The following is a 46,186-nucleotide window of genomic DNA, read 5'->3' as shown; positions in this document are numbered from 1 at the left end:
CTATCGCTGGCCGTCGTACCGATGATGCCCAGCGCCTTGTGCTTGGCCAGATCGTAGGCCTGCAGACCCGCGCCGCGTCGGCCGATGAACAGATGGCCGCGCGCGGCATCCAGTGACACATAGTCCCAGGCCGAGCCCTTGCCGGGAATCGCAGTAGCGTTATCCAGATGCCAGCCGTCAAACGCAGCAGCGGGCAGGGGCAGGGAAACAACGGCTGCGACAGCGGCCGCCACGGATAGTAATTTGCACACGGACATAGGAACTCCTAAGGATGAGAGCCCGCATCCTAGAACTGCGCCAGCGTTTGGCGCAGGGTGCAAATCCTTACGTAATTGCCGCAGTCGGCACTGAACCTAGGCCGGCTGCGCCTGCCGCACTGCCGAGGTGGGTAGACCGAACACGCGGTCAAAAACCCAGTTGAAAACAAAGGCGTAGACCAGGAAGAACACCAGCAAACCCAGGTCCATCACCAGGGCCTGCCACAGCGTGGCATCGAACCACCAGGCCATCAAAGGCACCAGAAACACCGTCAGCCCGCCCTCGAAGCCGATGGCATGCGCAATGCGCCGGCCCACGCTGCGGCCATGCACGGCCTGTCGCGCTTCCCAGCGCTCAAACAAGGTGTTGAACACCAGGTTCCAGGTGATCGCAATAGCCGAAGCCGCGACCGCCACCACACCCGCCTCCTGCAGGCCGTGGCCCGACATGCCGGACAGACCATAAGTGCTGGCCAGGATGGCAATGGCTTCAAACAAGCCCACGTAAACAATTTTTCTCTTGATACCTTGCATGGCAAATCTCGGGCGCTGGCGCCTTGGAACCGGGAATGCCGCCACTTTATGTCTTTAATTCTGATATATAAAGTCAGCTTATGTCAGTTTTATTGATAGATTGAGCCATGGCATTCACTACCGAGAGCGTGCAGGTATTTCTGGCCGTGCTGGACCGTGGCTCGTTCTCGGCCGCGGCGCGCACCCTGGGGCGGGTGCCTTCGGCGGTCAGCATGGCCGTCGCCCACCTGGAGGCCGAACTGGGGCTGGAGCTGTTCGACCGCAGCGGGCGCGAGCCCCGGCCCACCGCCACCGCGCGGTCGCTGGAGCCGCAGGCCCGCCTGCTCGCCGGCCAGCTGCAGCAGCTGAACGCCCAGGCTCTGGGGCTGACGCAAGGTCTGGAAAACCGCCTGACCCTGGCCATCGCCCCCGAGCTGCTGGCGGCCCAGTGGCGCAGCCCGCTGGCCACGCTGGCGCAGGAATACCCGCTGCTGGAGGTGGAAGTGCTGGCCGCACCGCAGGCTGATGCTTTGAGCATGCTGCACGCCGGCCGGGTCAACCTGGCCCTGGTGTTCGAGCGTCCCAGCCTGGACGGACGCGAGGGCTTTCAAGAGGTCAGCAGCGAAACCCTGGTGGCGGTGATGGCACCCGCGCTGCTGGCGCGCACTCTACAAAGCCCGGACGGCCTGCGCGAGGAACAGCTGACCAACACCCGCCAGATTGTGGTGGCCAGCCGCGACCTGGCCACCATAGACCGGCGCTTTGCCTTTGCGCGGCACTGCTGGCGTACCGACAACCACATCGCCGCGCTGGGCCTGATCGAGGCCGGCATCGGCTGGGGTTGGCTGCCGCAGTCCTTTGTGCGCAGCCAGATCGCCGCCGGCACACTGGTGCAGATTCCGTTTGACAACCTGACCAACCACATGGAGCTATGGGTGGACGTGGTCTGGTCCAAGGAGCGGCCACTGGGCCTGGCGGCGCGGCGCTTCATCGCCCTGGTCAGCGCCAGCCGTGAAGCCAGCAAGCTGCTGGCGGCTACCGCTCCAGATTTATAAGAAATCAGCCTCCAGCGCAGGTAATACCTGCGCAAGCAGCTACTAATTCAGTAGCAACCCAATCCAACCCACTTGGCTGCACACGCTGCAGCATGCGAGCCCTTGCCTTCCTCCCGTGGCAGAAATTCCAAGGCCCACGCACGCCTTGTTGACAGTCACTGAAAAGTAACAATAATTGAGCACGTCCGCGATTGCAGATACATGTCCATTATTGCAGACACAACCTACCCATCACTTAGGCATTTAGGAGTATCAACATGGCGTTTCGACTTCTGGCATTGGCGGCATTGGCCGCTACCTCCGTGTTTGCAACGGGAACGGCTTTCGCTGCCGGCACCCTGGAACAGGCTCTTGCGCGAGGCCGTCTGGTGGTGGGCACCGGCAGCACCAACGCGCCCTGGCACTTCAAGGGAGAGGACGGCAAGCTGCAGGGCTTTGACGTGGACATGGCCAAGATCATTGCCAAGGCCTTGTTTGACGACCCCGAGAAGGTGGAATTCGTCAACCAGTCGTCGGACGCCCGCATTCCCAACATCACCACCGGCAAGGTGGACATCACCTGCCAGTTCCTGACCGTCACCGGTGCGCGCGCGCAGCAGGTCGCCTTCACCATTCCCTACTACCGCGAAGGCGTGGGCCTGATGCTCAAGGCCAAGAGCCCGTATGCCAACTACGCCGCGCTGAAGAAGGCCGACGCTTCGGTCAAGGTGGGCGTGCTGCAAAACGTCTATGCCGAAGCCATGGTGCGCGCGGCCTTGCCCAACGCCAAGGTGGCCCAGTTCGACTCGCAAGACCTGATCTACCAGGCCCTGAATTCAGGCCGTGTGGATGCGGTGGCCACCGACCAATCGTCGATCGCCTGGTTCATCAAACAGAACACTGGCAAGTACATCGACTCGGGCTACGGCTGGAACCCGCAAACCTATGCCTGCGCCGTCAAGCGCGGCGACCAGGACTGGCTGAACTTCGTCAACACGGCCCTGCACGAAGCCATGACCGGCGTGGAATTTGACAGCTACGCCAAGTCCTTCAACACCTGGTTCGGCGTCAAGCTGGCACCACCCAAGATCGGCTTCCCGGTCGAATACCAATAACCCCGTCTGAACAGACACCCGGAAACCATTGCCCAGGCAGGGCAATGGCCCGATCCGCGAACCACCAACTGCTTAGCCGAGGCTGCACATGGGTTACACACTGAATTTCGCCGCCGTCTGGCGCAGCTTCATGCCCTTGCTGGACGGGCTGGGCCTGAGCCTGGTGCTGGCGGCCGAGAGCATTGCCATCGGCATGCTGATCGGGCTGCTGGTCAGCTTTGCCTTGATCTCCAAGCTGGGCGTGCTGCGCCGCACCGCCGGCCTGTACGTCACGGTCATCCGCAACACGCCGATTCTGGTGCTGGTGCTGTTTACCTATTTCGCGCTGCCCAACGTGGGCCTGCGGCTGGACGAGATCCCCTCCTTCGTGGCCACGCTGGCGATCTATTCAGGCGCCTACCTGGCGGAGGTGTTTCGCGCAGGGCTGCTGTCGGTGCCGGCCGGCCTGCGCGAAGCCGGCCAGACCATAGGCCTGAGCAAGATGCAGATCCGCACGACCATCATCCTGCCGCTGATGTTCAGAAACGTGCTGCCCGCGCTGGGCAATACCGTGATTTCGCTGTTCAAGGACACCTCTTTGGCAGCGGTGATTGCGGTGCCCGAGCTCACCTTCCAGGCCCGCAAGATCAATGTGGAATCCTTCCGCGTGATTGAGACCTGGGTGGTGGTCAGCCTGATCTACGTGTGCACCTGCGCCGTGCTGGCCGCCGTGTTCCGACGCATCGAGCGGCAACTCTCCATCCCACGGTAACCGCCATGGACTTCACATTCTCAGAATTCATCCAGCAGCTCTGGATCGCCCGCGGCTCGATTGCCTATGGGCTCGGGGTGACCATGGCGATTGCCGCCAGCGCCATCGTCCTCGGCACGATCTTGGGCATAGGCGTGGGCTTGGCGCTGACCTATGGGGGCCGCCCGCTGCGCTGGCTGGCGCGTGGCTACACCGACTTTCTGCGCGGCACACCGGTGCTGGTGCTGGTGCTGGCCGGCTACTACGTGCCGTCGGCCGTCGGCATCGGGCTCAGCCCGCTGCAGGCCGGCGTGCTGGCCTTGGCGGTGTTTTGCAGCTCGCATGTGGGCGAGATCGTGCGCGGTGCGCTGCAAGCCATCCCCAAGGGGCAGATGGATGCCGCCAAGGCCATCGGCCTGACATTCCGCCAAACCTTTGCCTCGGTGCTGATGCCCTTGGCCCTGCGGCAGGTGCTGCCCGCCTGGGTCAACACCGCGGCGGAAATCGTCAAGGCATCCACCCTGCTGTCGGTGATCGGCGTGGGCGACTTGCTGCTGGCCTCGCAGGAAATCATTGCCCGCACCTTCATGAACCTGCCGTTCTATTTTCTGGCCGGGTTTCTGTACTTCAGCATCAATTTCTCCATCGAGCGCTTCGGGCGTTTTGTGGAAAGAAAAACGACCATTCCATCGTGAGGACCTCTTGATGAGCAGCAATATTCTGGAAATCAGCAACCTGCATAAGCGCTTCGGCGATGTGGAAGTACTCAAGGGCGTGGACTGCGCCATGCAGCAGGGCGATGTGGTCTGCATCATCGGCTCCAGCGGGTCGGGTAAGACGACCATGCTGCGCTGCATCAACATGCTGGAAGAGTTCAACGACGGGTCGATCCGCATCGCCGGGCAAGAGATCGGCTACGAAATACGCGGCGGGACGCGGCGGCGCAAAAGCGAACAGGAGATTGCCCGCCAGCGCGCGCTCACCGGCATGGCCTTCCAGCAGTTCAATCTGTTCCCCCACATGACCGCCACCGAGAACGTCACGCTGGGCCTGATCAAGGTCAAAAAAATGGGCCGGGACGAAGCCGTGGCGGTGGCCGAGCGCTGGCTGGACCGTGTCGGCCTGCTGGCCCGCCGCAACCACTACCCCGGCCAGCTGTCCGGCGGCCAGCAGCAACGGGTAGCGATTGCCCGCGCCATCGCCATGGAGCCCAAGCTGATGCTGTTCGACGAGGTGACATCCGCGCTGGACCCGGAGCTGGTGAACGAAGTCCTGCTGGTCATCAAGGACCTGGCCCGCGAGGGCATGACCATGCTGCTGGTCACGCATGAAATGCGCTTTGCCTACGAGGTATCGACACGGGTGATCTTCATGAACCAGGGCCGCATTGCCGAAGAAGGCAATCCGCGCGAGATGTTCATCAAACCTCAAACCGAACGACTGGCCGAGTTCCTCAAGAGCTCTGCCTTCAACTAAATTGAAAGGACATCTGTGAGCATCATTCGATACGGCGCCGGCGAGCGCGGCGCGGGCGGCCAGGCATTGCCCTTTGCCCGCGCGGTAGAGGCGGACGGCTGGCTGCATGTTTCCGGCCAGGTGGCCATGGAGGGCGGCGAAATCATCGCCGGTGGCATCGTCGCCCAGACCCACAAAACGCTGGAGAACCTCATCGCCATCCTGACCGAAGCCGGCTACGGCGTGGAAGACGTGGTGCGGGTCGGTGTGTGGCTGGACGATCCGCGCGACTTCTGGACCTTCAACAAAATCTACGCCGGGTATTTTGGGGATAATCCGCCAGCCCGTGCCTGCGTACAGGCGCAGATGATGGTCGACTGCAAGGTCGAAGTCGATTGCATTGCCTACAAGCGCAAAAGTGGCAACAACACAAACCCCTGAAATCCAGCAACGGAAGCCCTTATCCATGACGGTTGTCGATGACAGTCTCTCCAATCGCCGCTCCAGAGGGCTGGACCGCGCTTTCGAGATCCTCGACTTTTTCAGATCGCACCGCAAACCGGCACGGCCGAATGAAATTGCAGCACTGCTGGGCGCGCCACGCTCGTCCGTCTACGAGCTGATCAATCTGCTGCTCAAGCACGGGGTACTGGAATATTCCGGCAGCGAAGGCCAGGTGTTTCTGGGCCGCAAACTGCACTTCCTGGGCAGCGCGTATGCAGAGCATTTCGACCTGATGCGCGAATGCGAAAAGTCTCTGGTCCGCATCACCCAGGAAACCCGTGAAACCGCCCAGCTCTGCATGCTGGACGGCAACAAATACACGGTGGCGCTGATGAAGGAAGGCATCCGCCCTTTCCGCATCTCGTCCAACGTGGGCGAAGCCATGCCGATTCCCTGGACCGCGTCCGGGCGCCTGCTGCTGGGGCATCTGTCAGACGGCGAAATTCTTAACCTGATCCCCAAGGAAGACTTCAAGCTCCCGAATGGAGATTGGCTCGATACCCAGGCCTTCCTCCAAGAAGCCCGCGAAGCCCGCACCGCCGGGTACTTCACCTGCGGCAGCATCGTCGACAGCTTCACCCAGTGCTTCGCAGCGCCGGTGTACCAGGGCGAGAAAGTGTGCATCGCCACGCTGTGCCTGGTCGCCCCGCGTGAGGATGGGCAGCGCAATCAGAAGGAATATCTGGACTGCCTGGTCAGCACCGCCAGCGATCTGACGCAGAGGCTACGTGCTACCTGACGGCAAAACAACCGTCAAATATGCCTCTAGCGCAGGTATTACCTGCGCTAGTAGCTATTAATTAGATAGCAACCAGGGTTTCCCAGCGCCCACTGCGCTGCGAGGCAAACAGCGCGTCGATGATGCGCATGTTCTGGACCGCATCTTCCACGCCGTAGAGCAGCGGCGCTTCACCGCGGATCGCTAGCGAGAACGCATCGCCTTCCAGGCTGTACTGGTCGCAGGACGCAAAGCTCTCCACCGTGGCGCTGGCGCCGCCCAGCTGCTTGCCGTTGTCGATGAAGATGCGCGTGGCCTCAAACGGCGGCGCGTTGAACGGGATCTCAATTTCCACCCGTTGCTGGGTGCCAACCACCTGCACGCGCTGGTAGGGCGTGGACTGGGTGGAGACGGTGAAGTCCAGGTGTCGGCCGCCGCCAAAGTCCAGCAGCGCGCTGAAAGTGCGGTCGACATTGAACTCGGGGTCGATATCGGCCAGCGCCATCACACGCACCGGCTCGGAGCCGAACAAGAAACGCCCGGCGACGATGGGGTAGCAGCCGATGTCGAACAGGGCGCCGCCGCCCTTGGCCGCATCGTTGCGGATGTTCTCCGGGTTGCGGTTGAAGTAGGAGAACCAGGCCTGCACCGTGCGCAACTCACCCAAGGCGCCGCTCTGCACCAGCTCGCGCGTGCGCAGCCACTGCGGGTGGAAGCGCACCATGAAGGCTTCCATGATGTGCACCTTGCCGGCCACTTCGCGCAGCTGCGCCGCTTCATTGGCGTTCAATGCGATCGGCTTTTCGCACAGCACATGCTTGCCGGCGCGCGCCGCGGCCAGGGTCATAGGCACATGCAGGTCGTTGGGCAGCGGGTTGTAGATGGCCTCGATGCTGGGGTCGGCCAGCAGCTCTTCGTAGGAGCCGTAAGCGGTAGGAATGCCCAGCTTGTCGGCGGCAGCGCGGGCCGATGGCAGCGAGCGCGAGGCAATCGCCTGCACATCGCACCACTGGCTGCGCATCAGCGCCGGGGTGACTTTTTCCATACCGATCTTGGCGGTGCTCAACACGCCCCAGCGCACTTTTTGCATATCAGGCAGCCTCTTTGTAGAAGAACGGGCGCAACACGCGGCCGGGCAGCGGGTTCACCGCGTTGTGGATGGCGGCGATGTGGTCGGGCGTGGTGCCGCAGCAGCCGCCGACGATGTTTACCAGGCCTTCGGCAGCGAATTCGCGCACCAGGGCCGAGGTGACTTCCGGCGTTTCGTCAAAGCCGGTGTCGCTCATGGGGTTGGGCAGGCCGGCGTTGGGGTAGCAGCTGATGAAGGTATCGGGCGCCACCTTGTGCAGCTCCTGGATGTAGGGGCGCATCAGCGCGGCGCCGAGTGCGCAGTTCAGGCCCACGGCCAGCGGCTGGGCGTGGCGCACGCTGTGCCAGAAGGCGGTGACGGTCTGGCCGCTGAGGATGCGGCCCGAGGCATCGGTCACCGTGCCGCTGATGATCAGCGGCAGGCGCTGGCCCGAGTCTTCAAAGTATTCGTCCACCGCGAACAGCGCGGCCTTGGCGTTCAGCGTGTCGAAAATCGTCTCGACCAGGATCACGTCCGCGCCGCCTTCGACCAGGGCCTTGGTCTGCTCGTAATAGGCTTTGCGCAACTGTTCGAAGTTGACGTTGCGTGCGCCGGGGTCGTTCACATCGGGGCTGATGCTGGCCGTCTTGGGCGTGGGGCCGAGGGCGCCGGCGACGAAGCGGGGCTTGTCCGGTGTGCTGTATTTGTCGCAGGCGGCGCGGGCGATTTTGGCGGACTCGAAGTTCATCTCGATCGCCAGGTCGGCCATGTCGTAGTCCTCCTGGGCCACGGTGGTGGCACCGAAGGTATTGGTCTCGATCAGGTCAGCGCCAGCGGCCAGGTAGCCTTCGTGGATGTCGCGGATCACGTCCGGCCGGGTCAGGCTCAGCAGCTCGTTGTTGCCCTTCACGTCCTTGTGAAAGTCTTTAAAACGTTCACCGCGGTACTGCTCCTCGGTCAGCTTGAAGCGCTGGATCATGGTGCCCATCGCGCCATCCAGGATGGCAATGCGTTGCGCCAGGATGGCGGGCAGTTGTTGGGCGCGGGTGTAGGTGGGCGTTTTCATGAGGGCTCGATTGTAGGAAACCCGGGCACCGCCCCACTACACCGCCACCAGTGGCCCCAGTCCGCGTAGGCGTACGGCGTCGCGCAGCGGTGGCTGGCCGTACATGCGCGCGTATTCGCGGCTGAACTGCGACGGGCTCTCGTAACCGACGGTGAAGCCGATGCTGGCCGCGTCCGCCTGGCCGGCCAGCAGCAGGCGCCGGGCTTCCTGCAGGCGGATCTGCTTCTGGTACTGCAGCGGGCTCATGGCCGTGACAGCCTTGAAATGCCGGTGGAAGGTGGAGGCGCTCATGTTGGCGCGCTGCGCCACATCGTCAATGCGCAGCGGCTCGGCAAAGTGGCTGCGTATCCAGCCTATGGCCTGGCCCACCTGGGCCATGCGGCTGTGGGCCAGCGCGATCTGGCGCAGCATGGGCGCCTGGGCGCCGGTCAGCAGGCGGTAGAGGATTTCGCGCTCGGCCAGCGGCGCCAGCATGGGGATGTCGGCCGGCCGGCCCAGCAGCCGCAGCAGGCGCACGGCGGCATCCAGCAGATCGGGCGTCACCGGGCTGACCGCCAGGCCGGGCAAGGGGGCGTCCTGGGCTGTGCCAGGCAGGCTCAGCAACATGTCGGCCAGCACCGCCGGGTCCAGCTCCAGGGACAACGCCAGATACGGCGCCTCCGGGCTGGCCTGGATGACCGAGCCGGTGATGGGCAAGTCCACCGACACCACCAAATACTGACCGGCAGCGTATTCCACGATGTTGTCACCCAGCAGCGCCTGCTTGGCACCTTGCGCCACGATGTACAGCATGGGCTGGTAGACCACGCCCATGGGCAGCGTCGGGGTATCGGAGCGCACCAGGCCGACGCGGGGGATGGTGGTGCTGGTCCGGCGCTCATGGCAGTGTTGTGCAATCAAGGTACACAGCTCTTTGAGCGAGTCCGGCGTAGGCAAGGGCAACATGCGAGGATTATGCAAGAGCTGCGCAGCATCGGGCTACCGCTGCACAGGTCTCCAGGCGGATAGTCAAGCTCTCAACAACACGGAGCCTCAACATGTCTTTCCAACCCCACACCTGGTTCATCACCGGCGCAGCGCGCGGCATCGGCGCCCACACCGTGCAGGCCGCGCTGGCCGCCGGCCACAACGTGGTCGCCACGGCCCGCAAGCGCGACAGCATCACCCTGGCCGACGACCGCCTGCTGGCGCTGGACCTGGACGTCACCGACGCCGCCCAGGCCCAGGCCGCGGTGCAGGCCGCCGTGGCCCGCTTTGGCCGCATCGACGTGCTGGTCAACAACGCCGGCTACGGCCAGCTAGGTCTGTTTGAGGAAAGCACGGCGGCCGATGCGGAGCAACAGTTCGCCACCAATGTGTTCGGCCTGTTCCACGTGACGCGCGCCGTGCTGCCGGTAATGCGCCAGCAGCGCGCCGGCCGGGTGTTCAACCTCTCGTCCATCGCCGGCATGCGCGGCATCCCGGGTGGCTCGCTGTACTGCGCCAGCAAGTTCGCTGTAGAGGGCTTCTCCGAAGGGCTGGCGCAAGAGCTGGCCCCGTTCGGCATTCGCGTCACCATCGTGGAGCCGGGCGCGTTCCGCACCGACTTTCTGGACGGCCAATCGATGCGCTTCGGCAGCCACGCCATTGCCGACTACGCCGCGCAGTCGGCACAGATCAGCGCAGGCTTTGGTGCCCGCAACCACCTGCAGCCCGGCGATCCGGCGCGACTGGCTGCGGTGCTGCTGCAGCTGGCGGCACATCCCGCGCCGCCGCTGCGCTTTGCGGCGGGTAGCGATGCGGTGGAAATCATTGGGGCGAAGATTGAGGCGCTGCGGGGGGAGTTGGAGGCTTGGCAGGCCTTGTCGGTGACGACGGACGGGGCGTTTTAGAAACGTCCTACATAGACCCACCTGGGCTGCCCGCATCTACATCGACAGTTTTTCAGGGCCCTGTCGGCACGGGCACAATAGCGGCTCTACCAGCCCCACGCTGGTTTACCCCTCAAATCAGCCCCTAGCGCAATCGCCACCTGCGCCAGCAGCTACACATTCCAGAGCAAAAGCATTGTCCTCGTCCCCTCTCGCCATCCTGCATGAAACCTTTGGCTACGAGCAGTTCCGGGGGCCGCAGCAGGCCATCGTCGAGCATGTAGTCGCGGGTGGCGACGCGCTGGTGCTGATGCCTACCGGCGGCGGCAAGTCGCTGTGCTACCAGATCCCGGCGATTGCGCGGCAGCTGGACGGGCATGGCATCACCATCGTCATCTCGCCGCTGATCGCGCTGATGCACGACCAGGTGGGCGCGCTGCACGAAGCCGGTGTCAAGGCGGCATTCTTGAATTCCACCTTGTCGTTCGATGAGGCGCTGGACGTGGAGCGGCGCCTGGTGCGCGGCGACATCACCATGCTGTACGCGGCGCCCGAGCGCATCACCACGCCGCGCTTTCTGGACCTGCTGGACGACCTGCTGGCGCGCCGGCAGCTGAGCCTGTTTGCCATCGACGAAGTGCATTGCGTGAGCCAGTGGGGCCACGACTTCCGCCCCGAATACCGCGCACTGACGGTGCTGCACCAGCGCTACGCCAGCGTGCCGCGGATCGCGCTGACGGCCACGGCCGACGCGCTGACCCGGGCCGACATCGTCGAGCGGCTGCAGCTGGAAGAGGCCCAGCATTTCGTCAGCAGCTTTGACCGGCCGAACATCCGCTACACCATCGTCGAAAAGAAGGACGCGACGACGCAGCTGCTGCGCTTCATCGAGCGCGAGCACGACGAGGATGCGGGCGTGGTCTATTGCCAGTCGCGCAAGCGGGTGGAAGAAGTGGCGCAGATGCTGTGCGAGCACGGCATCAACGCCCTGCCCTACCACGCCGGGCTGGACGCGAAACTGCGCCAGACCCACCAGGACCGCTTTCTGCGCGAAGAAGGCATCGTGATGGTGGCGACCATCGCCTTCGGCATGGGCATAGACAAACCCGACGTGCGCTTTGTCGCGCATCTGGACATGCCGAAGAACATCGAGGGCTACTACCAGGAAACCGGCCGCGCGGGCCGTGACGGCCTGGCCGCCGATGCCTGGATGGTCTATGGCCTGCAGGACGTGGTGAACCAGCGCCGCATGATCGACGAAAGCCCGGCCGGCGAAGAATTCAAGCAGGTGATGCGCGGCAAGCTGGACGCGCTGCTGGGACTGGCCGAAGCCACCGACTGTCGCCGGGTCCGGCTGTTGAAATACTTTGGGGAAACCTCCCACGCTTGCGGCAACTGCGACAACTGCCTGGAGCCACCGCAGGTGTGGGACGGCACCGAGGCCGCGCGCAAGCTGCTGTCCACCATTTACCGCATCCAGCAGATGAGCGGTATTAGCTTTGGCACGGGCCACATCATGGACATCTTGCGCGGCAAGACCACCGACAAGGTGAACCAGTTCAACCACAGCACGCTCAGCACCTTTGGCCTGGGTGCGGAGTACAGCGAACAGCAGCTTCGCGGCGTGCTGCGCCAGCTGATTGCGATTGGCGGGGTGGCGGTGGAAGGCGAATACAGCACGCTGTGCCTGACCGAAGGCTCGCGCGCCGTGCTGAAGGGCGAGGTGCCGCTGATGCTGCGCGCGTCCCTCTCCGGCCCGGCAGAGCGCAAGCCCAAGCGCGACCGCAGCGGAAAAAACGGCAGCAGTGCCGCCAAATCCGCCGTGGCGGCCGCACTGGACGACGCAGCCCAGGTCCGCTTCGCGGCGCTGAAAGCCTGGCGCGCCGAGGTGGCCCGCGAACACAACCTGCCGGCCTATGTGATCTTCCACGACGCCACCCTGGCCGCCATCGCCACCCTGGCGCCGGACAGCCTGGACGCGCTGGCCGGTGTGAGCGGGCTGGGCACGAAAAAGCTGGAAGCCTATGGCGCGGACGTGTTGCGCGTGTGCGCCGAGAATGCTACGTAAATAATAGCTGCCCGCGCAGATAAAACATGCGCTGGTGGCCTGTTTGGCTTGGAAGTCGAGCGGGCCACGCCCTCAGTGCATAAACCCCATGCCCCGGGACTCACGCACCTCGGGTTTGATGCGGTGCTCGGCCTCCAGCTGATCCATGAACTCCTCCGGAGCCAGCTGCGCATCCAGAATTTCACCCTGGCGTTTGACGGCGGCAAAGTCGCCGGGGCAGAGCTGGTCCATGCGGGCTAAACGGGCTTTCAGGCTGTCGTCCAGCCGGCTGGTATCGCCGCCCAGGGCTTCCACCACGAACATGGTTTCGCGCTGCGTGCGCAGCAGGGGCTTGAACTGGATCTTGAAGGTGAAGCGGCGTAGCGCGGCCTGGTCTATGCGGTCCAGCAAATTGGTGGTGCAGACGAAGATGCCGCGGTAACGCTCCATACCCTGCAGCATTTCGTTGACCTCGGTGACCTCGTAGGTGCGCTGGGCGCCGCGACGGTCTTGCAAAAAGCTGTCGGCCTCGTCCAGCAGCAGCACGGCTTTTTCGGCCTCGGCTTCTTTGAACATGGCGGCCATCTTCTGTTCGGTTTCGCCGACGAATTTGCTCATCAGGTCGCTGGCCTGCTTGACCAACAAAGGCTTGTCCAGCGCCTTGGCGATGTGCTCAGCCAGCGCGGTCTTGCCAGTGCCGGGGGCGCCGTAGAAGCACAGCGTGCCGTGGCCGCGGGCTTTCAGCGCCTGCACGATGCGCGGCACCTCGAAACGGCTTTCGACGTTGAGCATGTCCAGGCTGTACTGGGTGACAGAGGGGCGCTCGCCGGCATCGGCCAAGCGGTTTCCCAGGGCCTGGTCGGCGTTCTTCAGTTGGCGCTCAATCAGGCTCTCAAAGGCCGTGTCGGTCTGCGGTGTGACGAGGCCGGCGAAGCGCACGGCGGTGCGGATTTGCGCCGGGGTCAGGCCTTTACGTTCGGTGAGCTTGGCCACAAACGCGTCCGACACCTGCACGCCTTCCAGCGTCTTGCGCACCAGGCCTTCGCGTGCGCCGGGCGGCGGCGACTTCAGTTCCAGGTGGTAGGCGAAGCGGCGGCGGAAGGCCGGGTCGATCTGCTCGATGCGGTTGGTCACCCACAAGGTGGGCACGGTGTTCGACTCCAAAATCTGGTTCACCCAGGCCTTGCCGCTGACCGAACCGGAACTGGGCGCGGCCACCTGCTCGGCCCGCGCCATGAGCTGGGCGGCCTCGGAGCTGATGGGTGGGAACACGTCTTCCACTTCGTCGAATAGCAGCGCCGCCTGCACGCTGCCTTTCAGGAAGACCTGGGCGATCTGCAGCGAGCGGTAGCGGTCGCGCCCGCTGAGCGAGTTGCCGTCGCGGTCGGCGTATTCCACCTCGAACAGGTCCAGCCCGGCGGCCTGGGCGACGACGCGGGCCAGCTCTGTCTTGCCGGTGCCGGGCGGGCCGTAGAGCAGCACGTTCACGCCGGGTTCCTTGCGCGCCACGGCGTTGCGCAGCAGGGACACGAGCACCTGGGTGTCGTCCAGCACGTAGGTGAAGTCAGTCAATGCCAGCGCGCTTTTGGTGGCGGGGCGGGTGAACACGGCCATCAGCTCGCTCTGGTCGCGGTATTCGCGCATCAGCACGGGTGGCAGCTTTTCGCTGACCTTCATCAGGTCGGCCAGGTCGGTGATGTTGTGTTCGGAGATGAGGTTCTCCACCAGGCCGATGCGCTCCAGCCGCGAGCCGGCACGCAGGGCCTCGCCCACCTCGGCCGGGCTGACGCCGGCGACCTCGGCAATGGCCGCATAGGCTTCGGGCGCGTTGTTCACCTTGACCTCGACCAGGATGGTGCGCAGGTCACGCTGGTAGCGGGCCAAGGTACCGTAGAGCAAGAGCGCACGCTCGGCCTTGTTCAACTGCAGCAGGCCGGACAACGCGTCGATGTTCTTCTCCACCAGGGTGGACTGTTTCTTCAGCGCGTGGGTCAGCCATTCGCCGGTGACCGCCAGGGCAGACAGCAGGTCTTTCGGCTGGTCCTTGGCGTATTCATCCAGGTAGAAGAACAGCGTGCCCTCTTCATAGGGGCCGCGCCAGATGCCATGGCGCTCCAGGAACTCGGTGGTACCCAGGTCGTCATGGCCACGCCAGAACTCGTTGTCCTTGCAGCGGCGCAGCAGGAATTCACGTAGGCGCAGCAACACCGGCTGCGGCCACACCAGGTGCCTGCCGGCCATGGCCAGCAGGCTGTTCAGGTCGCGCCGCACATTGAATTTGGGGCCTTGGCGCGCCACCAGGGTCAGCACAAAGTGCGAGCACATCAAATCCAGCACCGGCGCAGCCTTCAGCCCCGGTGACGGAATCAACGGTGCGTGGGCAGAATCGGAAACCAAGCGCTTCGCCATGGAAATGCTCCCTAGCCACAAAGTGGTTTGTTGCCGCACCATAACGCAGGCTGTCAAGCATGGGAAGACATGGCCCGTGAAATATGCCCGGTAGAACCCGCATAGGGATAAATCCTGAAAATTGGTACGATGTCCAACTTGCAGGTTTCGGCCTGCCGCGCTGCCCGGTCGGGCAAGTTTTTAACACCACCCCGAGGAATATCTATGTCCAGCCCTGATACCAGCGAACACGGCGCCAGCGCCCACGCTCCCGCCGATGCCGTGGAAGCCATCGTGCCGATGATTCCCATGGTCCTGCCCCTCGTTGGTGGCGTGCTGATCTTCCTGCTGGCCTTCATCGCCGTATCCATGGCCTGACACCAGCTTGGCGCCAGTCCGGCCGGACTTGACGCCACTTTGAAAGAGCGCCCGCCTGGACCACAGGCCGGCGCAGCGTTTTATGCAATGTAGAACGCCGTTTTTGCCGTATCCACACCCCTGGTTCCACCCTTTTTTGCTATTTTTTCTATAGCTACCGGCACAGCATTTGTATGCGCTATGGGCTGGAAATATGCGCCATTCTCACGCCCATCATTTCGGCACATAACCTCATGCAACGTTTGCATACAATTTGCGTGTAATCACACCGTAACTTTGTCCTGGCTCTTTAGAATCGAACTCCCAGCCTGCCCGCGCTGACAGCGCCGACCGCCGACTGAGTAGCAAAGCCGTTTTCTGAAAAGGCCGCTCCCGCATCGAGCCTCTTTTTGAAAAGACGATTTTCAACTTAGGAGTACCTCGATGAACGCACGCACCATGGACCTGGGACTGGACCTCAACGCCCCCGATTACGTCAAAAACACCCAGCTCCTCGCCTGGGTTGCCGACATGGCCGCCCTGACCCAGCCCAAGGCGGTGTACTGGTGCGATGGCAGCGAAGAGGAATACACCCGCCTCTGCCAACAGCTGGTGGACGCCGGCGCCTTCAAGAAGCTCAACCCCGCCAAGCGCCCCAACTCCTTCCTGGCCTGCAGCGACCCCAGCGACGTGGCCCGCGTGGAAGACCGCACCTATATCTGCTCTGAAAAGAAGGAAAACGCCGGCCCCACCAACAACTGGATGGAACCCGCGGAAATGCGCGCCACGCTGAACCCGCTGTTTGCCGGTTGCATGCAGGGCCGCACCATGTATGTAGTGCCGTTCAGCATGGGCCCACTGGGCTCGCCCATCGCCCACATCGGCGTGGAGCTATCCGACAGCCCCTATGTGGCCGTCAACATGAAGACCATGACCCGCATGGGCAAGGCCGTGGTCGAGCTGCTGGGCACCGACGGTGCCTTCGTCCCCTGCATGCACACCGTGGGCGCACCGCTGGCAGAAGGCCAGGCCGACGTGAAATGGCCTTGCAACAAGACCAAGTACATCGTGCACTTCCCGGAAACCCGCGAAATCTGGTCCTACGGCTCGGGCTATGGCGGCAATGCCCTGCTGGGCAAGAAATGCTTTGCGCTGCGTATCGCTTCCAATATGGGCCGCGACCAAGGCTGGCTGGCCGAGCACATGCTGATCCTGGGTGTGACCAACCCACAGGGCAAAAAGTACCACGTGGCAGCCGCCTTCCCCAGCGCCTGCGGCAAGACCAATTTCTCCATGCTGGTGCCTCCAGCCGGTTTTGATGGCTGGAAGGTCACCACCATCGGCGACGACATCGCCTGGATCAAGCCCGGTGCCGATGGCCGCCTGTACGCCATCAACCCCGAAGCCGGCTACTTTGGCGTGGCCCCCGGCACCAACTACCACACCAACCCGAACTGCATGGCCAGCCTGGACAAGGATGTGATCTTCACCAATGTGGCGCTGACCGACGACGGCGACGTGTGGTGGGAAGGCATGGAAAAGGACAGCGGCAGCCTGCCCGACCATCTGATTGACTGGCAAGGCAAGGACTGGACGCCCGCCATTGCCCGTGAAACCGGCGCCAAGGCCGCCCACCCCAATTCGCGCTTCACCGTGCCAGCGACCAACAACCCCGCGCTGGACCCAGCCTGGGACGACGCCGCGGGTGTGGCGATCGACGCCTTCATCTTTGGCGGCCGCCGCTCCACCACCGTGCCCCTGGTCACCGAGGCCCGCAACTGGACCGAAGGCGTGTACATGGCCGCCACCATGGGTTCCGAAACCACCGCCGCCGCCGTCGGCCAGATGGGTGTGGTGCGTCGCGACCCGTTCGCCATGCTGCCTTTCACGGGCTACAACATGAGCGACTACTTCCAGCACTGGTTGAATATGGGCGACAAGCTGGCTGCCTCGGGCGCCAAACAGCCCCCAATCTACTGCACCAACTGGTTCCGCAAGGGTGAAGATGGCAAGTTTGTCTGGCCTGGCTACGGCGAAAACATGCGCGTGCTGAAGTGGATGATCGACCGCATCGAAGGCCAAGCCACAGGCCAGGAAAACATCTTCGGCGTCAGCCCAACCTATGGCGAACTGAACTGGACCGGGCTGGATTTCACGCCGGCGCAGTTCGATACCGTCACCAGCATCGACAAAGCCGCCTGGCAGCAAGAATTGGTACTGCACACCGAGCTGTTCACCCAGCTGGCCTACCACTTGCCGCAAGCTCTGGTGGATACGAAGAAGGCGCTGGAGCAGCGCCTGGCGGCTTGAAGCAACGCCTAAAGCAAAAAGCCCCGCACAAAATGGGCGGGGCTTTGGGGCCTAATGTCCGGCCTACGGTGCGGCCGGCAGTGCCTGATCGCCAGGCCTTGTCGGCAGCGCGGTTTGCGCGATTACAGGTGTGCGGACAGGCGGTACTGCGCAGCAGCATAAGCTTGCGCGTCCAGACGGTCAAAAGCAGCCAGCACAGCACGGCCCAGACGGCCTGATACGGGAGCTTTCTCTGCCACCACGGTAGCGTCGGCTTCTGCGTGACGGCCCATGGCGACTTGCAGGTCGGCCATGATGCGGGGGTCGCTCAAAGCGGTAGCCCACAGGCGTTGGTCAGCACGGGCACGGGCCTGGCGTTGCGACCATGCATCCAGAGCCTGTACGATGCGGACGGCGGCGCGGCGGGCCGTACCGGCAAACAGTGCCAGCGCAACAAAGCCCACGGCCCACACGGCGCCCCAGGCGGCCAGCAGATGGCCTTCGCTCCAGTTGTCTACCAACTGGTCGGCAGCGACCACCAGTGCGGACACAATGGCTGCCAACAAAATGGTGGACAAACCCTTGGCGGAGTCAAAACGTTGGGACAGGCTACCGTTGGCCGACTCAGCACGGGTTGCGCCGGCATGTGCGGTAGGGAAGCTGGTTTGGGCAATGCTGGTCATGGTAATTTCCTTTGGATCTAGCGTCCTCTGGACGGGATCGCCGTAGACGCAAACGAATATTAGGGTTTACACCCATACGATCCAACTTTATCTTTGTGATGATCTCCATTCACCATGGTGATGAATGGCCTGCTGTCGGCATACAAGGAGAGCAGTTCAATCAGCCTGGGCCCGACGCTCACTCCTGTCTGTGGATATAGGTTGAATTGGCCTCTCGCGCAGATATTCTCTGCGCAAGTAGCTCTTATTTTTATAGCAAATAATGTTGGCAAATACGGTATGCAAAAACGGTTTTCTGGCACGTGCATCAGACGTCGTACCTGCACATAGCCATGACGCCACACCGTATCCATAAAGCAACACATCGCACTTATTACTGCACAAACGTTTACGCCATCCGCCATGAGCCTGCCTAACTTTCGCACTTTCGACCTCAATCTATTGCGGGTGTTTGATGAAATCATGGCCGAGCGCAGCCTCACCCGGGCAGCGCAAAACCTGGCGCTGACCCAGCCGGCTGTCAGCAATGCGCTGCGGCGCCTGCGTGAAACCCTGGACGACGAGTTGGTGCGCCGGCGCGGCCAAAGCCTGGAGGCCACGCCGCGCGCCCTGGCGTTGTGGCCGGTGGTACGCGAGGCCTTGCGGCAGCTGCAGGCTTCACTGGTACCCAGCGACTTCGTACCTGCGCTGGCGGACAACACCTTTGTGCTGGCCATGGCCGACGCCACGGCGGCGGAGCTGATACCCGGGCTGGTGGACATTCTGGAAACCGAGGCGCCCGGCATCTCGCTGCGCGTGGTGCCACTGACCACGCGCGACCCGCGCAAACTCTTAGAGGATGAGTTGGCCGACCTGGCCGTAGGCTATTTCCCGGCGGTGATGAGCGACCTGACGGCCCGCGCCCAGGTGGGCAAGGCCACGCCGTATGCGCACCAGCGCCTCTACGACGGTCAGTATGTATGCGCCATGCGCAAAGGCCATCCACTGGCCCCCGCCGGCCTGACGCTGGACGCGTTTTGCGCGGCGCGCCACCTGCTGGTGAGCTTTTCCGGCCGGGCTTTTGGCTTTATTGACGAAGCCTTGGCGCGCCAGAAACGCGAGCGGCGCGTGGTACTGACGGTGAACCAATTCTTCACCGCGGGCCGGGTCGTAGTCAATTCGGACCTGCTGACGGTGCTGCCACGGCATTTCGTCAGCGTCACCGGCATGGCCGATGCACTGCAGCTGCAAGAGCTGCCATTCACGGTGCCGGCTGTACACGTCGATGCGCTATGGCACCGGCGTATGGAGCATGACGCAGCCCACACTTGGCTACGCCTGGCTTTGGCGCGCTCCGCCAAAAAGGCGTTTGCGCGCTAAGAAAATGTCAACGCTCTCAGCGCATCACGCTGAGAAAGGCCAGTGCCGCGCCACGCAGTTCGGCGGACTGGTAAGGGTTGGTGCCAGAGCGGGCACCCGCGCTTTCCATCAAATCCTGGGCCACATTGGGCGTGTCTTTGCGGCGACGGATGGCAGGCACGGCTGCGCTGACGCTACGGAACAAGATCTTTTGGAGGAGCAGACTCAACATACAAATACCACCGGACAAACGGTGAAAAACAACAATGCTTGAAGAATAAGGGTTTTCCCTAGATATTCAAGCCCCAAGCTATGCACTTGATGCATAACCTCGTGCAGACCGCCTGTGACTGGCATTTTCTGTGCAGTTATAGACAGGCCCGATCCCGCGTAGACTGGCCCTGCCATGAAGATCCAACTGCTGTCCGACCTGCACCTAGAAACCCACCCAGACTTCGCACCCACGCCCGCGCCAGACGCCGATGTGCTGGTGCTGGCTGGCGATATCGGCTCCTACCAGGCGGGCTCGCGCCTGGACGATAGCGACTTCGGCCTGGCCCGCTTCTCCCCCCTGCCCCAGCACGCAGGCTGGCCCACGCCGGTACTTTTCGTGCCCGGCAACCATGAATACGACGGGCTGGATTTCGACACCGCCCACCAGCGCCTGCGCGCCACCTGCGAACGCCTTGGCATCAGTTGGCTCGAGCGTGAAACCCTGGAGCTGCAGGGCGTGCGCTTCATAGGCACCACGCTGTGGAGTGACTTTGACGCACTCGGGCCGGACGACACAGCCACCGAGGCTACCCTGGGCCAGCAGCTCAAGGCGCGTGACAAGGCCTTTCGCGCCGCCAACTACTATTTGACAAAGAACTCGGCCACCCGCGACGGCCAGCCCATGCTGGCCGATGCCATCCGCGAGCAAGCCTTGGCATGCCAGGCCTGGCTGCGCACGGCACTGGCCACGCCCTTTGCCGGCCCCACGGTAGTGGTCACCCACTTTGCGCCCAGCCTGCACAGCGCTGACCCACGCTATGGGCGCACGCCGGGCACGGCCGGTTTCTGCAATGCCTTGGACGATCTGCTGCCGCATGCGCAGCTATGGTTGCACGGCCATCTGCATGCCCCCAGCGACTACGTGCACCGCGGTTGCCGGGTCGTAGCTAACCCCAGAGGCTATACCCGCAAGAACGAGCAGCTGCACTTCCAAGAGGCGCGCTGCATCCAGCTGTGAACCATGTTTACTATGGTTTTAATAGCTGTTAGCGCTGGTAATACCTGCGCTAACGGGCAATCAGACCATCAAAGCAGGTAGACAGCACCCATTCAATGATCTGCTCGTCGGTGTGCTGGCCGCCGGCCTGCAAAAAGCCCAGCACCGGGTCGCAAGCACGCGCATACAGCGTGTACAACACGGCCACGGCCGGCAGCTGCGGGTTGATCTGGCCGGCGGTTTGCGCTGCCTGTATCCAGCCGCCGAGCTGGTCGCTGACCTGCACCAGCACATCCAGGTAGGCGTTATTGCCCATCAGATTGGCACGCAGGCTGGAGTTCTGGCTGGGTAGCGAAGGCATTTCACCGGCCAGTTGCACCTGCATGGCCCAGCGCACCAGGGCTTGCAGCTTCAACAAAGGGGCATCGGTGGCTGGCAGGGTTTGCAGAAAGTCCCGTGTGCGCTGCAGCACACGCACCATGGCGGCAGCGGCCAGGTCTTCCTTGCTGGGGAAATGCTTGTACAGGCTGGCCTTGGCAATACCCACGCCCAGCGCCACCTCGTCCACCGTCATGGCGTCAAAGCCCTTTTCGGCCAGCAGACGGTTGACTGTCTGCACGATGGCCTCTTCACGGGCCTGCAGCATCTGTTGCTTAAAGGAAATTTTGGGTTGGGGGGAAGAGCGCATACCGCATTTTAAGTGCAGATGCACAAAATAAGAACTATGGGTCTATTGTTAGACCCACAAGTCACTAAACACAATATGCGTACAACAGATATTCGAAAAATTCAGCCATATTATCTTTAATTTTATTTAAAAGTCGATTGTATCGACGCATTTATATTTCACTACATATACCATTTGTACCCATTGCATACTTGCTTGTGAATCCAATGTACCTAGCGGGTTTTCTAGCGCTTTATCTGTGATTTAAATCTGGGGCGGGCTGACAAAATTTAATTGCCCGTCCATCAACCCAGAGGATCACCATGCAAATCAGCAATGCAACCACCTTTCCCGCCAGCACTGCCAAAGCGTCTACGGCAGCCTCCAAAAACTCCTCCATCCATGAAAAAAGTGCGAAAGCATTTAGCGCGGCCACTGCCGATGCCATGGGTCTGGCTAATTCGGCGGGCACAGCGGCCAAAACCCTGAACAGCAGCGCCGTAAATACCGTGAAATCGGCGGCAGAAAATGCCACATCCACTGTTGCAGAAGGCGCCAAAGAATTAAAGAGTGCCTATAACAACATGACCAACGGTATCAGCAATGCCGCCAGCAACGCAGTACAGGCGGTAGAAAATACCGCAAAATCCGCGGTCGATAGCACGGTAACCCTGGCCAATGAAAGCGTTGACGGTTTAAAAACCGCCTATAACGCCACCGCAAAAGGTATTGGCAAGGTTGCCAGCGCCGCCGCCGAATATACCCAAGCGGGCATATCGAACGCCACGCAAGTCGTCAGCGCATTGGTTTAGTCCACAGCCCGGCAATACCGAGCCAGGAGAATATTCTGTTTAAGTCCTATTGCCTGCGCGGGGTTGCGGTTGCAGCGTGTTTGCTGCAAACCGCCTGCTCCATATTCTCGCCCGTACCGCTGTTCGAACTGGTCAAGGCTTCGGGCACAGCCGCCAGCACGCTCATCACGGTCGGGCCCAGCAAGGCCAAGGACACGGTCTACCACATCCATCCTACTTTCGACAAAGTGTGTATTGAATTCAACCCGCAATCCCAAGCGGTGGAAATTCTGCCCGCGGTGCAATCCGAATTGCGTTTGCACCAGATAGAAAGTCGGATATATGAAGCTGGTACTGCTCCCGGCAACTGTGAAATCTGGCTGAATTATGTGGCTTATGTGGAGTGGGATATTCCACCATTTACAAACGACTATAAAACCTATTTAACCAGTACCACGCTGACATTGCGTACGGCTGGTGGCAAGGTTTTATCCAAGAGCAGTTATGCATTGGACCCAACTTATGGCATGGGTAAATGGTCTTCCACACGCAGCAAGGTAGCTCCGGTGGTTACTGCTTTACTCACCGGTTTTGAAAACTAAATCCTGAAAGATTCATATGGCACAGACTATCTATCGCGTACACGCATATTTGATGGCGATATTTGTATTGGGCGCGCTAGGAGCCTGCGCCGGATCGGACAGTATTGTCCCGCCACCCGTACGGGTAACGGCTTTGCAGCAGCCCATGGATATTGAGCCTGTTGCCACCGGTGCGATATTCCGTTCGAATATGACGGTAACCTCCTTATTTTCAGACCGCAGAAAGCCGACCAAAATCGGTGATGCCCTGAAAATCGATATTTCCGAAACCCTGAGCGCCACCAGCGAACAAACCAGCAATACCAGCAAGGAAACCAAGCTGACACAAAAAGGGCCGGGTTCTGAATCCAACTCCCTGGGCAGCATCCTCAAGGGCATCATGAACGTGGACGCAACTGCCTCGGGCACCGACACGCTCAAGGGCTCGGGCACCGCCGGCAATAGCAGCAAGTTCAGCGGCCGATTGGCGGCGGCAGTGATCAACGTCATGCCCAACGGCTACCTGCTGGTGGCCGGCGAAAAAAGCATCGTGTTGAACAACGGCATGAGCACACTGCGCTTCTCTGGCGTGGTGAACCCGTATGACATTACCGCGGGCAATGTGGTCGCCTCTGGCGATGTGGTGGATGCCAAGCTGGAACTGGTCGGCAAGGGCGATGTGCAAGACGCTACGTCCCGCAACTGGATGCAGCGCATTCTGGCAAAAAGCCTGAGTTTTTGGTAGCCAGTCCCCTGGGCTGCGGGCAGGCTACCGCAGGCAGCTCTACCTGAGCCCAAGCCTTATTGCAGCGAGGCAGCCGCCGCGTCGGTCAGCGCGGCGCTCAAGGTGTCCAGCACCTCGGACTGCAGATTCCAGCAGTGCCAATAGAGTTGGATCAACAGTGCCTCTTTCGGAACCAGATTGACCAGTTCCCCCTGGGCCAACAAATCCAGCACCAGCAACTCGGGCACCACGCTGATGCCCCAGCCGGCGCGCACGGCACGCACCTGGCCTTCAGAACTGGGCACGAAGACCTGGCGCAGAGACACCCGCTTGAGACCGTACTGCTGGCTGACAAACTCGCGCTGCATATCATCCTTGCGGTTGAAGGCGACAAATGGCACGTTGCGGAAGTTGTGCGCCGTCAAGCCATGCGGCAAGTGACGGCGTGCATATTCGGCCTGGGCCACGGCCACATAGCGCATGGCACCCAGGTGCACCACCTTGCAGCCGCGCAGGGCCTGTTTCAAAGTGGTGACGCAGCCCAGCACCTGGCCTTCACGCAGCCATTCCTGGGTGAAGTCCTGGTCATCGGTGATGATCTCCAGTGGCAAGCCCTGCGCCACCACGCCCTGCAAGGCGCCCATGGCCCAGGTGGCGATGCTGTCGGCGTTGATGGCGATCGACACCCGCTCCTCGTCGCGCGCGCCACCGTTGATGCTGGGCGCCAGCTCCTGCATGTCGCGCTCCAGATCGGCGCGCAGCAGGCGCAGCTGCTTGGTGTGTTTGATGAGCAAATGGCCGGCGGCCGTGGGCTTGAGCGGGCGGCTGCGCACCACCAGCACGGTGCCGGCCTGCGCCTCCAGCGAGCGCAGGCGCTGCGACACCGCAGACTGCGTGATGTTCAGCCGCTGCGCCGCACGCTCGAAGCCCCCCTCTTCCACAATGGCGGCAAGGCATTCAAGGGCGTCGGGGTCAAAACTGCTCATGGAAGGCGAATGTACCTTAGGAGCCTAGCCGGTATGTGTACGACCGCTAAATCCGTTGCCGTAGCGGGCCAGGCTCAGGCCCTCCATGCTGATGTCCGGCTTACGCTGCGACAACAGGTCAGCCATCACACGGCCAGTGCCGGCTGCCATGGTCCAGCCCAGCGTACCGTGGCCGGTGGACAGGTGCAGATTGGGGTACGGCGTTTCGCCCAGCACCGGCGTGCCATCGGGCGTCATGGGGCGCAGGCCGGTCCAGAACTCGGCCTTGGACACATCGCCGCCCTTGGGGAACAAGTCGGTTACCACGTGGTTCAGCGTGTTGCGGCGCTCTTCATGCAGCTCCAGGCTGTAGCCAGCCAGCTCGGCCGTACCGCCCACGCGGATGCGGTCACCCAGGCGGGTCACAGCGACCTTGTGGGTTTCGTCCATCACGGTGGACTCAGGCGCGCAGGCCGCATCAGTGATCGGCACGGTGATGGAATAGCCCTTCACCGGGTACACCGGCAGGTTGAAGCCCAGCGGCTTCAGCAGGACGGGCGAATAGCTGCCTAGCGCCACCAGGTAGCTGTCGGCCTGCAGCAGGCCCACGCTGGTATGCACGCCGGTGATCTTGTTCCCATCGGCGGCAATGCGTTCGATATGCACGCTGGAGCGGAATTCCACACCCAGGGCCTCGGCCATCTTGGCCAGGCGGTTGGTGAACTTGAAGCAGTCGCCGGTTTCATCGCCAGGCAGACGCAACGCGCCGACGAACTTTTCCTTCACCAGGGCCAGCGCCGGCTCGTGTTCCAGGTAAGCCTCGCGGTCCAGCAGCTGGTAGGGCACGCCGTACTGCTTCAATATTTCGATGTCCTTGGCCGTGCCGTCCAGCTGCTTCTGGTTGCGAAACAGCTGCAGCGTGCCCTGGCTGCGCTCGTCGTAAGCAATACCGGTGTCAGCGCGCAGCTGCTTCAGGCAGTCGCGGCTGTACTCGGCCAGGCGCACCATGCGGCCCTTGTTGACCTGGTAGCGTGCCTCGGTGCAGTTGCGCAGCATGGACATACCCCAGCGCCACATGCTCGGGTCCAGCAGCGGGCGTATCACCAGCGGGCTGTGGTGCATCATCAGCCACTGGATCGCCTTCAGCGGCACGCCCGGCCCGGCCCAGGGCGCCGAGTAGCCGGGCGACACCTCACCCGCATTGCCGTAGCTGGTCTCCAGCGCGGGGCCGGGCTGACGGTCCACCACCGTCACCTGGTGTCCGGCCTTGGCCAGGTAGTACGCGGTCGTGGTGCCTATCACCCCGCTGCCCAAGATCAGAACTTTCATGTGGCGCTCGCTTTGTGAGAAATTGAAACTTGTTGAAATATAAGTTGACCTAATCCAGAACACCATGGTTTATTAGAAACTCTAATTCTGAATTAGGGTCTGTTGTGAGATGCTTGCAGTTCCAGAGACAACGGCCCCGCGCCGCAAGAAACACACCATGCCCAACACCCACCTGCTCATCAACGGCCAGTCCGTCCCCGCCAGCTCCGGCGCTACCTTCGAGCGCCGCAACCCGCTAGATGGCAGCATCGCCACCAGCGCCCCCGCCGCCACAGTACAGGACGCAGTGGCAGCAGTAGAAGCTGCAGCCGCCGCCTTCCCTGCCTGGTCGGCCACCGGCCCAGGCCAGCGCCGCGCGCTGCTGACCAAGGCCGCTGCCGCACTCGAAGCCAAAGCCCCGGCCTTCATCGCCGCCATGGCCGCCGAAACCGGCGCCTCGGCGATGTGGGCCGGCTTCAACGTGCACCTGGCCGCCGGCACCCTGCTGGAAGCCGCATCGCTGACCACACAGATCAGCGGCGAAGTCATTCCGTCCGACGTGCCGGGCAGCCTGTCCATGGGCGTGCGCCAGGGCGCTGGCGTAGTGCTGGGCATGGCGCCGTGGAACGCGCCGGTGATCCTGGGCGTGCGCGCCGTTGCCGTGCCGCTGGCCTGCGGCAACACCGTGGTGCTGAAGGGCTCGGAACTCTGCCCCGCCACCCACGGCCTGATCATCGAGGCCCTGCAAGAGGCCGGCCTGCCGCCGGGCGTGGTGAACTTCATCACCAATGCGCCAGCCGATGCGGCGGCGGTGGTCGAAGCCATGGTCTCGCACCCCGCCGTGCGCCGCGTCAACTTCACCGGCTCGACGCATGTGGGCAAGATCATCGCCGGCGTCTGCGCCAAGTACCTGAAACCGGTGGTGCTGGAGCTCGGCGGCAAGGCGCCACTGCTGGTGCTGGACGACGCCGATCTGGACGCGGCCGTCAACGCCGCCGCCTTCGGCGCCTTCGCCAATTCGGGCCAGATCTGCATGTCCACCGAACGCATCATCGTGGACGGAAAAATCGCCGATGCCTTCGTGGCCCAGCTCGCCGCCAAGGCCGCCAGCCTGCCGCTGGGCGATCCGCGCAAGGGTCCCGTCGTCCTCGGTTCGGTGGTCGACATGAGCACCGTGCAGCGCTGCAACGCGCTGATCGATGACGCGCTCGCCAAAGGCGCGAAGCTGCTCTGCGGCGGCAAGGCCGACAGCACCTTGATGCCCGCCACCCTGCTGGACCACGTAACCCCGGCGATGAAGATCTACAGCGAAGAATCCTTCGGCCCGGTGAAAGCCATCGTCCGCGTCAGCGGCGTCGATGCGGCCGTGGCCTGCGCCAACGACAACGCCTACGGACTCTCCAGCGCCGTGTTCGGCCGCGACATTGCGCGCGCGCTGCAGGTCGCCGGGCGCATCCAGTCCGGCATCTGCCACGTCAACGGCCCCACGGTGCACGACGAACCGCAGATGCCCTTCGGCGGCGTCAAGGGCAGCGGCATAGGCAGCTTTGGCGGTGCCGCCGGCATCGCGGCGTTCACCGACCTGCGCTGGGTCACGGTGCAGACCACGCCACGGCACTATCCTTTTTGAGGCAAGTTATTTACTATAAAAACCGCTGCTACCGCATATATTTCCTGCGGTAGCAGCTGCATTTTTCGTAGCAAATTTTTCCCTGACTAGGCCGCCAGCAACATGGCGAAGTAACCAAACACCGTCAACAAGATGCCAGACACCGCGTAGGCCACCGGGAAGCCTATCCACGGCACGCTGCTGCCTATCTCCTTGGCGGCCTCGCGGGCCGGGCCGGAGTGGCTGCGCGCACCGGCCACGCCGCCCATCAGCACGGCGGGGTTGATCTTGAAGACATGGAAACCAATCGCCCAGACGATGAACGGCGGAATGGTGCAGGCCACAAAGCCCAGGGCGAATATCTTCAGCGCAACCATGCCGTTGAGCTGTGACAGCAGATTGGCCCCAGCGTTCACACCCACGATGGCCACAAAGAAAATCAGGCCCATGTCTTCCAGAATGTTGCGCGCAGCGTTCGGCGTGTTGCCGAAAAAACGCACCCGCGACACCAGCGACGACACGATGATGCCCGACACCAGCAGGCCACCCGCATTGCCCAGGCCGACCGACGCACCGAAGGCGGGTACCTGTATCTGGCCAATCAGCAGCCCCAGAATCATGCCCAGCGACAGGGTCAGCAGGTCGGTCGCGGTGCTGGGCCGCGCCACTTTGCCGATCAGCGCCGCCGCCTGGTCTATCGCGCTGCCCAAGCCCACCAAATGCAGCACATCCATGCGCTGCAAACGCGTCTCCAGACCGATGGGCAGGGGCGCGCCGCCGCGCTCCAGGCCCACCAGCTGCACCTGCCCGGCAATCGGTGAGCGGCTGAACTCCTTCAGCGCCTTGCCCACGACGTCGCGGTGCGTGACCAGAATCTCGGCCTGGTCCAGCGGGATGTTGAGCGCCCGCGCGTCGGGCACCTCGGGGCCGATCAGGCCCATGTGATCGGTCAGCGCGCCCAGGCTGCCGCCCAGCGCGATCACATCGCCCAGCTGCAACACCAGCGCCGGGTCGGCCCCCAGCAGGTCTTTGCCGCGTTCCACGTTCTCGATCTGGTACTGGGCATAGCGTGTGCGGAACTGCGCGATGCTCTGGCCGTTCAGCGCGGGGTTGACCAGGCGGTAGGCACGCAGGTCGAACGGGCGGTAGCCGCTGAGGCCAGCGTCGTCCACGTTCGGCACGCCGTGTTCCACCTCGTAGGTCTTCGCGGCGCTGCGCGCGTCCACACCCCACCAGCGCGGCAGGTATTTGCAAATCAGGATGATGCCCACCGTACCCCAGATGTAGGTGATGCCGTAAGACAGGGCAATCATCGCTGTCGCGGCCCCCGCCGTGGTACCCGGCGGCAGCGGCACCACGCCGGAGGTGATGGCTTGCTCGGCCGAGCCTATGGCCGCCGACATGGTTTGCGAGCCCGCCAGAATGCCGCCCGCCGCGCCCACCGGCAAAGACAGCCAGCGCGTACCCAGCACCACGATGCCCAGGCCCAGGAAGGAGGATAGAACGGCCAGCACGGTGAACTTCAGCCCGTCCCCCTTCAGGCTGTTGATGAACGACGGCCCCACACGCAGGCCCACGCCGTACATGAACAGGTAATAAAACAGGCTCTTGGTGAAGTTGTCCAGCTCAAAGCGCACGCCATACGCCGCGCCCCAGGTCGCCACACCGCAGCCCATCACAATGGCCGCCGCCACCGCGCCCAGGCCATAGCCCTTGATGGTGCCGCGCCCCACCCAGACGGACAGCCCCACCACCAGAAACAGCAGGATGTAGGGGTTCTTCTGCAGAAAGGTCAGAAATGCGACCATCACGCTGCGGCCAACACGCGCAGTTCCGGCTCAGCGAGCGCGCCGTGGCTGAAGCTGGGGCCGGCCTCGGAACGCAGCACCGGGTTGTTCTGCAAAAAGTCGATGGCCTTGCGCAAGTCGTCCAGCAGCAGGGCGATCAGGTCGCGGCTGACGCCGTGGCGCACCAGCACGCGCTGCACCACCACGGTCTGCCGGTCTGAAGGCAGCGGGTACGAGGCAATCTGCCAGCCGCGCATGCGTACCCGCTCGGACAGGTCGTACAGCGTGAAGCCATGGTCCACACCGTCCTTCAGCTTGTAGCAGACCGCAGGCAGGCCGTTCTTACCGTCGTACACCAGCTCCAGCGGGCTGAACTTGGCGATCTCTTGCGCCAGCCACTGTGCGGTGTCGGAGCAGGCCTGCTGGATGCGGGTGTAGCCGTCACGCCCCAGGCGCAGAAAGTTGTAGTACTGGGCAATGATTTCGCCACCGGGCCGGCTGAAGTTCAGCGCGAAGGTCGGCATATTGCCGCCCAGGTAGTCCACGTTGAAGATCAGCTCCTGCGGCAAGTCGGCCTTGGCACGCCACACCACCCAGCCCACACCCAGTGGCGCCAGGCCGTATTTGTGGCCCGACGCGTTGATGGACTTGACCCGGCTAACGCAGAAGTCCCACTCCAGCTCGCGCTGGATGAAAGGCGCCACAAAACCGCCGCTGGCCGCATCCACGTGGATGGGAATGTCCAGCCCCAGGTCGCGCTGCAGTGCGTCCAGCTCGGCCGCCAGCGCCGCCACGGGTTCATAGACACCGGTGAAGGTCACGCCCAGCGTGGCCACCACGCCAATAGTGTTCTCGTCGCAGTATGCGCGCAGGTCGGCCGGCTGCAGGCCCAGGACGTCGCCACGCAGCGGTACTTCGCGCATCTCCACGTCGAAGTAGCGGGCAAACTTCTTCCAGCAGATCTGCACCGGGCCGCAGACAAAGTTGGGTTTGTCCGTTGGGAGTCCGGCCGCTTCGCGGCGCTTCTTCCAGGCCCACTTCAAGGCCAGGCCGCCGAGCATGGCGGCTTCGCTGGAACCGGTGGTCGAGCAGCCTATGGTGTCCCAGGATTTGGGTGCATGCCAGAGGTCGGCAATGATGTGCACGCAGCGGTTTTCGATCTCGGCCGTCTGGGGGTATTCGTCCTTGTCGATCATGTTCTTGTCGAGCGCGTCGGCCATCAGCTTTTGCACCTCGGGCTCGACCCAGGTGGTGCAGAACGTGGCCAGGTTCTGCCGCGAATTGCCGTCCAGCAGCAGCTCGTCGCGCACCAGGTTGTAGGCCGCGGAGGGCGCAGTGGAGTGGTCGGGCAGGCGGTACTTGGGCAGGCGCCGCTCGGAGGCTCCGCTGGAATACACATCCTCGATGGAAAGGTCGTGGGACTCGGCAGTCTGGTACAGGGCCATGGGGGTTACTCGGTAAGGGAGATCAAGAAAAAGTTGCGCGCAAGGCGACAGGGCGCCTTGGCGTTCGGAGAAAGCGTGGGGAGGTGCGGAGCTTCAGGCAGGCCCGGCGCGCAAGGCGGGCATTGCCGGCAGGTTGAAAAACCGATGGGCTAGTAGGGCACCGCCATGCAGGGCGTCGCCAGGCACCGGCTTAATGTGTTCCTCAACACCGGGCAATGCAAGGTTTGGGCGGGCCTGCGAGCCAATTTGGCGCTTGTCCGACAGCACGGCGGTGCGCAGTCCTACGCTGGACGGTTTCTCAGTACAAACTAGCTTTGGCGCAGGTACTATCTGCGCTGGAAGCTATCACTTTAGGAGCAATTTGTTAGTCTGCCGACGGTGAAGGAACGGATCGTAGAACTGGGTGGCGAGGCGGCGCCGATGACGCCCGCCGTGTTTGGGACCAAGGCGCATGAGGATACGGCGCGGTTTGGCAAGCTGATTAAAGATCGACGGATTTTGGGGGATTGAGGGGGGAAAACTTACAGTTAAAGTCGCCACGTACCGCAGCCCTTCGCGGCATGTATCACATTGGGTTTTCACAAAATGAATGTCCGCGACTTATTTCCTGCTGAAGGCACTCACCGAGATATCTACTGCGACAAATGCTCCACTCACCTCGAGCTATCGTTCTTTGACTTTGATGACGATGTCTCTGGAGTCCATATTCGTGTCGAAGGCCTTCCTAGGCTTCGCTGCCCATCTTGTGAGTCAACTTTTCTCCCGGACACGTCTCGCTTTGCGCTCATTGAGACGCATCGACAGGCAGTAGAAAAAGGATCTTTTGCCGTCAACGTAGTTCGTAAGAAAACAAACAAGAACTTCGGCTTTACCACGGTGCCATTCCAGTACGACTCTGATGACTACTACTACATCCCCGGCCTCTTGCGCCAGTTCGACCCGGGCTTCCTAACCCCGGTCTTCTTCAACAAAGAAGTACTACTCAAATACGATTCACATCCATCCTACCGAGTGGACTTTGCCTCCCGAACGTACGGAACCATTCGCCAGAATGATTTCGACGTCGCCTTCGGAATTAATCGCAGCGGCAAATTGGTGATGTGGCTCGGAGATATAGCGACGCTCCCCGAGAACGAACAGTTCTACTTACGTTCTGAAAATGTCTCATCCGATCACTCTATCGGCTCAGAGTTTTATGACGGACAAATTGAGTGCAAGTTCACCGAAAAACCCCCGGAGGATCTATTGTTCGAGCAACGCTCTTGCTTCCTCGAAGGATTCTTCGCCAAATTCGGAGAGAAAGCTGCGCACCTAGAAAAAGAAGTCCTAGATCTAGCCATATCAATCAGACGTCCAGTCGTGGATACAGCACTTGAACGACGACACATCGCAGACTCATTGAATAAGGTCTACCTGGAGTCACTAGACAACAAAGCACTTGGTCGAGCAATGGAATCGCAGGGTCAACAGCCCGGAAATCTAGGTAGTCTTAAACGCCTTGAGAAAATATTAGGATCGCTAGCGCCACATAGCGACGCTCCCCGCACGATGGCACCACTGTTTGTTCTCTACGACCTACGCGTTGCTTACTCGCACTTGGGCTCGATGGAAGGACAAGCTGAGACTCTGCGTAGCGTAATAACTAGATTGGGTTTGACAGCAGAAACAGTCGATCTGTTTGAAATTTATGACGCTCTTGTAAAGCAACTACGGCAAGCCTTCGAAAAACTCGCCGTCGCCCTGCGGTAACTTCAAATCTGTCGATCGGGAGGATCGTTCAATGAGCTAGTCCGGTTTCCACCTAACTTGTAAGCTAACCTCACCACACGCGCTTCCCCCTGCAAACTCAGCAACACAAAGTGAACATTACTTCCATCACCGCCGCGCTGAAGGACCTGGACCCCTAGAACGGCAGCATCCTGATGGATGGCGGCCGCCGCGTGCTGTTTCTGTCCGGCCCCGATGCCGATGCGAAGCAGACCGTCAGCGCTCTGATCGCGCGTCTGGGCTACGCGCCGGTGGACCTGGGCGGCACGGAACAAGGCTGGCTGGTGCAGTTCCCCGGCGGCCCGCTGGCGCTGCTGAACCTGGTGAAGTTGGACTGATCGCCTACCTAAGCCGCGTGCGCCAGCCTCAGACAGTCCTGCAGCGTACGCGTGGCGCGTGAGGGCTCGGGCGTGCGCCGCACGATGCCCAGGAAGCGGCAGTCATAGCGGAACACATCGGGCTGTACGGCGCGCATCTGGCCTTTTTGCACAAAGCCCTCGGCATAGTGGTCGGGCAGGAAGCCCAGATAGTGGCCGCTCAGAATCAGCGTGGCGATGGATTCCTGGTCGAAGCCCGTGGCCTTGCGCGGCAGGCGCTCGCGCTGGCTGATTTCCATATTCGGCGAATGCTGGCCCAGGCCAGCAAACGGGTAGCGGCGCAGGTCGTCCCAGCCCATCGCCTGCATCATCTGTGGACTCTGTCCAAACAGCACATGCTGCGCGCCGCAGTACAGCAGCATGGTTTCGCCAAACAGCGCGTCGTAGGCCAGGCTGTCGGCGTTGCGGTGGCCGGGGATGATGCCCAGCTGGAACTGGCCGTCCAGCACCCCGCGCTCGATGGCGTGGATGGTGGCCACGTGCAGGCACAGGCGCACATCCGGGGCCTGCTGCGCAAACTGGGCAATGGCCGCATGGATGCGCGCTTGCGGGTTACTGGCGGTCTTGTCGAACACCGCCAGGTGCAGCTCGCCGCCCATGCGCTGGTGCAGCGCGTCCACGCTGGCGCGGAAGGCCTCGGCGCCGGCCAGCAGGCGCAGCGTCTCGGTGTAGATCTGCTGGCCTTCGGGGGTCAACGCAAAGCCGCTGCGGCCGCGCCGGCACAGCGTCAAGCCCAGCCGGGTTTCCAGGTCTTTGACATGGCGGCTGACGGTGGAGGTGCCGATGTTCAGCTCCAGCTCGGCCGCCGCCATGCCGCCGCACTCGACCACGCTCTTGAACACCCGCAGCAGGCGGATGTCCATATCCGTCAGCTGGCCCAGCACGGCGCGATTTTTTACTTGCATATATTGCTAACTGAATATGGATATTTAATGCTTTATAAGAGTAACAGACGCCGCAAGAATGCGTGATCCACTTTTTACTGGAGCATCCATGGACATGACCGACAGCCAGCAACTCAGCCCCCGCCCCCGTACCGACGCCGCCTGGCTGGACGCGCACTGGATGCCTTACTCGGGCAACCGCAACTTCAAAGCCGACCCGCGCATCATCACCGGCGCCAAGGGCAGCTACTACACCGATATCGACGGCCGCCAGATCCTGGACGGACTGTCCGGCCTGTGGTGCTGTGGCCTGGGCCATGGCCGCACTGAGATCACGGCCGCCGCCACCCGCCAGCTGGCCACGCTGGACTACTCACCCGCCTTCCAGTTCGCCCACCCGCTGTCGTTCGAGCTGGCCAACAAGCTCAAAGAACTGACGCCCGACGGCCTGGACCACGTGTTCTTCACCGGCTCCGGCTCGGAAGCCGCCGACACCTCGCTGAAGATGGCGCGCGCCTACTGGCGCACCAAGGGCCAAGCCAGCAAGACCCGTCTGATCGGCCGCGAAAAGGGCTACCACGGCGTGAACTTCGGCGGTATCTCGGTAGGCGGCATCGGTGCCAACCGCAAGATGTTTGGCGAAGCCCTGCAGGCCGACCACCTGCCGCACACCCAGCTGAAAAGCAACGCCTTCTCGCGCGGCATGCCGAAGACTGGCGCCGAGCTGGCCGACGAGCTGCTGGACCTGATTGCGCTGCACGATGCGAGCAACATCGCCGCCGTGATCGTCGAGCCCATGTCCGGATCGGCCGGCGTTGTGGTGCCGCCGGTGGGCTACCTGCAGCGCCTGCGCGAGATCTGCACCGCGCACAACATCCTGCTGATTTTTGACGAAGTGATCACCGGCTTTGGCCGTATGGGCGCGATGACCGGCGCTGAGGCCTTTGGCGTCACGCCCGACATCATGAACGTGGCCAAGCAGATCACCAACGGCGCCCAGCCCATGGGTGCGGTGCTGGTCAAGAAGGACATTTACGACACCTTCATGGCGGCCGGCGGCCCCGACTACATGCTGGAGTTTGCCCACGGCTACACCTACTCGGCCCACCCCGTGGCCTGCGCGGTCGGCCTGGCTACGCTGGACATCCTGGTGCAGGAAAACATGGTGCAGCGCGTGCAAGCCATTGCCCCGCATTTCGAGAACGCGGTGCACAGCCTGAAGGGCGCCAAGCACGTCACCGACATCCGCAACTACGGCCTGGCCAGCGGCATCACCATTGCCGCCCTGCCCGGCGAGCCGGCCCGCCGCCCGTATGAGATCGCCATGGCGATGTGGAAGAAGGGCTTTTACGTGCGCTACGGCGGCGACACCATCCAGATGGCGCCACCGTTTGTCATCACGCCCGCCGAGATCGACAGCATGGTGAACGCCCTGGGCGAAACATTGAACGCCCAGGCCTGAGTCGGATGAGCGGAACAAGCGCCACGCAGCGCCCTTCGGCGGTACCCACGGTGCAGATCGACAACGATCGCGTCAAGGTCACCGAATGGCGCTTTCCACCCGGCGCCCACACCGGCTGGCACCGCCACGGCATGGACTATGTGGTGGTGCCCATGACCAGCGGCACCCTGCTGCTGGAGACCCCGGACGGCGAGGTGCACAGCAGCTTGACCGCCGGCCAGTCCTACACCCGGCTGACCGGCGTGGAGCACAACGTGGTGAATGCCAACACGCACGAATTCGTGTTTGTCGAAATCGAACTCAAATAGCCTGAAAATTTAAAAATTTCAGGCCGTCAACGCAGGTACTACTTACGCTGGCAGCTATAAATAATGCAGCAGGCAAAACCGCTGGCAAGTCCTGTTTACAGGGGCTTACGGCTGCAGTAAGGTGGGGGAACAACCCACAAGGGCCGTTCCGGGAGCAGCGCGCTGAGGGCGCAGCCCCCTTGCAAGAAATGGCATGCCCACATCCACGCACCGAGGCCCTGACACCACAGGCCCACCCACCGCCAACAGCGCGCAAGCCTTGCAGCAGCAGCTGCGCCAGCTGAGCCGTGGCATAGGTGTTGCAGCCTGCCTGTGGCTGGTACTGGTAGCCGGCCTGACGCTAATGGTGTCGGACAGCATCGTCGCTGCGCGCATCAGCGCCGAGGCCACCACTGCCGGCCGCGAAACCAGCACCACGGCCCACATCATCGACCGCACCTTCGTGGAAGTGGCCAGCGTGGCCCGCCTGCTGGGGCGCCAGACCGAAGTGCACACGGTGCTCGCCCAGTACAACCCGCAGGCAGTCACCCTGCTCTACTTTCCCGATGGTGAGCGGCGCCGGCGCCTGCTGCACAACCTGGATGTGCGCGAGCTGGGCGACGGCCTGGCCGGGCTGGCCAAAAATCTGGGCTACGAGCGCATCTTCATCGTCAATGTGGCCGGCCTGGTGGTGGCGTCCAGCGACTGGCAGCTGGCCGACGGCATGGTCGGCAAATCCTACAAAAGCCGCAGCGACTTCAACGACGCGATGGCCAACGGCCAGGGCCAGCTGTTCACCGCCGTCCACACCACCAGCCAGCCGGGCTTCTTCTTCTCGCTGCGCATAGACCAGGACGAGGTGCCCATGGGGGTGGCCGTCATCAACCACAACGCCAGCACGCTGGCGCCGCTGCTGTCCAGCAACCAGATCGCCCTGGTGCTGGACAGCAGCGGCACCGTGGTGAGCGCCTCGCGCGCCGAATACATGCTGCGCCATGTGGGCCCGCTGAGCCAGGGCAAGCCGCCCAGCGGCGCCGTAGCCAGCATCCCCATCGAGCGCCCGCCTCACTTGCGCCATGCCGACCACTGGCTGGTGGATGGCAACTCCTATCTGCTGACGCGCAGCCCCCTGTCCGAGCCCGGCTACGAGCTGCTGGCGCTCAGCCAGCTGGACACGCTGGACCCCATGGTGCGCTGGCACTACGGGCAGGGCGCGCTGGTGGCTGCCATGGGCCTGGCCGTGCTGTTGCTGCTGGGCCGCGTGCTGCGCCAGGTGCTGCGCCAGCGCCATGCCGCGCTACAGCTGACGCAGGAGCAGAGTGACTTTCTGCAGGCCATGATCGACTGCATCCCGATACCCATCCTGTACCGCGATGCGCAGGCGCTCTACCGGGGCAGCAACAAGGCCTATAACGAGGCCTTTGGCTACAGCCCCGAAGAGCTGGTGGGCACCACCGTGATGGCACTGGAGACCGTGCCACTGGCCATACGCCAATCGCTGATGCGGGAGCAAACCCAGTTGCTGACCACCGGCGGCCGCTTCAGCCGCATCGGCGTGTTCACCTATACCGACGGCAAGCCGCACACCACGCTCTACTCCAACACCACCTTCCGCAACGCCGACGGCAGCGTGGCCGGCCTGGTGGGCGTGCTGGTGGACATCACCGAGCTGACCCAGGCGCAAGAGCAGCTGCGCCTGGCCAAGGAAGTGGCCGAGGAAGCCACCCAGGCCAAGTCCATGTTCCTGGCGAACATGAGCCACGAAATACGCACCCCGATGAACGCGGTGATCGGCCTATCGCACCTGGCGCTGAAGACCCACCTGGACCCGCGCCAACGCGACTACATCGGCAAGATCCACCGCGCCGGGCAGAACCTGCTGGGCATCATCAACGACATCCTGGACTTCTCCAAGATCGAAGCCGGCAAACTGGAGGTGGAGCACACCCCATTCCGGCTGGACGAGGTGCTGAACCACGCATCCGCCATGGTGGCCGACCGCGCCGACGCCAAAGAGCTGGCCCTGGTATTCGACGTGGCGTCGGAGGTTCCCTCCACCCTGGTCGGCGACCCGCTGCGCCTGGGCCAGGTGCTGACCAATCTGCTGGGCAATGCCGTGAAGTTCACCGACGTCGGCTACGTCAGCGTGGTGGTACGCGTGGTGGACAAGCGGCCCGGCGACGTGCAGCTGCACATTGCCGTGACCGATACCGGCATCGGCATGAGCGAGGCGCAGTCGGCCCGGCTGTTCCAGGCCTTCACCCAGGCCGATGGCTCGGTGACCCGCAAATACGGTGGCACCGGCCTGGGCCTGGCCATCAGCCGCGGACTGGTGGAAGGCATGGGCGGGCAGATCGCGGTGCAGTCCACGCCCGGCAACGGCAGCTGCTTCAGCTTTGACATCTGGCTGGGCCTGGCCGACCCGGCCAGCCTGGTGCCGCCACCGGAATACGATGGCCCCCGGCTGGACGGCCTACGCCTGCTGCTGGCCGAAGACAACGACATCAACCAGCAGATCGCCACCGAACTGCTGCACAGCGCAGGCGCCGTGGTGGACCTGGCAGACAACGGCCGCCAGGCCCTGGACATGCTGCACGCCGCAGCACCCACGCACTACCACGCCGTGCTGCTGGACCTGCAAATGCCCGTCATGGGCGGGCTGGAGGCGGCCCAGCACATTCACACCGATGCCCGCTACCAGGGCCTGCCCGTCATCGCCATGACCGCCCACGCCCTGCAGGAGGAACGAGAACGCTGCCTGGCCGCCGGCATGCTGGACCACATCACCAAGCCACTGGACCCGGTGGGCCTGCTGCAATGCGTGCAGCGCTGGGCCCGGCCCGCAGCGCCGCACAGCGCGCCGCCCAGCATGCAGGCGGCGCACGCCTCACGGCTGGCGCCCCAGCCCGGGCTGGACACCCAGGCCGGCCTGCGCCGCGTGGCCGGCAACGAAGCCCTGTACCTGCGCCTGCTGGGCCAGTTCACCGACAGCCATGCGCAAGCCCCCACCAAAGCCCAGATCGCGCTCCAGCAGGGCGACCTGGAAGGCGCCCAACGCATGCTGCACACCATCCGCGGCGTGGCCGGCAATATCGGCCTGACCGACTTGGCTGCCGCCGCCCAGGTGGTGGAAGACCGGCTGAAACAAGATGGCCCGGCCAGCGCCGCCGAAAGCGTCGCCGTAAGTGCCGCCATGGAGCAGCTGCAGCAGCAAACCCGCCGCGCCGTCGAAGCCCTGCGTGCCTTGCTGGAAACCGCCACGCCCGACGCGGCCGACACCCCGCCGGTCCCGCCCGACCTGGTCGCCCAGGCCCGTGGCCGCCACCTGGCCCAGCTGCTGTCCGACAGCGATGGCGACTGCGTGGACTATCTGCAAGCCCATGCGGCCAGCCTCCGCAGCCTGTTTGCTCCCGGCGGCTTCAACGCCATGCACAACGCCATGCAACGCTTCGACTTCGAGCTGGCGCATAGCCTGCTGACAGATGCGTTGGCGCAGGCAGCTTTGTCCTAATGCTATTGATTTAGTAGCTGCTCACGCAGGTATTCTTTGCGCTAGCGGACTTTTTCTTAAATACTCTCGGGCGTCTGCGTGTCCAAGGGCACCACCACCTGCTGCAGGCCCAGGTTGGGGTTGTCCAGCACGTTCAACATCATGCCCACTAGGCCCTGCGCCAAATGGGGCATGGGATGCGACAGGGCCGCATGCATATCACCCGCCAGCAGGCCGTCACGGATGCTGGGCGTCAGTTCGCGCACCACGCCTATGGGACGCGGGCCGCCGTTTTGCAGGCGATGCTCGCGCAGCGCCCGCAACACGCCATCGACGCCCCCCGAAGTCACAAACACACCAACAATATCGGCATGCTGGTGCAGCAAGTCGCGCGCGCACTCCTCCGCCATCTGGTCGCTCTCCAGCGTGACGCGCGGCTCCATCAGTTCGAAATGGGGGGCGTGCTCGCGCACATAGGAGCGAAAGCTCATCTCGCAAAGCTCCTGGCACTGGAAGCGGTGGCTGCCCACAAAGATAGCCAGCTTGCCCGGCTCGCGTGCCATATGGGTGATCAGCCAGGCGGCGGTGCGTCCCACGCTGCGGTTGTCCAGCCCGGCATAACCCGCACGTGCGGGCGTGCTCAGATCGGAGATCAGGGCGAATACCGGCACTCCCTGGGCCTTCAGGCGCTCAATCTCGGCGCTGATCAACGGGTGGTCGGCCGCAGTCAGCGCCACCGCGTCCGCCCGCTCCGCCATGGCGCGCAGGCGCAAGGACACGGCTTCAGGCGAAATGTCGTCCACATGCTCGATCACCGGGGCTTCGCAGAACTCGCTGCGGGCCTCCACCGCCTCGGCCAGCACACGGCCCACGTCACGGTGGAAAGCCGATTCCTGCGGCTCCAGCAGAAAACCCAGGGTGTAGCGCGCGCGCTTGCCGCGCACCCGCTCACGTATCACGCCCGCCGCGTGGAAGCCTATGGCCTCGGCCACCTCGTGGATGCGCTGGGCCGTATCCCGCCGCACCGGGGCCCGGCCATTGAGTACCCGGTCCACGGTAGACAGGCTGACACCAGCGGCCTTGGCCACGTCGGCAATGGTGATACGGGTGGGATGCGCTGCATTTGACATAACTCTTTCAATACAAACCCTAATGAAATGACAGTTTATGACAGTCTTCATTTCATTTCACTTCTTTTTTTATGACGTCTACCTAGAATTCGCCGCAAAGCACCAGCCCGGCTGGCGCCAAACAAGGAGACAAGGTGTTAATGAAAGTCAAAACCGAAGATTGGGTGCTGGAGATGCGTGGCATCACCAAGTCCTTTCCCGGTGTAAAGGCGCTGGACGGCGTGCGCCTGCAGGTGCGCAAGGCTTCGGTCCACGTGCTGGTGGGCGAAAACGGCGCCGGCAAGTCCACGCTGATGAAGATCCTCAGTGGCGAGCACGCGGTGGACAGCGGCGAGATATTCTTCCAGGGCACGCAACTGGGCCGGCAGAACACCCGGGCCACACTGGAACTGGGCATAGCCATGATCCACCAGGAGCTGAGCCCGGTGCTGGACATGACGATTGCCGAGAACATCTTCCTGGGCCGCGAGCCCGGCGGCTTCTTCGTGGACTTCCAGCGCATGGCCACCGATACCCAGGTCCTGCTGGACCGCCTGGGCCTGCCCTACCGAGCCACGCAGAAGATGCGCGAACTCAGCATCGCCGGCATGCAGCTGGTGGAAATTGCTAAGGCCATCTCGCGCAATGCGGCCCTGGTCATCATGGACGAGCCCACTTCGGCCATCAGCGACACCGAGGTGGCCATGCTGTTCCGCCAGATCGCCGACCTGAAGGCGCGCGGCGTGGCCATGATCTACATCACCCACAAGATGGACGAGATCTTCCAGATCGCCGACGACATCACCATCATCCGCGACGGCCAGTACGTGGACTCCGGTCCGGCCAGCAGCTACGACCAGAACAAGCTGATCGGCCTGATGGTGGGGCGCACCATCTCCAGCATCTTTCCCAAGGAAACCGTGCCCCTGGGCGAATTGGCCCTGTCGGTGCGCGGCGCGACCCGCCGCGGCGTGTTCCAGAACATCAGCTTCGACGTGCGCCAGGGCGAGATCGTCGGCCTGGCGGGCCTGATCGGCGCGGGCCGCACCGAGGTAGCGCGCGCCATCTTCGGCCTGGACCGGCTGGACGCGGGCGAGATCTGGCTGAACGGCCAGAAGCTGACGCTGAACCAGCCCAGCGACGCCATCCAGCAGGGCATCGCCATGGTCTCGGAAGACCGCAAGGCCGAGGGTCTGGTGCTGTGCCGCTCGGTGCAGGAAAACATCTCCCTGGCCAATCTAGAGAAATTCGCGCCCGGCCTGCTGCTCGATTTACAAGCCGAAACCGAGGCTGGTCAAAAAATGCGCTCCATGCTGCAGATCAAAACTGCGGATTTGAATACCGTGGTCGGCACATTAAGCGGCGGCAACCAGCAAAAAATCGCCATTGCCAAATGGCTGCTGCGCGATTTAAAGGTATTGATTCTGGACGAACCCACCCGCGGTATTGACGTGGGTTCCAAATCGGAAATCCACCGCCTGATGACGCAATTCGCCAAGCAGGGCCTAGCCATCATCATGATTTCGTCCGAATTACCTGAAATTCTGGGCATGAGCGACCGTGTGGTGGTGATGCAGGAAGGACATATGCGAGGTGAACTCACTCGCGCCAATGCCACCCAGGAAAACATCATGGCCCTGGCCACCGGAGCAAAAACATGAGCGCCATTATCCAAAACTCCCCCACTACGCAGCAAACCGGTATGTTCTCTAAAATACGTGAAATGGGTTTTTCTGAGATTTACAGGAAATACGGCACCATTTTAATCTTCATCGGCATCTTCATACTGGCATCGGTATTGAATGAAACCTTTTTAACCACCGGCAATTTAACCAATGTATTGCGCCAAGTGGTGGTCGTGAGTTTGCTGGCCTGTGGTGTGACTTTCATCATTATCCTCGGCCATATTGACGTATCGCTGGGTTCGGTGGTCGCATTAACCGGCACCATCGCCGCCAGCGTGATGTCCCTGACCGGCAGCGTTCCCCTTGCAATCGCCGCAGGGATTGGCATGGGCATGCTTACCGGCTTGCTCAACGGGTATGTCATCACTTACTTCAAGATCCCGTCCTTCATCATGACGCTGGCCATGACCACCGTGGCGCGAGGTGCGATCCTGCTTTACACGGCAGGCGTGCCGGTGAGTAATCTGGGTGATTTCAAAATCATTGGCCAGGGCGATATTGGGCCGGTGCCGATTTCTGTATTGATTTTGGCATTCGTGGTGCTGGTGTCCTGGATATTGCTGAACCGCACCAAGTTTGGCCGCCATATTTATGCCGTGGGTGGCAATCCAAAGGCATCTCTGGCATCCGGCATCAACACCGATGGCGTATTGCGCAAGGCCTTTTTATTCAACGGCGTATTGGCCGCGATTGCTGGCATTGTGCTGATGTCCCGCGTCAATTCTGGCCAACCAGCGGCCGGGGTAGCTTATGAATTCGATGCGATTACCGCGGTGGTCGTGGGGGGTACCAGTTTGATGGGCGGCACTGGCACCATTACCGGCACGATTATCGGCGCCATGATTATTGGCGTTATCAACAATATCTTGAATCTGATGAATATCAACTCGTATTGGCAGCAAATCGTCAAGGGCTTGATTATTGCCGTGGCTGTGATTTTGGATGTAAAAACCAAAACCGGCAGTGCGCGTAAGAAGGCCTTAATAGTTCAACCACCCTGATATGGAGTTCGTTTATCGCGTAACCCACCCTCACCCCCCGGTATAGAGACAGCCGTTTACAACAAAAATCCATTTTCAAAGGAAACAAAACCATGAAAGCCTTTATCAAAGCCGCCCTGGCCTGCTCCGTCGTTCTGGCCATATTGCCCGGTCCAGTATTTGCGCAAGGCAAGAAATTCGTCGTCGGCTACGCCAACCTGGCCGATACCGATGTGTTCACCATGAGCCGCAAGAACGCCTTCATCGAAGCCGTGAAGGCCGATCCGGCGGTCAGCGTGTCGTTTGCCGACGCCAATGGCGACGCCAGCAAACAACTGGACCAGATCGACAACTTCATCGCCCAGAAGGTCAGCGCCATCGTCATCGTGCCAGTGGACTACCAGGGCATCGTGCCGGGGGTGGAAAAGGCCAACAAAGCCGGCATTCCGGTGATTGCGCTGGGCATTGAGTCCGCCGGCGGCAAGTTCACCTTTGTCGGCTCCAAGAACTTGGATGCCGGCCGCATGCAGGGTGAATACATGGCCAAGACACTGCCAAAGAACGCACAGATCGTCTACCTGCAGGGTGACCCGGGCCTGTACCACTCCAAGGAACGCCTGGACGGCTTTACCAAAGCTCTCGCGGGCCGCACCGACGTGAAGATCATCGCCAACCTGCCCGCCAACTACGACCGCGCACAGGGCATGAAGATCACTGAAGACTGGATACAGAAATTCCCCAAATTTGACGGGCTGATTGCCGCCAACGACCAGATGGCCCTGGGCGCCGTGCAGGCGCTGAAGGCCGCCGGCCGCAAGGGCGTGTTGATCTCCGGCATCGACGGTGTGAAGGACGCGCTGGATGCCATCAAGGCAGGCGACATGGCGCAGTCCATCTTCCAGAACGCCAAGGGCCAGGCCCAGGGTGCGTTCGAAGTGGTCGAGATGATCAAGAAGGGCGAACCCGCCCCGAAGGAAAAGCTGATCGCCTTTGAATCCATCGTCAAAGACAACGTCGACAAATACACGAAATAGAGCACACCCCCAGGCTACGCACTACGTGTCTCCGCCAACCCCCTTGCAGGGGGCGAACCCTACGGTCCGGCAAAGCCGGTCCCGTGGGTTCCTGACCGAAAAACCGTGCCACCAGTTTTTATCCCTACCTAAAGTGATCACCATGGAACTCAGAATCGGCGTCATCGGTTGCGGCGCGATTGGCCAAGACCACGCACTGCGCATCCACCGCAAACTCAGCGGCGCGCGCATCGTGGCCCTCAACGACATCAACCTGGCGGCGACACACGCCTTTAACGATACGTCCCGCCTGAACGCCAAGGTGTACGAGAACTACCAGGATCTGATCAACGCACCCGATGTGGACGCGCTGCTGGTGGCCTCCTGGGGCCCGGCCCATGCCGACCAGCTGCTGGCCTGCATTGCCGCCGGCAAACCAGTGTTCTGCGAAAAGCCCATGACCACCTCGGCCGAGAGTGGCCTGCGCGTGGTGGAAGCCGAGGTGAAGGCCGGCAAGAAGCTGGTGCAGGTGGGCTTTATGCGCCGTTTCGATGCGGGCTACCGCGCCCTGAAAAAGACCTTGGATGCCGGAACCATTGGCGATGCGTTGATGGTGCACTGCGCCCACCGCAACCCCAGCGTGCCCGAGATGTATGTGGGCGATATGGGCATCACTGATACCTTTGTGCACGAGATCGATGTGCTGCGCTGGCTGCTGGACGATGACTACGTCACGGCCCAGGTGGTCGAAGGTCGCAAGAGCAGTAATTCCCACGCCGGCCTGCACGACCCAATAATGGTGCTGCTGGAAACCAGCAAGGGCATCCGTATCGACACCGAAATCTTCGTCACTTGCCGCTTTGGCTACGACATCCAGTGCCAGGTGGTGGGTGAAATTGGCGCCGCCTTCCTGCCCGAACCCTCCAGCGTGGCCCTGCGCCTGGACGGCCGCGCCGCTACCGCCATCCAGACCGATTGGAAGCAGCGCTTCATCGACGCATACGACGTGGAACTGCAGGAGTGGATAGACCACACCCAGCGCGGCGAAGTCAACGGCCCCACGGCCTGGGACGGCTACTTCGCCTCAGCGACCGCCGAAGCCTGCGTTGAGGCCCGGCACAGCAAGGCCATTGTGCCGATCCGCCTGGCCCAACGCCCCGCCTTCTATTCCAAGTAAACACCGTCAAGCAACACCATGAAACTCTCCATCTGTACCGACGTGTACAACAATCTGTCCTTCCCAGACATGCTGGAAAAGGTCCAATCCCTGGGCGTGCATGCCGTAGAAATGACCGCCGGCGGCTGGGGCACCTGCCCCCACGTGCCTACCGCCCAGCTGCTGGCCAGCGAAAGCAAGCTGCAAGCCTTCCAGGCCGAGCTGGAAAAGCGCGGCATGCAGATCGCCGCCCTGAACTGCTCGGGCAACCCGTTGAGCCCCGGCGAGATGGGCGTCAAACACACCCAATCTACCTACGATACCGTGGTGCTGGCCGGCAAGCTAGGCGTGAAGAAGATCGTGATGATGTCCGGCTGCCCGGCTGGCGCGCCTGGTGACAAGATACCGAACTGGATCACCTCTACCGTGACCGTACCCGACTATCTGGCCCCCGCACTGGACTACCAATGGAACGACGTCGCCATTCCCTGGTGGAAGAAGTTCGCCGAGCACTGCCGCGCCCACGGCGTGGAGCAGATTGCCATCGAGGAATTCCCCTGCATGCTGGTCTATAACCCCGACACCCTGTGGCGCCTGCGCAATGCAATAGGCCCATTGGTCGGTATCAACCTGGACCCCTCGCACCTGATCGCCATGGGCGCCGACCCCATCGCATCGGCCCGCAATCTCAAGGGCGCGCTGTTCCACATCCACGGCAAGGACGCACGCATAGAGCGTGGCCTGGCCGACATCAATGGCCTGCTGGAAACGCGGCCCGTCACCGACACGGAAAACCGCAGCTGGAATTACGTCGCCGTGGGCTGCGGCAAGGATCTGCAGTGGTGGAAGGAGTTCTTCTCGGTCTGCCGCATGGTGGGCTACGACGGCTATGTGTCGCTGGAAATGGAAGACCTGACCATGTCGATCGAGGCCGGCGTACTCACTTCAATAGACGCCTTGCAGCAAACCATCAGTCGATAGCCTCGCAAGAAGACGCCATGAAGATCGCCTTCGACCCGTACATGATCCGCCACCTGTCGCTGACCACGCTGCTGCCCATGTACCGCTGGGCCAGCCCGTTCGAAGACGAGCACCAGTGGGCCATCAAGTGCTGGAAGAAGGCCATCGAAGTGTCGGTGGAAATGGGCTGCGAGACCATGATCTCGGAGTTTGGCCGCGGTGCCTCGCCAGAGCGCTCGGGCGGCGAGAAGCCCGGCGCCAACACCAAGGAAATGTACGAAGCTGGATGGTGGCGCTCGATGGAAGAGCAGCTACCCATCTTCGAGCGCGAAGGCATCACCCTATCGGTGAAGCCGCATCCCGAGGACTCGTCGCGCTTCATGCGCCGCGAGATCTTGCGCTACGTGGCCAAGTACTGGAAGTAGGCCATGCACCCGGTGCCGACACCCCCGCCCCGGCCCAGCGTAGAAGCTTTGCTGGAGCGCATCGGCACCGAGTTTGCCTACCTGAGCAAGC

General features: G+C 62.4%; 44 protein-coding genes and 1 pseudogene (1 of these 45 cut by a window edge). 30 read left to right on the top strand and 15 right to left on the bottom strand.

The features are described from left to right. Both AC07O2_RS17685 and AC07O2_RS17680 read right to left on the bottom strand, forming a co-directional pair. On the bottom strand, positions 1 to 257 hold a 257-nt coding region (locus AC07O2_RS17685), incomplete at its 3' end, for a hypothetical protein (protein WP_495077058.1). 96 nt (positions 258 to 353) lie between these two features. Beyond that, positions 354 to 791 (bottom strand): PACE efflux transporter, encoded by a 438-nt coding sequence (locus AC07O2_RS17680; RefSeq protein ID WP_495077057.1) that lies wholly within the window; start codon positions 789 to 791, stop codon positions 354 to 356. Positions 792 to 898: 107 nt separating this feature from the next. On the opposite strand from AC07O2_RS17680, the gene AC07O2_RS17675 reads away from it, so the two are divergent. The 7 genes from AC07O2_RS17675 (at position 899) to AC07O2_RS17645 (ending at position 6,347) form a co-directional block, all read left to right on the top strand. Further along, entirely contained in the window at positions 899 to 1,825 is a 927-nt protein-coding gene (locus tag AC07O2_RS17675; RefSeq protein ID WP_495077056.1) for a LysR family transcriptional regulator, read from the top strand. Positions 1,826 to 2,082: 257 nt separating this feature from the next. Continuing rightward, a complete protein-coding gene (locus AC07O2_RS17670) occupies positions 2,083 to 2,919 on the top strand; it encodes a transporter substrate-binding protein (protein ID WP_495077055.1) in 837 nt (278 codons plus the stop codon). Positions 2,920 to 3,007: 88 nt separating this feature from the next. Beyond that, positions 3,008 to 3,670, top strand: a complete 663-nt coding sequence (locus tag AC07O2_RS17665) for an amino acid ABC transporter permease (protein WP_495077054.1) — start codon at positions 3,008 to 3,010, stop codon at positions 3,668 to 3,670. 5 nt (positions 3,671 to 3,675) lie between these two features. Further along, positions 3,676 to 4,344 (top strand): amino acid ABC transporter permease, encoded by a 669-nt coding sequence (locus AC07O2_RS17660; RefSeq protein ID WP_495077053.1) that lies wholly within the window; start codon positions 3,676 to 3,678, stop codon positions 4,342 to 4,344. Between the two features lie 10 nt (positions 4,345 to 4,354). Next, on the top strand, positions 4,355 to 5,125 hold the full coding sequence (locus tag AC07O2_RS17655) for an amino acid ABC transporter ATP-binding protein (protein WP_495077052.1): 771 nt from the start codon (positions 4,355 to 4,357) through the stop codon (positions 5,123 to 5,125). A 21-nt stretch (positions 5,126 to 5,146) separates the two neighbouring features. Further along, the gene (locus AC07O2_RS17650) at positions 5,147 to 5,545 is read left to right on the top strand and encodes a RidA family protein (protein ID WP_495077060.1); all 399 of its coding nucleotides are present in this window, start codon (positions 5,147 to 5,149) and stop codon (positions 5,543 to 5,545) included. A 25-nt stretch (positions 5,546 to 5,570) separates the two neighbouring features. After that, positions 5,571 to 6,347, top strand: a complete 777-nt coding sequence (locus tag AC07O2_RS17645) for an IclR family transcriptional regulator (RefSeq protein WP_116607578.1) — start codon at positions 5,571 to 5,573, stop codon at positions 6,345 to 6,347. Between the two features lie 61 nt (positions 6,348 to 6,408). Here AC07O2_RS17645 and AC07O2_RS17640 read toward each other — a convergent pair whose 3' ends face one another. Genes AC07O2_RS17640 through AC07O2_RS17630 form a run of 3 tightly spaced genes read right to left on the bottom strand, consistent with a single transcriptional unit; the run spans position 6,409 to position 9,406 of the window. Then, positions 6,409 to 7,416, bottom strand: a complete 1,008-nt coding sequence (locus tag AC07O2_RS17640; RefSeq protein ID WP_495077051.1) for a Gfo/Idh/MocA family protein — start codon at positions 7,414 to 7,416, stop codon at positions 6,409 to 6,411. A 1-nt stretch (position 7,417) separates the two neighbouring features. Further along, entirely contained in the window at positions 7,418 to 8,461 is a 1,044-nt protein-coding gene (locus AC07O2_RS17635) for a homocysteine S-methyltransferase family protein (RefSeq protein ID WP_116607580.1), read from the bottom strand. 36 nt (positions 8,462 to 8,497) lie between these two features. Further along, on the bottom strand, positions 8,498 to 9,406 hold the full coding sequence (locus tag AC07O2_RS17630; RefSeq protein WP_495077050.1) for an AraC family transcriptional regulator: 909 nt from the start codon (positions 9,404 to 9,406) through the stop codon (positions 8,498 to 8,500). Positions 9,407 to 9,498: 92 nt separating this feature from the next. On the opposite strand from AC07O2_RS17630, the gene AC07O2_RS17625 reads away from it, so the two are divergent. Together AC07O2_RS17625 and recQ are read left to right on the top strand one after the other, a co-directional pair. Next, positions 9,499 to 10,332 (top strand): oxidoreductase, encoded by an 834-nt coding sequence (locus tag AC07O2_RS17625; protein ID WP_495077049.1) that lies wholly within the window; start codon positions 9,499 to 9,501, stop codon positions 10,330 to 10,332. A gap of 175 nt (positions 10,333 to 10,507) precedes the next feature. Beyond that, positions 10,508 to 12,379, top strand: a complete 1,872-nt coding sequence (recQ, locus tag AC07O2_RS17620) for a DNA helicase RecQ (RefSeq protein WP_495077048.1) — start codon at positions 10,508 to 10,510, stop codon at positions 12,377 to 12,379. A 72-nt stretch (positions 12,380 to 12,451) separates the two neighbouring features. Here the strand turns inward: recQ and AC07O2_RS17615 are convergent, their stop codons facing one another. After that, positions 12,452 to 14,767 carry an ATP-binding protein gene (locus AC07O2_RS17615; RefSeq protein ID WP_495077047.1) on the bottom strand — a complete coding sequence of 772 codons (2,316 nt, stop codon included), beginning with the start codon at positions 14,765 to 14,767 and terminating at the stop codon, positions 12,452 to 12,454. 204 nt (positions 14,768 to 14,971) lie between these two features. Here AC07O2_RS17615 and AC07O2_RS17610 point away from each other — a divergent pair, with 204 nt between their 5' ends. Together AC07O2_RS17610 and AC07O2_RS17605 are read left to right on the top strand one after the other, a co-directional pair. Continuing rightward, the gene (locus AC07O2_RS17610) at positions 14,972 to 15,124 is read left to right on the top strand and encodes a hypothetical protein (RefSeq protein ID WP_495077046.1); all 153 of its coding nucleotides are present in this window, start codon (positions 14,972 to 14,974) and stop codon (positions 15,122 to 15,124) included. 423 nt (positions 15,125 to 15,547) lie between these two features. Further along, complete coding sequence (locus tag AC07O2_RS17605; protein ID WP_495077045.1) at positions 15,548 to 17,413, top strand: phosphoenolpyruvate carboxykinase (GTP); 1,866 nt, start codon at positions 15,548 to 15,550, stop codon at positions 17,411 to 17,413. Between the two features lie 122 nt (positions 17,414 to 17,535). Here the strand turns inward: AC07O2_RS17605 and AC07O2_RS17600 are convergent, their stop codons facing one another. After that, positions 17,536 to 18,075: a hypothetical protein gene (locus AC07O2_RS17600; protein ID WP_495077044.1), complete on the bottom strand. Its 540-nt coding sequence runs from the start codon at positions 18,073 to 18,075 to the stop codon at positions 17,536 to 17,538. A gap of 402 nt (positions 18,076 to 18,477) precedes the next feature. On the opposite strand from AC07O2_RS17600, the gene AC07O2_RS17595 reads away from it, so the two are divergent. Continuing rightward, a complete protein-coding gene (locus AC07O2_RS17595) occupies positions 18,478 to 19,434 on the top strand; it encodes a LysR family transcriptional regulator (RefSeq protein WP_495077043.1) in 957 nt (318 codons plus the stop codon). Between the two features lie 16 nt (positions 19,435 to 19,450). On the opposite strand, the gene AC07O2_RS17590 is transcribed toward AC07O2_RS17595, so the two are convergent. After that, positions 19,451 to 19,645 carry a hypothetical protein gene (locus AC07O2_RS17590; RefSeq protein WP_490591676.1) on the bottom strand — a complete coding sequence of 65 codons (195 nt, stop codon included), beginning with the start codon at positions 19,643 to 19,645 and terminating at the stop codon, positions 19,451 to 19,453. A gap of 174 nt (positions 19,646 to 19,819) precedes the next feature. On the opposite strand from AC07O2_RS17590, the gene AC07O2_RS17585 reads away from it, so the two are divergent. Beyond that, positions 19,820 to 20,644 carry a metallophosphoesterase gene (locus tag AC07O2_RS17585; RefSeq protein WP_495077042.1) on the top strand — a complete coding sequence of 275 codons (825 nt, stop codon included), beginning with the start codon at positions 19,820 to 19,822 and terminating at the stop codon, positions 20,642 to 20,644. Between the two features lie 49 nt (positions 20,645 to 20,693). Here AC07O2_RS17585 and AC07O2_RS17580 read toward each other — a convergent pair whose 3' ends face one another. Next, positions 20,694 to 21,311: a TetR/AcrR family transcriptional regulator gene (locus tag AC07O2_RS17580; protein ID WP_495077041.1), complete on the bottom strand. Its 618-nt coding sequence runs from the start codon at positions 21,309 to 21,311 to the stop codon at positions 20,694 to 20,696. A gap of 302 nt (positions 21,312 to 21,613) precedes the next feature. On the opposite strand from AC07O2_RS17580, the gene AC07O2_RS17575 reads away from it, so the two are divergent. From AC07O2_RS17575 to AC07O2_RS17565, 3 genes are all read left to right on the top strand, one after another. Continuing rightward, positions 21,614 to 22,102 (top strand): hypothetical protein, encoded by a 489-nt coding sequence (locus AC07O2_RS17575; protein WP_495077040.1) that lies wholly within the window; start codon positions 21,614 to 21,616, stop codon positions 22,100 to 22,102. 80 nt (positions 22,103 to 22,182) lie between these two features. Continuing rightward, entirely contained in the window at positions 22,183 to 22,683 is a 501-nt protein-coding gene (locus tag AC07O2_RS17570) for a cell division protein FtsI (protein ID WP_495077039.1), read from the top strand. 145 nt (positions 22,684 to 22,828) lie between these two features. Then, on the top strand, positions 22,829 to 23,407 hold the full coding sequence (locus AC07O2_RS17565) for a flagellar basal body L-ring protein FlgH (protein ID WP_495077038.1): 579 nt from the start codon (positions 22,829 to 22,831) through the stop codon (positions 23,405 to 23,407). A 56-nt stretch (positions 23,408 to 23,463) separates the two neighbouring features. Here the strand turns inward: AC07O2_RS17565 and AC07O2_RS17560 are convergent, their stop codons facing one another. Together AC07O2_RS17560 and AC07O2_RS17555 are read right to left on the bottom strand one after the other, a co-directional pair. Next, positions 23,464 to 24,372: a LysR family transcriptional regulator ArgP gene (locus AC07O2_RS17560; protein WP_495077037.1), complete on the bottom strand. Its 909-nt coding sequence runs from the start codon at positions 24,370 to 24,372 to the stop codon at positions 23,464 to 23,466. A 24-nt stretch (positions 24,373 to 24,396) separates the two neighbouring features. Beyond that, positions 24,397 to 25,680 (bottom strand): D-amino acid dehydrogenase, encoded by a 1,284-nt coding sequence (locus AC07O2_RS17555; RefSeq protein WP_495077036.1) that lies wholly within the window; start codon positions 25,678 to 25,680, stop codon positions 24,397 to 24,399. 157 nt (positions 25,681 to 25,837) lie between these two features. Here AC07O2_RS17555 and AC07O2_RS17550 point away from each other — a divergent pair, with 157 nt between their 5' ends. Then, positions 25,838 to 27,289: an aldehyde dehydrogenase family protein gene (locus AC07O2_RS17550; RefSeq protein ID WP_495077035.1), complete on the top strand. Its 1,452-nt coding sequence runs from the start codon at positions 25,838 to 25,840 to the stop codon at positions 27,287 to 27,289. Positions 27,290 to 27,375: 86 nt separating this feature from the next. Here the strand turns inward: AC07O2_RS17550 and AC07O2_RS17545 are convergent, their stop codons facing one another. Both AC07O2_RS17545 and gad read right to left on the bottom strand, forming a co-directional pair. Further along, entirely contained in the window at positions 27,376 to 29,076 is a 1,701-nt protein-coding gene (locus AC07O2_RS17545) for an aspartate:alanine exchanger family transporter (protein WP_495077034.1), read from the bottom strand. Continuing rightward, on the bottom strand, positions 29,076 to 30,500 hold the full coding sequence (gene gad / locus AC07O2_RS17540) for a glutamate decarboxylase (protein WP_495077033.1): 1,425 nt from the start codon (positions 30,498 to 30,500) through the stop codon (positions 29,076 to 29,078). Before gad ends, AC07O2_RS17545 begins: the two co-directional genes overlap by 1 nt. Positions 30,501 to 30,878: 378 nt before the next feature. On the opposite strand from gad, the gene AC07O2_RS17535 reads away from it, so the two are divergent. From AC07O2_RS17535 to AC07O2_RS17525, 3 genes are all read left to right on the top strand, one after another. Continuing rightward, positions 30,879 to 31,010: a hypothetical protein gene (locus AC07O2_RS17535; protein ID WP_495077032.1), complete on the top strand. Its 132-nt coding sequence runs from the start codon at positions 30,879 to 30,881 to the stop codon at positions 31,008 to 31,010. 75 nt (positions 31,011 to 31,085) lie between these two features. Continuing rightward, positions 31,086 to 32,249: a hypothetical protein gene (locus AC07O2_RS17530; protein ID WP_495077031.1), complete on the top strand. Its 1,164-nt coding sequence runs from the start codon at positions 31,086 to 31,088 to the stop codon at positions 32,247 to 32,249. Between the two features lie 173 nt (positions 32,250 to 32,422). Further along, positions 32,423 to 32,605 (top strand): hypothetical protein, encoded by a 183-nt coding sequence (locus AC07O2_RS17525; RefSeq protein ID WP_495077030.1) that lies wholly within the window; start codon positions 32,423 to 32,425, stop codon positions 32,603 to 32,605. A gap of 8 nt (positions 32,606 to 32,613) precedes the next feature. Here the strand turns inward: AC07O2_RS17525 and AC07O2_RS17520 are convergent, their stop codons facing one another. Next, a complete protein-coding gene (locus AC07O2_RS17520) occupies positions 32,614 to 33,549 on the bottom strand; it encodes a LysR family transcriptional regulator (RefSeq protein ID WP_495077029.1) in 936 nt (311 codons plus the stop codon). An 88-nt stretch (positions 33,550 to 33,637) separates the two neighbouring features. Here AC07O2_RS17520 and aptA point away from each other — a divergent pair, with 88 nt between their 5' ends. From aptA to AC07O2_RS17505, 3 genes are all read left to right on the top strand, one after another. Continuing rightward, complete coding sequence (gene aptA, locus AC07O2_RS17515; RefSeq protein ID WP_495077028.1) at positions 33,638 to 34,990, top strand: omega-aminotransferase AptA; 1,353 nt, start codon at positions 33,638 to 33,640, stop codon at positions 34,988 to 34,990. A gap of 5 nt (positions 34,991 to 34,995) precedes the next feature. Beyond that, entirely contained in the window at positions 34,996 to 35,298 is a 303-nt protein-coding gene (locus tag AC07O2_RS17510; protein WP_495077027.1) for a cupin domain-containing protein, read from the top strand. A 193-nt stretch (positions 35,299 to 35,491) separates the two neighbouring features. Continuing rightward, positions 35,492 to 38,788 carry an ATP-binding protein gene (locus tag AC07O2_RS17505; protein WP_495077026.1) on the top strand — a complete coding sequence of 1,099 codons (3,297 nt, stop codon included), beginning with the start codon at positions 35,492 to 35,494 and terminating at the stop codon, positions 38,786 to 38,788. Positions 38,789 to 38,844: 56 nt separating this feature from the next. Here AC07O2_RS17505 and AC07O2_RS17500 read toward each other — a convergent pair whose 3' ends face one another. After that, the gene (locus AC07O2_RS17500; RefSeq protein ID WP_495077025.1) at positions 38,845 to 39,897 is read right to left on the bottom strand and encodes a LacI family DNA-binding transcriptional regulator; all 1,053 of its coding nucleotides are present in this window, start codon (positions 39,895 to 39,897) and stop codon (positions 38,845 to 38,847) included. A 140-nt stretch (positions 39,898 to 40,037) separates the two neighbouring features. On the opposite strand from AC07O2_RS17500, the gene AC07O2_RS17495 reads away from it, so the two are divergent. The 7 genes and pseudogenes from AC07O2_RS17495 to AC07O2_RS17465 form a co-directional block, all read left to right on the top strand. After that, positions 40,038 to 41,537 (top strand): sugar ABC transporter ATP-binding protein, encoded by a 1,500-nt coding sequence (locus AC07O2_RS17495; RefSeq protein ID WP_495077024.1) that lies wholly within the window; start codon positions 40,038 to 40,040, stop codon positions 41,535 to 41,537. After that, entirely contained in the window at positions 41,534 to 42,562 is a 1,029-nt protein-coding gene (locus tag AC07O2_RS17490) for an ABC transporter permease (protein ID WP_495077023.1), read from the top strand. Before AC07O2_RS17495 ends, AC07O2_RS17490 begins: the two co-directional genes overlap by 4 nt. 92 nt (positions 42,563 to 42,654) lie before the next feature. Next, entirely contained in the window at positions 42,655 to 43,575 is a 921-nt protein-coding gene (locus AC07O2_RS17485) for a sugar ABC transporter substrate-binding protein (protein ID WP_495077022.1), read from the top strand. Between the two features lie 142 nt (positions 43,576 to 43,717). Continuing rightward, the gene (locus AC07O2_RS17480) at positions 43,718 to 44,731 is read left to right on the top strand and encodes a Gfo/Idh/MocA family protein (protein ID WP_495077021.1); all 1,014 of its coding nucleotides are present in this window, start codon (positions 43,718 to 43,720) and stop codon (positions 44,729 to 44,731) included. 18 nt (positions 44,732 to 44,749) lie between these two features. Further along, a complete protein-coding gene (locus AC07O2_RS17475; protein ID WP_495077020.1) occupies positions 44,750 to 45,691 on the top strand; it encodes a sugar phosphate isomerase/epimerase family protein in 942 nt (313 codons plus the stop codon). A gap of 17 nt (positions 45,692 to 45,708) precedes the next feature. Continuing rightward, positions 45,709 to 46,038 (top strand): annotated as a pseudogene (locus AC07O2_RS17470) (TIM barrel protein); the annotation flags it as partial. 60 nt (positions 46,039 to 46,098) lie between these two features. Further along, positions 46,099 to 46,186 carry the start of a MurR/RpiR family transcriptional regulator gene (locus tag AC07O2_RS17465; RefSeq protein WP_495077019.1) on the top strand. The gene runs 791 nt beyond the window's last position, so 88 of the gene's 879 nt are visible here — the first part of the coding sequence; its start codon is at positions 46,099 to 46,101; its stop codon lies off the right edge, out of view.

Source organism: Rhodoferax sp. GW821-FHT10B06, assembly GCF_059415605.1.
Note: the sequence above shows the minus strand (reverse complement) of the source record. Positions and strands in the feature narration are given on the sequence as shown.

What these genes read in the sequence shown, in the direction of transcription:
- AC07O2_RS17680 (WP_495077057.1), bottom strand. Translation starts at nt 791, where the DNA reads ATGCAAGGTATCAAGAGAAAAATTGTTTACGTGGGCTTGTTTGAAGCC.
- AC07O2_RS17525 (WP_495077030.1), top strand. Translation starts at nt 32,423, where the DNA reads ATGGATGGCGGCCGCCGCGTGCTGTTTCTGTCCGGCCCCGATGCCGAT.
- AC07O2_RS17670 (WP_495077055.1), top strand. Translation starts at nt 2,083, where the DNA reads ATGGCGTTTCGACTTCTGGCATTGGCGGCATTGGCCGCTACCTCCGTG.
- AC07O2_RS17605 (WP_495077045.1), top strand. Translation starts at nt 15,548, where the DNA reads ATGAACGCACGCACCATGGACCTGGGACTGGACCTCAACGCCCCCGAT.
- AC07O2_RS17555 (WP_495077036.1), bottom strand. Translation starts at nt 25,680, where the DNA reads ATGAAAGTTCTGATCTTGGGCAGCGGGGTGATAGGCACCACGACCGCG.
- AC07O2_RS17560 (WP_495077037.1), bottom strand. Translation starts at nt 24,372, where the DNA reads ATGAGCAGTTTTGACCCCGACGCCCTTGAATGCCTTGCCGCCATTGTG.
- AC07O2_RS17475 (WP_495077020.1), top strand. Translation starts at nt 44,750, where the DNA reads ATGAAACTCTCCATCTGTACCGACGTGTACAACAATCTGTCCTTCCCA.
- AC07O2_RS17545 (WP_495077034.1), bottom strand. Translation starts at nt 29,076, where the DNA reads ATGGTCGCATTTCTGACCTTTCTGCAGAAGAACCCCTACATCCTGCTG.
- AC07O2_RS17520 (WP_495077029.1), bottom strand. Translation starts at nt 33,549, where the DNA reads ATGCAAGTAAAAAATCGCGCCGTGCTGGGCCAGCTGACGGATATGGAC.
- AC07O2_RS17635 (WP_116607580.1), bottom strand. Translation starts at nt 8,461, where the DNA reads ATGAAAACGCCCACCTACACCCGCGCCCAACAACTGCCCGCCATCCTG.
- AC07O2_RS17600 (WP_495077044.1), bottom strand. Translation starts at nt 18,075, where the DNA reads ATGACCAGCATTGCCCAAACCAGCTTCCCTACCGCACATGCCGGCGCA.
- AC07O2_RS17585 (WP_495077042.1), top strand. Translation starts at nt 19,820, where the DNA reads ATGAAGATCCAACTGCTGTCCGACCTGCACCTAGAAACCCACCCAGAC.
- AC07O2_RS17590 (WP_490591676.1), bottom strand. Translation starts at nt 19,645, where the DNA reads ATGTTGAGTCTGCTCCTCCAAAAGATCTTGTTCCGTAGCGTCAGCGCA.
- AC07O2_RS17510 (WP_495077027.1), top strand. Translation starts at nt 34,996, where the DNA reads ATGAGCGGAACAAGCGCCACGCAGCGCCCTTCGGCGGTACCCACGGTG.
- AC07O2_RS17485 (WP_495077022.1), top strand. Translation starts at nt 42,655, where the DNA reads ATGAAAGCCTTTATCAAAGCCGCCCTGGCCTGCTCCGTCGTTCTGGCC.
- AC07O2_RS17660 (WP_495077053.1), top strand. Translation starts at nt 3,676, where the DNA reads ATGGACTTCACATTCTCAGAATTCATCCAGCAGCTCTGGATCGCCCGC.
- AC07O2_RS17615 (WP_495077047.1), bottom strand. Translation starts at nt 14,767, where the DNA reads ATGGCGAAGCGCTTGGTTTCCGATTCTGCCCACGCACCGTTGATTCCG.
- AC07O2_RS17480 (WP_495077021.1), top strand. Translation starts at nt 43,718, where the DNA reads ATGGAACTCAGAATCGGCGTCATCGGTTGCGGCGCGATTGGCCAAGAC.
- AC07O2_RS17500 (WP_495077025.1), bottom strand. Translation starts at nt 39,897, where the DNA reads ATGTCAAATGCAGCGCATCCCACCCGTATCACCATTGCCGACGTGGCC.
- AC07O2_RS17580 (WP_495077041.1), bottom strand. Translation starts at nt 21,311, where the DNA reads ATGCGCTCTTCCCCCCAACCCAAAATTTCCTTTAAGCAACAGATGCTG.
- AC07O2_RS17575 (WP_495077040.1), top strand. Translation starts at nt 21,614, where the DNA reads ATGCAAATCAGCAATGCAACCACCTTTCCCGCCAGCACTGCCAAAGCG.
- AC07O2_RS17640 (WP_495077051.1), bottom strand. Translation starts at nt 7,416, where the DNA reads ATGCAAAAAGTGCGCTGGGGCGTGTTGAGCACCGCCAAGATCGGTATG.
- AC07O2_RS17550 (WP_495077035.1), top strand. Translation starts at nt 25,838, where the DNA reads ATGCCCAACACCCACCTGCTCATCAACGGCCAGTCCGTCCCCGCCAGC.
- AC07O2_RS17655 (WP_495077052.1), top strand. Translation starts at nt 4,355, where the DNA reads ATGAGCAGCAATATTCTGGAAATCAGCAACCTGCATAAGCGCTTCGGC.
- AC07O2_RS17610 (WP_495077046.1), top strand. Translation starts at nt 14,972, where the DNA reads ATGTCCAGCCCTGATACCAGCGAACACGGCGCCAGCGCCCACGCTCCC.
- AC07O2_RS17505 (WP_495077026.1), top strand. Translation starts at nt 35,492, where the DNA reads ATGCCCACATCCACGCACCGAGGCCCTGACACCACAGGCCCACCCACC.
- AC07O2_RS17595 (WP_495077043.1), top strand. Translation starts at nt 18,478, where the DNA reads ATGAGCCTGCCTAACTTTCGCACTTTCGACCTCAATCTATTGCGGGTG.
- AC07O2_RS17675 (WP_495077056.1), top strand. Translation starts at nt 899, where the DNA reads ATGGCATTCACTACCGAGAGCGTGCAGGTATTTCTGGCCGTGCTGGAC.
- AC07O2_RS17645 (WP_116607578.1), top strand. Translation starts at nt 5,571, where the DNA reads ATGACGGTTGTCGATGACAGTCTCTCCAATCGCCGCTCCAGAGGGCTG.
- AC07O2_RS17625 (WP_495077049.1), top strand. Translation starts at nt 9,499, where the DNA reads ATGTCTTTCCAACCCCACACCTGGTTCATCACCGGCGCAGCGCGCGGC.
- AC07O2_RS17495 (WP_495077024.1), top strand. Translation starts at nt 40,038, where the DNA reads ATGAAAGTCAAAACCGAAGATTGGGTGCTGGAGATGCGTGGCATCACC.
- AC07O2_RS17565 (WP_495077038.1), top strand. Translation starts at nt 22,829, where the DNA reads ATGGATATTGAGCCTGTTGCCACCGGTGCGATATTCCGTTCGAATATG.
- AC07O2_RS17665 (WP_495077054.1), top strand. Translation starts at nt 3,008, where the DNA reads ATGGGTTACACACTGAATTTCGCCGCCGTCTGGCGCAGCTTCATGCCC.
- AC07O2_RS17490 (WP_495077023.1), top strand. Translation starts at nt 41,534, where the DNA reads ATGAGCGCCATTATCCAAAACTCCCCCACTACGCAGCAAACCGGTATG.
- AC07O2_RS17530 (WP_495077031.1), top strand. Translation starts at nt 31,086, where the DNA reads ATGAATGTCCGCGACTTATTTCCTGCTGAAGGCACTCACCGAGATATC.
- aptA (WP_495077028.1), top strand. Translation starts at nt 33,638, where the DNA reads ATGGACATGACCGACAGCCAGCAACTCAGCCCCCGCCCCCGTACCGAC.
- AC07O2_RS17630 (WP_495077050.1), bottom strand. Translation starts at nt 9,406, where the DNA reads ATGTTGCCCTTGCCTACGCCGGACTCGCTCAAAGAGCTGTGTACCTTG.
- gad (WP_495077033.1), bottom strand. Translation starts at nt 30,500, where the DNA reads ATGGCCCTGTACCAGACTGCCGAGTCCCACGACCTTTCCATCGAGGAT.